The organism is Pseudomonas sp. 15A4 (assembly GCF_016925575.1).
Lineage (GTDB): Bacteria > Pseudomonadota > Gammaproteobacteria > Pseudomonadales > Pseudomonadaceae > Aquipseudomonas.
Window position 1 is genome coordinate 1,860,001 of record NZ_CP068986.1, and the last position, 56,750, is coordinate 1,916,750.

General features: G+C 59.7%; 45 protein-coding genes, 2 tRNA genes, 2 rRNA genes and 10 pseudogenes (2 of these 59 only partly in view). 24 read left to right on the forward strand and 35 right to left on the reverse strand.

Annotation, left to right across the window (positions count from 1 at the left end):
- Nucleotides 1-1,553, forward strand: a 23S ribosomal RNA gene (locus JN403_RS08330); it begins 1,338 nt to the left of the window's first position.
- Nucleotides 1,554-1,699: 146 nt separating this feature from the next.
- Nucleotides 1,700-1,815 (forward strand): 5S ribosomal RNA (gene rrf, locus JN403_RS08335).
- 178 nt (nucleotides 1,816-1,993) lie between these two features.
- Here the strand turns inward: rrf and mksF are convergent.
- The 3 genes from mksF to mksB are packed head-to-tail and all read right to left on the reverse strand — an operon-like array spanning nucleotide 1,994 to nucleotide 6,799.
- On the reverse strand, nucleotides 1,994-4,828 hold the full coding sequence (gene mksF, locus JN403_RS08340) for an Mks condensin complex protein MksF (RefSeq protein WP_205486708.1): 2,835 nt from the start codon (nucleotides 4,826-4,828) through the stop codon (nucleotides 1,994-1,996).
- Nucleotides 4,825-5,532: an Mks condensin complex protein MksE gene (gene mksE / locus JN403_RS08345; RefSeq protein WP_122536222.1), complete on the reverse strand. Its 708-nt coding sequence runs from the start codon at nucleotides 5,530-5,532 to the stop codon at nucleotides 4,825-4,827. Before mksE ends, mksF begins: the two co-directional genes overlap by 4 nt.
- Entirely contained in the window at nucleotides 5,522-6,799 is a 1,278-nt protein-coding gene (gene mksB / locus JN403_RS08350; RefSeq protein ID WP_205487272.1) for an Mks condensin complex protein MksB, read from the reverse strand. Before mksB ends, mksE begins: the two co-directional genes overlap by 11 nt.
- A 144-nt stretch (nucleotides 6,800-6,943) precedes the next feature.
- Here mksB and JN403_RS08355 point away from each other — a divergent pair, with 144 nt between their 5' ends.
- Nucleotides 6,944-7,750 carry an energy transducer TonB gene (locus JN403_RS08355; protein ID WP_205486709.1) on the forward strand — a complete coding sequence of 269 codons (807 nt, stop codon included), beginning with the start codon at nucleotides 6,944-6,946 and terminating at the stop codon, nucleotides 7,748-7,750.
- Entirely contained in the window at nucleotides 7,743-8,195 is a 453-nt protein-coding gene (gene rimI / locus JN403_RS08360) for a ribosomal protein S18-alanine N-acetyltransferase (RefSeq protein ID WP_122536220.1), read from the forward strand. The genes JN403_RS08355 and rimI overlap by 8 nt, the downstream gene beginning before the upstream one ends.
- Before the next feature lie 55 nt (nucleotides 8,196-8,250).
- Here the strand turns inward: rimI and JN403_RS08365 are convergent, their stop codons facing one another.
- Entirely contained in the window at nucleotides 8,251-8,664 is a 414-nt protein-coding gene (locus JN403_RS08365; RefSeq protein WP_122536219.1) for a serine kinase/phosphatase, read from the reverse strand.
- 161 nt (nucleotides 8,665-8,825) lie between these two features.
- Between JN403_RS08365 and can the strand changes: the two genes are divergently transcribed.
- Nucleotides 8,826-9,503 (forward strand): carbonate dehydratase, encoded by a 678-nt coding sequence (can, locus tag JN403_RS08370; RefSeq protein WP_205486710.1) that lies wholly within the window; start codon nucleotides 8,826-8,828, stop codon nucleotides 9,501-9,503.
- Between the two features lie 83 nt (nucleotides 9,504-9,586).
- Here the strand turns inward: can and JN403_RS08375 are convergent, their stop codons facing one another.
- Entirely contained in the window at nucleotides 9,587-10,735 is a 1,149-nt protein-coding gene (locus JN403_RS08375; protein ID WP_205486711.1) for a hypothetical protein, read from the reverse strand.
- Between the two features lie 138 nt (nucleotides 10,736-10,873).
- The gene (locus JN403_RS08380; protein WP_240356866.1) at nucleotides 10,874-12,547 is read right to left on the reverse strand and encodes a methyl-accepting chemotaxis protein; all 1,674 of its coding nucleotides are present in this window, start codon (nucleotides 12,545-12,547) and stop codon (nucleotides 10,874-10,876) included.
- Nucleotides 12,548-12,778: 231 nt separating this feature from the next.
- Between JN403_RS08380 and JN403_RS08385 the strand changes: the two genes are divergently transcribed.
- Nucleotides 12,779-13,051 carry a BrnT family toxin gene (locus JN403_RS08385; RefSeq protein ID WP_205486713.1) on the forward strand — a complete coding sequence of 91 codons (273 nt, stop codon included), beginning with the start codon at nucleotides 12,779-12,781 and terminating at the stop codon, nucleotides 13,049-13,051.
- Nucleotides 13,011-13,292 carry a BrnA antitoxin family protein gene (locus JN403_RS08390; protein WP_122622602.1) on the forward strand — a complete coding sequence of 94 codons (282 nt, stop codon included), beginning with the start codon at nucleotides 13,011-13,013 and terminating at the stop codon, nucleotides 13,290-13,292. Before JN403_RS08385 ends, JN403_RS08390 begins: the two co-directional genes overlap by 41 nt.
- Nucleotides 13,293-13,305: 13 nt before the next feature.
- Here JN403_RS08390 and JN403_RS08395 read toward each other — a convergent pair whose 3' ends face one another.
- The 5 genes from JN403_RS08395 to JN403_RS08415 form a co-directional block, all read right to left on the reverse strand.
- A complete protein-coding gene (locus JN403_RS08395; protein WP_205486714.1) occupies nucleotides 13,306-13,956 on the reverse strand; it encodes an HD domain-containing protein in 651 nt (216 codons plus the stop codon).
- A gap of 141 nt (nucleotides 13,957-14,097) precedes the next feature.
- Complete coding sequence (locus JN403_RS08400; protein ID WP_205486715.1) at nucleotides 14,098-14,985, reverse strand: metal ABC transporter substrate-binding protein; 888 nt, start codon at nucleotides 14,983-14,985, stop codon at nucleotides 14,098-14,100.
- Nucleotides 14,986-15,012: 27 nt separating this feature from the next.
- A complete protein-coding gene (locus JN403_RS08405; RefSeq protein WP_205486716.1) occupies nucleotides 15,013-15,882 on the reverse strand; it encodes a metal ABC transporter permease in 870 nt (289 codons plus the stop codon).
- Nucleotides 15,879-16,631 (reverse strand): zinc ABC transporter ATP-binding protein AztA, encoded by a 753-nt coding sequence (gene aztA / locus JN403_RS08410; protein WP_205486717.1) that lies wholly within the window; start codon nucleotides 16,629-16,631, stop codon nucleotides 15,879-15,881. Before aztA ends, JN403_RS08405 begins: the two co-directional genes overlap by 4 nt.
- A complete protein-coding gene (locus JN403_RS08415) occupies nucleotides 16,628-16,765 on the reverse strand; it encodes a hypothetical protein (RefSeq protein ID WP_205486718.1) in 138 nt (45 codons plus the stop codon). Before JN403_RS08415 ends, aztA begins: the two co-directional genes overlap by 4 nt.
- A 182-nt stretch (nucleotides 16,766-16,947) precedes the next feature.
- Here JN403_RS08415 and JN403_RS08420 point away from each other — a divergent pair, with 182 nt between their 5' ends.
- Entirely contained in the window at nucleotides 16,948-17,556 is a 609-nt protein-coding gene (locus JN403_RS08420) for a flavin reductase family protein (protein ID WP_205486719.1), read from the forward strand.
- A gap of 81 nt (nucleotides 17,557-17,637) precedes the next feature.
- On the opposite strand, the gene JN403_RS08425 is transcribed toward JN403_RS08420, so the two are convergent.
- The 4 genes from JN403_RS08425 to JN403_RS08440 all read right to left on the reverse strand — a co-directional run bounded on the left by JN403_RS08425 (nucleotide 17,638) and on the right by JN403_RS08440 (nucleotide 21,766).
- A complete protein-coding gene (locus JN403_RS08425) occupies nucleotides 17,638-19,218 on the reverse strand; it encodes an aldehyde dehydrogenase (NADP(+)) (protein ID WP_205486720.1) in 1,581 nt (526 codons plus the stop codon).
- Nucleotides 19,219-19,348: 130 nt separating this feature from the next.
- A complete protein-coding gene (locus JN403_RS08430; protein ID WP_205486721.1) occupies nucleotides 19,349-20,053 on the reverse strand; it encodes a hypothetical protein in 705 nt (234 codons plus the stop codon).
- Between the two features lie 400 nt (nucleotides 20,054-20,453).
- Complete coding sequence (locus JN403_RS08435) at nucleotides 20,454-20,897, reverse strand: transcriptional regulator (protein WP_205487273.1); 444 nt, start codon at nucleotides 20,895-20,897, stop codon at nucleotides 20,454-20,456.
- 792 nt (nucleotides 20,898-21,689) lie between these two features.
- Nucleotides 21,690-21,766 (reverse strand) — tRNA-Met (locus JN403_RS08440).
- Between the two features lie 432 nt (nucleotides 21,767-22,198).
- On the opposite strand from JN403_RS08440, the pseudogene JN403_RS08445 reads away from it, so the two are divergent.
- Both JN403_RS08445 and JN403_RS08450 read left to right on the forward strand, forming a co-directional pair.
- Nucleotides 22,199-24,256 (forward strand): annotated as a pseudogene (locus JN403_RS08445) (methyl-accepting chemotaxis protein).
- Between the two features lie 148 nt (nucleotides 24,257-24,404).
- Entirely contained in the window at nucleotides 24,405-25,061 is a 657-nt protein-coding gene (locus JN403_RS08450) for a class I SAM-dependent methyltransferase (protein WP_205486722.1), read from the forward strand.
- 122 nt (nucleotides 25,062-25,183) lie between these two features.
- Here JN403_RS08450 and ychF read toward each other — a convergent pair whose 3' ends face one another.
- From ychF to JN403_RS08490, 8 genes and pseudogenes are all read right to left on the reverse strand, one after another.
- Nucleotides 25,184-26,284, reverse strand: a complete 1,101-nt coding sequence (gene ychF / locus JN403_RS08455; protein ID WP_065991776.1) for a redox-regulated ATPase YchF — start codon at nucleotides 26,282-26,284, stop codon at nucleotides 25,184-25,186.
- 21 nt (nucleotides 26,285-26,305) lie between these two features.
- Nucleotides 26,306-26,890 carry an aminoacyl-tRNA hydrolase gene (pth, locus tag JN403_RS08460; RefSeq protein WP_074883940.1) on the reverse strand — a complete coding sequence of 195 codons (585 nt, stop codon included), beginning with the start codon at nucleotides 26,888-26,890 and terminating at the stop codon, nucleotides 26,306-26,308.
- Between the two features lie 75 nt (nucleotides 26,891-26,965).
- On the reverse strand, nucleotides 26,966-27,577 hold the full coding sequence (locus tag JN403_RS08465; RefSeq protein WP_122622594.1) for a 50S ribosomal protein L25/general stress protein Ctc: 612 nt from the start codon (nucleotides 27,575-27,577) through the stop codon (nucleotides 26,966-26,968).
- A gap of 138 nt (nucleotides 27,578-27,715) precedes the next feature.
- On the reverse strand, nucleotides 27,716-28,657 hold the full coding sequence (locus JN403_RS08470; RefSeq protein WP_037018241.1) for a ribose-phosphate pyrophosphokinase: 942 nt from the start codon (nucleotides 28,655-28,657) through the stop codon (nucleotides 27,716-27,718).
- A 47-nt stretch (nucleotides 28,658-28,704) separates the two neighbouring features.
- Nucleotides 28,705-28,779 (reverse strand) — tRNA-Gln (locus tag JN403_RS08475).
- Nucleotides 28,780-28,815: 36 nt separating this feature from the next.
- A pseudogene (ispE, locus tag JN403_RS08480) lies at nucleotides 28,816-29,666 on the reverse strand (4-(cytidine 5'-diphospho)-2-C-methyl-D-erythritol kinase).
- Nucleotides 29,667-29,668: 2 nt separating this feature from the next.
- Nucleotides 29,669-30,286, reverse strand: a complete 618-nt coding sequence (lolB, locus tag JN403_RS08485; protein WP_122622592.1) for a lipoprotein insertase outer membrane protein LolB — start codon at nucleotides 30,284-30,286, stop codon at nucleotides 29,669-29,671.
- A 4-nt stretch (nucleotides 30,287-30,290) separates the two neighbouring features.
- Nucleotides 30,291-32,018, reverse strand: coding sequence for a tetratricopeptide repeat protein (locus JN403_RS08490; protein ID WP_205486723.1), 1,728 nt, complete (start codon nucleotides 32,016-32,018; stop codon nucleotides 30,291-30,293).
- 257 nt (nucleotides 32,019-32,275) lie between these two features.
- Between JN403_RS08490 and hemA the strand changes: the two are divergent.
- The 6 genes and pseudogenes from hemA (at nucleotide 32,276) to JN403_RS08520 (ending at nucleotide 37,657) form a co-directional block, all read left to right on the forward strand.
- Nucleotides 32,276-33,552 (forward strand): annotated as a pseudogene (gene hemA / locus JN403_RS08495) (glutamyl-tRNA reductase).
- Nucleotides 33,549-34,631 carry a peptide chain release factor 1 gene (gene prfA, locus JN403_RS08500; protein ID WP_122536199.1) on the forward strand — a complete coding sequence of 361 codons (1,083 nt, stop codon included), beginning with the start codon at nucleotides 33,549-33,551 and terminating at the stop codon, nucleotides 34,629-34,631. The pseudogene hemA and the gene prfA overlap by 4 nt, the downstream one beginning before the upstream one ends.
- Nucleotides 34,632-35,464 (forward strand): annotated as a pseudogene (gene prmC / locus JN403_RS08505) (peptide chain release factor N(5)-glutamine methyltransferase).
- Nucleotides 35,458-36,231 (forward strand): molybdopterin-synthase adenylyltransferase MoeB, encoded by a 774-nt coding sequence (locus JN403_RS08510; protein WP_205486724.1) that lies wholly within the window; start codon nucleotides 35,458-35,460, stop codon nucleotides 36,229-36,231. The pseudogene prmC and the gene JN403_RS08510 overlap by 7 nt, the downstream one beginning before the upstream one ends.
- Nucleotides 36,224-37,024, forward strand: a complete 801-nt coding sequence (murI, locus tag JN403_RS08515) for a glutamate racemase (RefSeq protein ID WP_205486725.1) — start codon at nucleotides 36,224-36,226, stop codon at nucleotides 37,022-37,024. Before JN403_RS08510 ends, murI begins: the two co-directional genes overlap by 8 nt.
- A 114-nt stretch (nucleotides 37,025-37,138) precedes the next feature.
- Nucleotides 37,139-37,657, forward strand: a complete 519-nt coding sequence (locus JN403_RS08520) for an acyloxyacyl hydrolase (protein ID WP_065991785.1) — start codon at nucleotides 37,139-37,141, stop codon at nucleotides 37,655-37,657.
- Between the two features lie 156 nt (nucleotides 37,658-37,813).
- On the opposite strand, the gene JN403_RS08525 is transcribed toward JN403_RS08520, so the two are convergent.
- From JN403_RS08525 to JN403_RS08550, 6 genes and pseudogenes are all read right to left on the reverse strand, one after another.
- Nucleotides 37,814-38,125 carry a YkgJ family cysteine cluster protein gene (locus JN403_RS08525; RefSeq protein ID WP_122536194.1) on the reverse strand — a complete coding sequence of 104 codons (312 nt, stop codon included), beginning with the start codon at nucleotides 38,123-38,125 and terminating at the stop codon, nucleotides 37,814-37,816.
- Between the two features lie 53 nt (nucleotides 38,126-38,178).
- Nucleotides 38,179-39,623: pseudogene (phrB, locus tag JN403_RS08530) on the reverse strand (deoxyribodipyrimidine photo-lyase).
- A gap of 9 nt (nucleotides 39,624-39,632) precedes the next feature.
- A complete protein-coding gene (locus JN403_RS08535) occupies nucleotides 39,633-40,571 on the reverse strand; it encodes a MerR family transcriptional regulator (protein WP_205486726.1) in 939 nt (312 codons plus the stop codon).
- 2 nt (nucleotides 40,572-40,573) lie between these two features.
- Nucleotides 40,574-41,554 carry a DUF523 and DUF1722 domain-containing protein gene (locus JN403_RS08540; RefSeq protein ID WP_205486727.1) on the reverse strand — a complete coding sequence of 327 codons (981 nt, stop codon included), beginning with the start codon at nucleotides 41,552-41,554 and terminating at the stop codon, nucleotides 40,574-40,576.
- A gap of 169 nt (nucleotides 41,555-41,723) precedes the next feature.
- The gene (locus JN403_RS08545; RefSeq protein ID WP_205486728.1) at nucleotides 41,724-41,939 is read right to left on the reverse strand and encodes a TIGR02450 family Trp-rich protein; all 216 of its coding nucleotides are present in this window, start codon (nucleotides 41,937-41,939) and stop codon (nucleotides 41,724-41,726) included.
- Nucleotides 41,936-42,922, reverse strand: coding sequence for an NAD(P)/FAD-dependent oxidoreductase (locus tag JN403_RS08550; RefSeq protein ID WP_205486729.1), 987 nt, complete (start codon nucleotides 42,920-42,922; stop codon nucleotides 41,936-41,938). The genes JN403_RS08545 and JN403_RS08550 overlap by 4 nt, the downstream gene beginning before the upstream one ends.
- 299 nt (nucleotides 42,923-43,221) lie before the next feature.
- Here JN403_RS08550 and JN403_RS08555 point away from each other — a divergent pair, with 299 nt between their 5' ends.
- Together JN403_RS08555 and hemH are read left to right on the forward strand one after the other, a co-directional pair.
- Nucleotides 43,222-44,124, forward strand: coding sequence for a TIGR01777 family oxidoreductase (locus JN403_RS08555; protein WP_205486730.1), 903 nt, complete (start codon nucleotides 43,222-43,224; stop codon nucleotides 44,122-44,124).
- Nucleotides 44,125-44,138: 14 nt separating this feature from the next.
- Nucleotides 44,139-45,169 (forward strand): annotated as a pseudogene (gene hemH / locus JN403_RS08560) (ferrochelatase).
- Between the two features lie 225 nt (nucleotides 45,170-45,394).
- On the opposite strand, the gene JN403_RS08565 reads toward hemH, so the two are convergent.
- Both JN403_RS08565 and upp read right to left on the reverse strand, forming a co-directional pair.
- Nucleotides 45,395-46,675, reverse strand: coding sequence for a uracil-xanthine permease family protein (locus JN403_RS08565; RefSeq protein WP_037018282.1), 1,281 nt, complete (start codon nucleotides 46,673-46,675; stop codon nucleotides 45,395-45,397).
- Nucleotides 46,675-47,312, reverse strand: a pseudogene (upp, locus tag JN403_RS08570) (uracil phosphoribosyltransferase). Before upp ends, JN403_RS08565 begins: the two are co-directional and overlap by 1 nt.
- Nucleotides 47,313-47,508: 196 nt before the next feature.
- Here upp and JN403_RS08575 point away from each other — a divergent pair.
- From JN403_RS08575 to JN403_RS08590, 4 genes and pseudogenes are all read left to right on the forward strand, one after another.
- Nucleotides 47,509-48,065: pseudogene (locus tag JN403_RS08575) on the forward strand (hypoxanthine-guanine phosphoribosyltransferase).
- A gap of 222 nt (nucleotides 48,066-48,287) precedes the next feature.
- Nucleotides 48,288-48,773 (forward strand): hypothetical protein, encoded by a 486-nt coding sequence (locus tag JN403_RS08580; protein WP_122536185.1) that lies wholly within the window; start codon nucleotides 48,288-48,290, stop codon nucleotides 48,771-48,773.
- Between the two features lie 66 nt (nucleotides 48,774-48,839).
- Entirely contained in the window at nucleotides 48,840-49,127 is a 288-nt protein-coding gene (locus JN403_RS08585; RefSeq protein ID WP_122536184.1) for a PA4642 family protein, read from the forward strand.
- Between the two features lie 330 nt (nucleotides 49,128-49,457).
- The gene (locus tag JN403_RS08590) at nucleotides 49,458-49,814 is read left to right on the forward strand and encodes a hypothetical protein (RefSeq protein ID WP_205486731.1); all 357 of its coding nucleotides are present in this window, start codon (nucleotides 49,458-49,460) and stop codon (nucleotides 49,812-49,814) included.
- A gap of 112 nt (nucleotides 49,815-49,926) precedes the next feature.
- Here JN403_RS08590 and mqo read toward each other — a convergent pair.
- Nucleotides 49,927-51,431: pseudogene (gene mqo / locus JN403_RS08595) on the reverse strand (malate dehydrogenase (quinone)).
- 731 nt (nucleotides 51,432-52,162) lie between these two features.
- Nucleotides 52,163-52,396, reverse strand: a complete 234-nt coding sequence (locus JN403_RS08600; RefSeq protein ID WP_122536181.1) for a hypothetical protein — start codon at nucleotides 52,394-52,396, stop codon at nucleotides 52,163-52,165.
- Between the two features lie 224 nt (nucleotides 52,397-52,620).
- On the opposite strand from JN403_RS08600, the gene JN403_RS08605 reads away from it, so the two are divergent.
- The gene (locus JN403_RS08605) at nucleotides 52,621-53,202 is read left to right on the forward strand and encodes a YajG family lipoprotein (RefSeq protein ID WP_122536180.1); all 582 of its coding nucleotides are present in this window, start codon (nucleotides 52,621-52,623) and stop codon (nucleotides 53,200-53,202) included.
- 100 nt (nucleotides 53,203-53,302) lie between these two features.
- On the opposite strand, the gene JN403_RS08610 is transcribed toward JN403_RS08605, so the two are convergent.
- Nucleotides 53,303-53,506 carry a hypothetical protein gene (locus tag JN403_RS08610; RefSeq protein WP_205486732.1) on the reverse strand — a complete coding sequence of 68 codons (204 nt, stop codon included), beginning with the start codon at nucleotides 53,504-53,506 and terminating at the stop codon, nucleotides 53,303-53,305.
- A gap of 140 nt (nucleotides 53,507-53,646) precedes the next feature.
- Between JN403_RS08610 and JN403_RS08615 the strand changes: the two genes are divergently transcribed.
- Nucleotides 53,647-53,916 carry a hypothetical protein gene (locus tag JN403_RS08615; RefSeq protein ID WP_122536178.1) on the forward strand — a complete coding sequence of 90 codons (270 nt, stop codon included), beginning with the start codon at nucleotides 53,647-53,649 and terminating at the stop codon, nucleotides 53,914-53,916.
- A gap of 4 nt (nucleotides 53,917-53,920) precedes the next feature.
- Here JN403_RS08615 and JN403_RS08620 read toward each other — a convergent pair.
- A pseudogene (locus JN403_RS08620) lies at nucleotides 53,921-56,750 on the reverse strand (autotransporter domain-containing protein) (it continues 268 nt past the right edge of the window).

Sequence of the window (56,750 nt, forward strand, 5' to 3'; positions counted from 1 at the left end):
CTAAGGCGAGGCTGAAAAGCGTAGTCGATGGAAAACAGGTTAATATTCCTGTACTTCTGGTTATTGCGATGGAGGGACGGAGAAGGCTAGGCCAGCCTGGCGTTGGTTGTCCAGGTTTAAGGTGGTAGGCTGAAATCTTAGGTAAATCCGGGATTTCAAGGCCGAGAGCTGATGACGAGTGTTCTTTAGAACACGAAGTGGTTGATGCCATGCTTCCAAGAAAAGCTTCTAAGCTTCAGGTAACCAGGAACCGTACCCCAAACCGACACAGGTGGTTGGGTAGAGAATACCAAGGCGCTTGAGAGAACTCGGGTGAAGGAACTAGGCAAAATGGCACCGTAACTTCGGGAGAAGGTGCGCCGGTGAGGGTGAAGGACTTGCTCCGTAAGCTCATGCCGGTCGAAGATACCAGGCCGCTGCGACTGTTTATTAAAAACACAGCACTCTGCAAACACGAAAGTGGACGTATAGGGTGTGACGCCTGCCCGGTGCCGGAAGGTTAATTGATGGGGTTAGCTAACGCGAAGCTCTTGATCGAAGCCCCGGTAAACGGCGGCCGTAACTATAACGGTCCTAAGGTAGCGAAATTCCTTGTCGGGTAAGTTCCGACCTGCACGAATGGCGTAACGATGGCGGCGCTGTCTCCACCCGAGACTCAGTGAAATTGAAATCGCTGTGAAGATGCAGTGTATCCGCGGCTAGACGGAAAGACCCCGTGAACCTTTACTATAGCTTTGCACTGGACTTTGAATTTGCTTGTGTAGGATAGGTGGGAGGCTTTGAAGCGTGGACGCCAGTCTGCGTGGAGCCAACCTTGAAATACCACCCTGGCAACTTTGAGGTTCTAACTCAGGTCCGTTATCCGGATCGAGGACAGTGTATGGTGGGTAGTTTGACTGGGGCGGTCTCCTCCTAAAGAGTAACGGAGGAGTACGAAGGTGCGCTCAGACCGGTCGGAAATCGGTCGTAGAGTATAAAGGCAAAAGCGCGCTTGACTGCGAGACAGACACGTCGAGCAGGTACGAAAGTAGGTCTTAGTGATCCGGTGGTTCTGTATGGAAGGGCCATCGCTCAACGGATAAAAGGTACTCCGGGGATAACAGGCTGATACCGCCCAAGAGTTCATATCGACGGCGGTGTTTGGCACCTCGATGTCGGCTCATCACATCCTGGGGCTGAAGCCGGTCCCAAGGGTATGGCTGTTCGCCATTTAAAGTGGTACGCGAGCTGGGTTTAGAACGTCGTGAGACAGTTCGGTCCCTATCTGCCGTGGACGTTTGAGATTTGAGAGGGGCTGCTCCTAGTACGAGAGGACCGGAGTGGACGAACCTCTGGTGTTCCGGTTGTCACGCCAGTGGCATTGCCGGGTAGCTATGTTCGGAAAAGATAACCGCTGAAAGCATCTAAGCGGGAAACTTGCCTCAAGATGAGATCTCACTGGAACCTTGAGTTCCCTGAAGGGCCGTCGAAGACTACGACGTTGATAGGTTGGGTGTGTAAGCGCTGTGAGGCGTTGAGCTAACCAATACTAATTGCCCGTGAGGCTTGACCATATAACACCCAAGCAATCTGCAGAGAGACAGCAGGTTGCGGTGTGTGAAGACGCATGAAGACGAAAGTTTGCGAACACACAAGCTGCACCTTGATCACATACCCGATTTGCTGAAGCGTTCGAGAGAACGAATCAGTACCCGAATTTCTTGACGACCATAGAGCGTTGGAACCACCTGATCCCATCCCGAACTCAGCAGTGAAACGATGCATCGCCGATGGTAGTGTGGGGTTTCCCCATGTGAGAGTAGGTCATCGTCAAGATTAAATTCCGAAACCCCATTTGCGAAAGCAGATGGGGTTTTGTTTTTGCGCGCGAAAAAGTTTCTTTGCCCAGCCAACAGCCACAGCCACAGCCACAGCCACGGCCAATAGCCGCCCAATCCACGCCCATAAAAAAGCCCCGCATCACTGCGGGGCTTTCTGCTGCCAAGCGATATGCTTACTCGCTTAGCGTTTCAACTGCTGGGGTCGCGTCTACCGCAGTAACTACATCACGACGTTGAATGTACTTCCAGTCTGCTTCGTCGATGTAGATCCCGGCAGGCCCACTGCCGCCCTCCAGGTCAATCGCCACATGCGCCGACACTTGAGGCTTAACGCTCGCCAGGATCGGTACAAAGCCCAGCTGCAGGCTGGTTTCCAGCAGCGCCGCTTGGTTCCTTTCATCAATGTCAGCCGCCTCGTCGAGGTAGTAGGGCAGACGAATCCGACCGGCCTGCTCGCGGTCCATGAGGTGCAGCAAGAGGTACATGTTAGTCAGTGCCTTGATGGTCATGGTCGTGCCATTGGACGCCGCGCCATCGATGTCGGTGTGGATAACCGGCTGGCTGTTGACCTTGGTGATCTCGAACGCAAGTTCGAACAAGTCTTTCAGACCGAGCTGGTTGTGGTTAGCCGCAACCAGGCGTGCCAGATACTCCTTAGCCTCCTCGTTCTTGTTGTCCTGCTCGGCGCTCTGGCTCAGATCGAACACCGATAGGGTTTCGCCCTCTTCGTACTGACCGGCGCTGTGGATGATCTGGTCGATATGCTTGAGCGCTTCTTTGTTCGGCGCGAGCACAATGCGGAAGCTCTCAAGGTTGGAAACCTGCCGGCGGTTGATCTCCCGGTTAAACAGCGCCAGTTGGTGCTCGAGGCTGTCGTAGTCACTGCGGATGTTGCGCAGTGTGCGAGCGATGTCGGTCACAGCAGCACGGCGTGCCTTGCCCAGGGTAAGGGCTTCATCAGTGCGATGCGCATAGGCGTTGATCAGCAATTGCAGACGCCGCTCCATGTCGTCTTCGCTGTCGAACTTCGCGACGCCTTTTAACCGAACCTGCGCGTAGAGCGCCTCAATCTGACCATCGCAGCGCAAGAGGCCCTGCCAACTGTCCTGATAATCATTGAGCAGCGGCAGCAGGTTCTCCAGCGAATCATCGACCGGCTCCATGAACGGCGTGCCAAAGGGCAGGTCGGTCGGGAGCAACTGACGACGACGCAGCGCGTCATCCAGCGTGCGTTGCTTGGACTCGAGATCGCCGATCTGACGACCGACCAGTTGCAGCTTGGCCGACAGTTGCTGAACGCGCTCAGTGAAAGCATCACTGGCGCGCTTGAGTTCGTCTTGCGCCGCTTCCATCTGGGCCAACTGTTCAAGCTTTTCGCCTTCTTCGGCGCTCAAGGTTTGAGCGCGGCGGAAGTCTTCGAGCGCCTTCTGCGCATCCAGCACCTGCTGGTACAAAGCTTCAGTCTGGGTTTTGCTCGCCGCACGGTCCGCTGCTACGGCTTGTTGTGTCTTTAACTGCTTGAGCTCCTTCTCCAGGCGCTCCTTTTGATCCCGCAACGCGGCGCGATCGGCCAGCGCCTGCAGGGCAGGAGGCTCGATGTTCGACAGATTGACAGTCAGGCCGGGCACTTCGAAGCGCTCGCCTTTGAACCCATCGAGAATCGCTTCGAGGGACTTAACCCATGCATCGCCATCATCCAGCGCGATGCCTTGCTCGCCCAGTGGCAAGCTGAACAGCGCGCTATTGAACAGCCGCATCAGACGCTCGACATCAGGCTGCGAAAACTCTTCGCGCAGGCGGGCATAGCTATTGTTGTCCGCATGATCGAGCTGTTGCTTCACTGATTTCAGGCGTTTTTCCAGATCGCGCAGACGCTCATCCAGATCCTCGGCGCTAAATTGACGCGACTGCGCGAGCGCTCCGGCCAGTTCATCGTGAGCGTCTTTTGCAGCCAGTAATTGCTGTTCCAGAACTCTCACATCGTCGACCAGCGCAAAACGGTTCTTCAGGACTGCCAGTTCGCCTATCCAGCGCTGGATGTTGCTGATCTCGCGCTCCAGGCGCATCAGTTCTTGAGTGCCGCCACGCTGATCGTTCTGTAGCGAATCCTGTTCGTTGCGGTAGTGCTCGCTCTGAATGACCAGCTCTTCTTTGCGCGCATTGGAATAGTCCTGCCATGTGCCCAGCAACGAGTCGAGCAATGGCGACAGGCGATGCAGCTTGCCGCGGAGGATGTCGCGCTGTCTGACGCCGTTGGCCAAGGCTTCGACCAGCGGGCCGGCGAGCACCAGTGCGTTGTAGTCCTGCTCCATGCGTCGTACGTCGCGGAACGCTTCTTCGCACGCCGCTATGTAATCGACGCTGCCGGAGCGCAGGCTGTGCTCAAACGCGTCGAGAAACAGCTGCTTCAATTTGGCAGCGGTGATCTCGCGCATGTGCAGCAGGTTGATGAACAGCGCGCGGAAGGTCTTCAGGCTTTGCTCGCTGGTCGAACGCAGGGGAATCAACGTCAGGTCCAGCGGGATCGATGTGTGGCCACCGACCAGGAGACGACGCAGTTCATCGGGCTTGAGTTCGTAGGCTTTCAGTCCCTGGCTCTCTAGATTGGCAAACAGCTCCTTCTGGCGCAGGCAGGTATCGTCTTTCTGGTAGTGAGCCAGATCCAGTTTGCCGGCATAGGCGAAGAACTGATGACCGAATCCGCCTCCCGGACCACGACCCACCACGCCGATGACATGGGGGCCGTGAGGCAGGGAGACTTCGACGAGGATGTAGCTGGTGTCGGACGCGAAATAGAAGCGTCGCGATTGATCCAGGCTGTATTTGCCAAAGCTCATGTCCGACATGCGCGCCAGAATCGGGAACTGCAGAGCGTTGATCGACGCACTCTTGCCCAGGTTGTTTGCGCCGTAGACCGAGAGTGGATGCTCCAGTGGAAACAGCCCGAGGCTGTAACCAGCGGTGTTCAGCAGCGCAAAGCGGCGTATGCCGTAGCGTTCCTGGCTCATGCGTCATGCTCCTGTTCTTCAGCGATCGCCCGGGCTAGCGCTTGCTCTTCGGTTTCCGCAGATTCATCGAATTCGGTGAGGTCCAGCGGGTCGTCGGTTTCCAGCAATCGCTCATCGCTGTCTTCGTCGATCAACACCGGGGCCGGCAACGGCAGAGCGCTGTGAAGGCTGGCCGCCAGATCTCGGTCTTGCTGCACGGACAGGCAGACGTCGAGGAAGCGATGCATCGGCGGCAGGAAGCGATAGATGCCGACTTCTTCTGCGGCGAATCCCAGCTGGGTCATGCGGCGCATGATTTTTTCTTCCAGCTCTTCCTGGGTCTGGACTTCAGCTTGCAGGAACAGATCGCGGTACTTTTCCAGTAGCGAGGGCAGTTCATCGCGGCCCAGGCTGCCGCCATCAAGCACGGCGACCGGGTCGCGGCCCTGGTCCGCCAAATGCTCGACGAGGATGAATGTGAACAGGGCCAGACGTTGCGCCGTCTTGTTGACCTGCGCGGCCGCCAGATCAGGCACGAAGTAGTAGAAGCCACGGGTGTCGCAGACCAGTTCGAAGCCCAGGGCCTTGAACAGGCCGCGGTACTGGTCCTGGAGATTTGACAGCTGCGCGTACAGTTCGGGGTCGCGACGGCTGACGTGATAACCCTTGAACAGCTCGCGGAAGATTGGCGCCAGTTGGGTCATTTCGGATAGATCAAGATGCATGGGCGGTGCCCTCGGAATTCTCTGGGGTGGCGTCTTTGCTCGAGAGCAGGGCGAAGGAGCGCAGGCTGACGCGGTGCTCCCGGGTCAGGTATTCGCCGCGCTCAAGGCGTTCACGCTTGAAGCGTTTGTCCCGTGACAGGCGCGAAAACCAGTACAGCAATTCGTCAGTTGCGCCGGTGGGCTCCTGCTCCAGCAGCCAGACCATCAGATCCGGCATTGGCAGGGCGTCTTCGCAGCGCTCGATCATCTCTTTGACCGTGCGCGGCGCGCGAGGCGGCTCGCCATTTCGTGTGATATTGGCCTTAGGGAACCGCGCGGGCTTGGGTTCGAATCGCGCCAGCGCATACACGTACGCCTCAACCTGATTGGCACTACCGAGGAAGGTGCTTTGCGGGCGGGTGAACATTGGCATCGCTGCCTGCGGCACGGCGTCGAGACCTCGTCGACGAATCGCTGACAGCGCGAGTGCCGCACCACGAGTCACGGCATTATGGCGACGCGCCTCTTCACGCAGCGGGAGCAACAGCTCACGGGCATGACGCAAGGTCAGTTGCGCGCTGGTCTGCATTTCGAGGATGCGCGCGTGGGTGCGCAGGAGCATGTCGTCGTCGACCAGATGGCCGAGACGTTGCTGGTCCGTGAGCATGCGCAGCAGCACGTTCTCGACCTTGCGCACGCCCTGTTCGAAGGCGCCATCGGCGTTCACCAACTGGATCATCGGCTCGACGTATTCATCCCAGGTTGCCAGCACTTCCGCGTAACGCTGACGCAGTGGAATCTGGCGGTCACTGGTCTTGGCGCGTTCGGCCACGGACACAAGGGCCTGTTCGTCATTGGCGAGCTTCTTCAGGACATCGCGCACGCGCATGTCGAGCAGGCGCAGTTGCCGCGCCAGGTCATTGGCGTCGCGGGCATCGAAGGCTTCCTGTATATAGCCGGCCAGCCGTTCAAGGTGGCGAAGGTACGCTTCGATTTCCAGGCAAAGGCCCAGCCGATGCTCGCGCCGCAGGTACGAGAGGAAATCGTGGATCTGCGCGTTCAGCTCGAAACGGTTCGGGCTCTTAGCCACCGGGACCAGAATGTCGAGCCGAATCCAGACATCCAGCAGAGTGGTGATGTCCTGGGGCGTACTCTCCAGTTGCTGGGCCGCCAGCTGCAAGCGCAGTTCGCTCAGGCTCAGAGTGCCCTGGTCGAAGTGCTCGCAGAGTGGCTCGAGAAGCGCCCAGTGTTCGGCAAGGGCGCGCAGGACGCGCTTAGGTTCGATCATCGGATGGTCGCTGACTGGCAAATAAAAGCGGCGATTGTACTGCATCGCCGGGCTCGTTTTTCACCCTCAGTCGATCAACAGCGGCGGGAAGCGGTGAAGGCCTGTAGAATCTCCCGCCTGACTTTATCCACAGGTAGCTGACCTTTGCTCAATGAGCCTCGTCGTCGCGCTTATCTGACCGCCATGCAGGTGGTCAGCTGGCTGCCGCGCACCGAATTGCCTTTCGCCGCGCCGTCGCGTCCCGAACTGCTTGCGCCCGTGCCGCAGCTTGAGGAAGCGCCTGCGCCGGTTATTCAGGCGGATACGCCTCGCGCACCGGATGGCGATTCGCCCTCCGTCGTGCCGACACCCGTTGCGCGTACCGTAGAGCGGCCAAAGATCGAAATCCCTCGCCCCTCCAGCGCGCCAAAGCCGAAGCCAGTGCAGGAAGAAGAGGTGGCACCGGCTGTGGTGAAAGCGCCGGTTGTGCCGCCGCCGCGTTTTGCCCTGCAACTCCTGCGCGCCGGAAGTTGCCTGCTGCTGGTCGAGTTGGTGACTGGTGAGCCATTTCAGAGCCGCGACCCTTCCTATCTGTTGCTCAAGGACATGCTCCGCGCCGCCGGCCTGCCGGACAGCCCGCAGATCATCGGCGAGCCTGTGCGCTGGCCGCTCCTTGTGCGTGGGCAGATGGACCAGGGACCGGAAGCGGCGCGTGATTTCGTCCAGGGTTTTCTGTACGCCCGCGTCGAAGAACAGCCCTGCACCTGCCTGTGGCTGATCGGGCTTCCGGCGTTGCGTTTTGCGGCTGAAACCGACGCCGAATCCTACAATCTTGAACTTCAGGTCGACGGCCTGGGGTTAGCCTGGGCGCTGCCGGGTCTGGAGCTGTTGATGGACGAGCCGCAGCGCAAGGCCGACGTATGGCGCTCCATGCGTCAATTGATGGGCCGTTGGAAGACCGTAGATGAATGACGCAGTAACGTTTCGCCGCATGACCGAAGCCGACCTGGACGCTGTCCTGAAAATCGAATACGCCGCCTTCAGCCATCCCTGGACGCGGGGCATTTACATGGATGCGCTGAAATCATACGAGGTCTGGCTGATGTTCGAAGGCAGTCAGCAAGTGGGGCACGGGGTGATCAATGTGATCATTGATGAAGCGCACTTGCTCAACATCACCGTCAAGCCGGAAAGTCAGGGCCGTGGCCTGGGTTTGGTGCTGCTGGAACAGCTGATGAAGCGCGCCTACGAAATGAATGGCCGGGAGTGTTTTCTCGAATTGCGCGACAGCAACCGGTCGGCTTATCGCTTGTACGAGCGCTACGGATTCAACGAAATAGGCAGGCGTCGGGACTACTACCCGGCAGTGGGCGGGCGTGAAGATGCAATTGTCATGGCGTGCACGCTGTTTGAATAATCCCGGGCCATAGTGGGGCGAACCAGGTTCGCTCCCACAAAGCGCCAGCCGCCGATCAGACGCCAGGCTTGCCATCCAGCGGATCAAGAATGGCCATTTCTTCTTCGTCCAAGCCATCCCCGCCGCCAATGTCATCTTCATCGACAATGCTCAGGTCCAGATCAGCCGGGCCGTCTTCACCGGCTTCACGAGGCGAACGCGCTCCGTCTTCCCGGATCAACGTTTCAGGACTCATGTCATCGTCGGTCGGGTTGTGATCTTCGGTGGAAGCACCGGTCAGCCCGGCTTCACGTACGCGTTCATCAGGGATCAACGTGTCGAGCTCATCTTCAGGGATGACGTCACCAATGCGCCCGCTGGGCTCATTGTTGTCGTTGAAGTTGAGCTCTTCCATCGATCCCATGCGGTCTTCGTTGTCATCGATGGGCTCGGGTTGAGTGGCATCGAATGGACGGCGTGAATCGTTCATGGCAAATCCTCAATAATGTCGGGCCTAATGGGTGGACCGGACGCCATGGCGGAAATTCCATCCGCTTCCTGATCGGTCGTTGCTGATCGGGCGATCTTCCTGCGTGACCCGAAGCGCCGAGCCCCAGTCATAGCTGAGCATCATTTCCGAGGCATCAACGCATGAACGAACTACAAGACTTGATCGACAACAACGAACGTTGGGCTGCCGCCATCAAGGAAGAAGACCCCGAGTTCTTTGCCAAGCTGGCGCGCCAGCAGACGCCGGAATTCCTTTGGATCGGTTGTTCGGACGCCCGTGTCCCCGCCAATGAAATCGTCGGCATGTTGCCGGGTGATCTGTTCGTGCACCGCAACGTGGCCAACGTTGTGCTGCACACCGACCTCAATTGCCTGTCGGTGATTCAGTACGCCGTCGACGTGCTCAAGGTCAAACACATCCTCGTCACCGGTCACTACGGTTGCGGCGGCGTGCGCGCTTCGATGCAGGATCGCCAGTTCGGCTTGATCGACGGCTGGCTGCGTACCATTCGCGATCTGTACTACGAAAATCGTGAGCTGCTGGCTAAGCTGCCGACTGAGGAAGAACAGGTCGACCGGCTCTGCGAGCTGAACGTGATTCAGCAGGTCGCCAACGTCGGCCATACCAGCATTGTGCAGAACGCTTGGCACCGCGGGCAGAAGTTGTCGGTCCACGGCTGCATCTACGGCATCAAGGACGGGCGCTGGAAGAGTCTGAACGCGACCATCAGCGGGCCGGAGCAATTGCCGCCGCAGTATCGGTTGCGTCCGCAAGGGAGTGATCGGGTAGGGCAAGCGTCCATCCAATGGCAGGAGTGAGCTTGCTCGCGATAGCGTTAGTCAGGCTCACCTATGTGAGTTGAAGACAACGCGAGCAAGCTCACTCCTACAGGATCGGGGTGTTAGAGCTGAGCTTTGTTCATTTCCGGCAGCGGCTTCTGCAGCTGCTTGATCTGCCGCGACACCTCGCCCGTGCGGCATTTCGTTGCGGCCTGATCCGGCGTCAACTTGCGCACCGTGGCGAAGAACAACTTGCAGGTCTCAACCTTGTTGGTCACCTGCCAGTTCGTGGCGCACTGGCTCAACAGCGCCGCCGGGTCAGTTGTCGGTTTCTGGCCCATGCCGGCCTGCCAGCACGCCGCGCTCAGGTCCTGGCCCATGACCTTCAAACCCGCTTCATCCGCCTTGGCTTCGTCCCCGCCGTAGTTGCTCTTGTCCGCCGCATTCCAGATATAGCTTGGGTGGTTCGAACCCAGCACCGCGACGCTTTGCCCGCTAGCCGGGCTGATGCTTGCCAGGCCCAACACCGGGACCGTGACGTTGTACTGCTGCTTGAGCCAGGCACGTACCGGCGCACCGAACGCGACCATCGGCAGCGATGTGCCCGCCGTGCTTTGGGTGAGCTGCTTCACCATGCTCGTTTGGTAATCGGTGAAATAGCCGTAGACGTTTTCCAGGTCCTTGCCGGCGTTGGACGGCGCAGCAATGGGCGCGATATCGATGATGGTCTGATAGGCAGGCGTCTGCTCCTTGGGGATGCCGTTATCCGTGAGCAGCTCGGACCAGCGATCGGTAGTGGCCGAGAACAGATAGTCCTGAGCCTGAGTCAGCGAATAGTCCGGCGGAAAATGCAGCAGCTCGACGCTCTTGCGGTTTTCCAGCGCCATTCCCAGCGGCAAAAACAGATACCAGTTGTAGGCGAATTTGTTATCGGCGTTGAGTTTGCTCGCGCCGGCGTAGGCCAGGTCGCCTGCGTCGAGCAGCGCTGAAAGTGGTTTGTCGTAGCCGTCCGGCACGCCGGTGATGTTGGCGTAGATCAGGTCGTTGTCGTTGTGCACCGCCACTTTGGCCGAGGCGTAGCCGTCACGCCGCACGCTTTGCGTGAGGTAGTGCTCGACAGTCTGTTCCAGCGTCCAGTTTCGGAAGCAGATTACGTTGCAGTTGTTCGGGTAGGCAAACAGGTGTGTGACGCGTTCCTTGCTCCCCAGTTTGACGTTGACGTCGGCCTGAGCGGCAAGGCTCAGCGTCAATGCGGAGAGCGCGATGCTCATTACGGCGTTTTTTTCATGCTCATGTCCTTGTTGGCGTAGACACCCCTCTGCGTGGGTGGTGTTTCGATGATGAAACACCTGGGCATGACTGGGAATGGGCAACGCTGGCTTCGGGCCATTTTTTTACTGGGGCGCGCGTCAAAGCACGAACCGCTGAACCATCGTGTTCAGGTCAGTTGCCAGCATCGACAGCGCATTGCTCGCCACCGTGGTTTGCTGAGCGCCCGACGCCGACTGCGTCGACAGGTCACGAATGCTGCTCAGGTTGCGATCGACTTCGTTAGCCACTTGCGCCTGTTGTTCGGCGGCGCTGGCGATCAGCGTGTTCCGGTCGCTTATGGTCGAGGTTGCGCTGATGATGACCGTCAGCGCGTGACCGGTTGCAGCGGCCTGCTCCAGGGTGAGATTGGCCTGAGCCGCAGTGACGCGTAAGGTTTGCGCGGTCTCCTGAGTGCTTTTCTGCACATCGTTGATCAGCGTCTCGATCTCGGTGGTCGACGCGCTGGTCCGTTGGGCAAGAGAGCGCACTTCATCGGCGACCACGGCGAAACCGCGGCCTGCTTCGCCCGCCCGTGCGGCCTCGATGGCGGCATTCAGTGCAAGCAGGTTGGTCTGGTTGGCAATCGCGCGGATGACTTCGAGAATCTTGCTGATGCTCAGCGTGCGCTCGGCAAGACCGTCGGCCTGGTGGGAAGAATCCAGAACGTTGTCGGTCAGCTCCTTGATCGAATCAATGGTGCCGGTCAGGCGCAGACGCCCTTCGGCGGCCGCTTCGTTGGACGCCTTCGATTCGCTCGACGTGCTGCTGGCATTGTCGGCGACTTCCCCGGCCGCCTGACTCATCTGGTTCACGGCAACGGCCGCCTGCTCGATCTCATCGTTTTGCAGTTGCAGATTCTTGGCGCTGGCTTCAGCAATCGTGCCCATTTCGTGGACCGACTGACTCAACTGGCCGGCTGCGGCGTAAATCTGATCGATCGTGCCATGCAGATTCGCGCGCATCAGACCGAGGGTTTTCAGCAGTTGAGCCGTTTCGTCCTTGCCTTCCGGAATCGGCTGCGGGCTCAGATCGCCTTGAGCAATGGTGCTGGCGATATGCAGCGACTGCCGCAAGGGGCGAATGATGCTCAGGCTGAGTCGCCACGCCAGCAACAATGTCAGCACCAATGCCATCACGATGGCGCTGACGGCAATGATTCGGGCCTGCTGGAACCGCGCGCCGGCCGCGTCGACGGTGCCCGCCGCACTTTGCTTGTTCAGCTCGCGCAGCAACTGCACCTGCATGTCCATCAGGTCACCCTGCAGGCTCAGCGTGGTGTTGAGCAGCATGCGCGCGTCGTCGAGTTTGCGTTGTTCGATCAGCGCGATTTCGTCGTGCAGCCCTGGCATGAAAGCGCCATAAGCCTCTTGCAGGGCTTTGATGGAATCCCGCTCGGTGCTGTCGGTGGCGTGGGCGAGATAATCGACGAAGCCTTTTTCGACCTCATTCTTCAGCTGCTCGACATTGATCTTGCTGGTCACCACTGCGCCGGGATCGTCGGCATTGGCAATCAGCCTGGCACTCTCGCCGCGCAACTTGATCAGGTCGATGGCGATTGCGTCTGCCATGGCAATGCTGGGCAGCGACCCACTCTCAACCGCTTCGCCCTGATCGCGGATGCTCTGCATCTGCAGCAGGCAGAACACACCGAGCGCCACCAGCAGCAACGCGGTCACGCCGAAACACAGCACCAACCGCTGAGTAATTCTGAAGCGACGCAGGAAAGTGGGCCTGGAAGACGGACGGACTACACGACGCAATAACCTTTTCACTGCCACCCATCCCATCGACGAAAACACCGGAGTGATGGTTATAGAGGTGTTCCGTGATGTCTTTATGACATTGCTGGGAATGTTTCGGAATTGTTGCGGTACGGTCAGATGATGCGATTGAAAATGATGTCAGCGGGTAGTTGGGTGGGCAATGTCAACGCTGTTTGTGGGACAGGTCTCTGCGAGTCTCGGCGGCCTTGTTGAGTTATTTTCTGTACATACAATAATTCAATGCAGATAATCTTCGACGTCGCGAAACGCGACATCACCCTTCTAAAGCGTGGCCTCGACTTTGGGGATGCCGGCTTGGTATTCGCTGGCAGACATTTGACCAGCGAAGATTGCCGGCAGGATTACGGGGAGACCCGCTACATCACGGTTGGTATGTTGTCAGAACGTATGGTGGTCCTGGTCTGGACACCGCGCGGCGCGGATCGCCGTATCATTTCCATGAGAAAAGCCAATGAGCGCGAACAAAACCTCTACCGGCATCGACTGGGTTGATCCAGACGATGCACCCGAATTGTCCGATGCATACTTCGATCAGGCTGATGAATACGTGGGTGATCAGTTGGTCAAGCGTGGCCGTCCACGTGCTGTGGTTGTGCGAGAGCGGATTACCATTCGCTTGGAGCATGATGTGGTGGAGCAATTCCGGGCGTCAGGACCGGGCTGGCAGACGCGAATGAATGCCGCGCTGGTAGACTGGCTAAAAACCCATGAGCCGTCCGAAATAGCGCTATGACCTTCCAGGCCCCCTAAGCACCAATCTCCTCCATAAACTCCCGCAAAAACCGCTCGGCCCGTGCATGCCTGACCTGCGCCATGTGGCGCCCCGTGGCCGTTTGAAATCCCTGCGCCAAGGTGAATATCTTGGTGGTGAAGTGATCGACGGCGAAGCGTTTGTCGTCCAGGTCTCGTTGTTGCGCCTGCGGGTCGGCCGGGTCGTAGAGGTGGCTGCCCATGCGCCCGGACACGTAGAACAGCCGCGCCACACCGACCATGCCGAGTGCGTCGAGACGGTCGGCGTCCTGCAGGATCTTTGCTTCCAGCGAGGTGGGCGTGATGTCGGCCGAGTAGCTGTGGGACTCGATGGCGTGGGCGACGGCCTGGGTGCGCTCTTCGTCCCAGCCCATCTCTGCGAGCAATTCCGTCGCTTTTGCGGCGGCCAGACGCGAGGCGCTTGAGCGAAAGGGCGAGTTCTTCTCCACCGAAACGCAGTCGTGGAGCAGTGTGGCCGCAAGCAAGACCTGATGATCGCCGCCTTCTTTATCGCGAATGGCGCAGACGTTGCTCCAGACCCGGTGCAGGTGGGAAACGTCGTGGGAGCCGTCGAGCCGCTCCGCCACGGTGTGGGGAATCAGCAGGTCGGCGAGGGACTGAAAAGGCGCGAAGGAGAGGGCGGTCATGGATCATCCTGTCGATGTCGGCGAACGGAGCGCCAGCATACCGATTGACCCACTTCCGCGCTGCCGGTTCGCTCAGGCGGTTCGCGGATCTCTGCCACGCACGTTGCGCGGCAGAGATCAGTGAGCCGTCGCGACGCTACATCACTGGCCCTTCATTGCCGCCGTCAGCTTGTCCACGTTATAGCGAAACATCGCCACGTAGGTCGCCGCCGGGCCGTCGGCCGGTGACAGCGATTCCACATACAGCTCGCCGCCCGGGTGCGCGCCGCTGGCTTTGGCGATCTGCTGCACCAGCCGCGGGTCGCCAGAGTTTTCGAAGAAGTAGGCGCTGACGTGCTCCTGCTTGATCTGATTGATCAGCTTGCCGACGTCAGCCGCCGATGCTTCGGTTTCAGTGGAAAAACGCAGTGGCGAGAGAAAGGTCACGCCATAGGCATCGCCGAAATAGCCGAAGGCGTCGTGGGACGTCAGCACCTTGCGTTGTGCGACCGGTATGGCGCTGATCTGCGCGCGGGCGTAGGTGTCCATGTCCTGCAGTTGGGCAATGTATTTCTCACCGTTGGCTTGGTAATCGGCAGCATTTTCAGGGTCAGCTTTCTGCAGGGCCTTGATGACGTTTCTGGCATAAACGACGCCGTTTACCGCGCTGTTCCAGGCATGGGGGTCGGTAATCTTTTTGCCGTCTTCTTCCATGCTGCGGGTCATGATGCCGTCAGACAGCACAATCGGCTGGCCCTTGTAGCCTGAAGCGGTGATCAGCCGATCCAGCCAGCCCTCCAGATGCAAGCCGCTGACGAACACCACGTCGGCTTTCTTCAGCGCCTGGGCGTCGTTGGGGGTGGGCTCGTAGACGTGAGGATCGCCATTGGGCCCGATCAGCGAGGTCACGTGCACGTGATCGCCACCGACGTTGTGCACCATGTCGGCGATGACGGTGAATGATGCGACGGTCTCCAGGGTTTTTGCCTGGGCGAAGTTGGCCAGGCCCGACAACGCCAGCGCGGCGGTCAGAAGCGTGAAACGTTTCATGGTGGTTTCCTTGCGGTAAGAGGACGATCAGCCGGACAGATGAACCCTCGGGAACAGCCGGCGTAGAAAGCCGCTGCGTCCAAAGAACAGTGAGAACCCGTAAAAGGCGCTGGCGGTGAGCACGATGGCCGGGCCCGAAGCGACGCTGGCATGGTAGGAGACGATGAGGCCGATGAAGCCCGAAAGCGTGGCCACCGCGGTTGATATCACGATCATGCCGGTCAGCGAGCGCGCCCAGAATCGCGCGACCGTGGCGGGCAGCATCATCATGCCGACGGCCATCAGCGTCCCCAGCGCCTGAAACCCCGCCACCAGATTGAGCACCACCAGCAGCAGAAACAGCACGTGATACAGCGACCCGCGACCACCCACCGCGCGCAGGAAACCCGGATCGAAGCATTCGAGGATCAATGGGCGATAGATCAGCGCGAGTAGAAGCACGGTGAATGAAGCGATGCCGCCGACCATGAAAATCGCCTGATCGTCGATGGCCAGAATGGTACCGAACAGCACGTGAAGCAGGTCCACGTTCGAGCCATGCAGAGAGACGATCAACACGCCGGCAGCAAGGGACGTCAGGTAAAAACTGGCGAAGCTGGCGTCCTCACGCAGTGTTGTGTAACGGCTCACCAACCCCGACAGCAACGCCACGGCCAAGCCTGCGATCAGGCCGCCAAAACCCATCGCTGGCAGTGACAACCCGGCAAACAGGAAACCCACAGCAGCCCCCGGCAGCACCGCGTGGCTCATGGCGTCGCCCACCAGACTCATGCGCCGCAGCATCAGCAGCACGCCGACCGGGCCGGAGCCGATGCCCAGCGCCAGGCACGCCACCAAAGCACGGCGCATGAAACCGAAATCGACGAAGGGCTGGACCAACAGGCTATAGAGCGTCACAGCGTTCGCTCCGCATCGGCGTCGCACGGTTGTGCGTCAGGGTTCCAGTGCTCGGCCATGTTCTTGGCGCGGCGCAGGTTGTCGTCGTTGAGGGTGTCGGCGGTGTCGCCCCAGGCAATGATTTCCCGGGCCAGCAACAGTGTGCTCGGAAAATGTTGGCGCACTTGCTCGATGTCATGCAGCACCGCGATAACAGTTCGGCCCTGGCCGTGCCACGTGCTGATTAACTGCAACAAGTCCCGCGTGGTCCGTGCATCGATGGCCGTGAACGGCTCGTCGAGCAAAATCACCGAGGCGTCCTGCAATAACAGCCGGGCGAACAGCACGCGCTGAAACTGACCCGACGACAGCGAGCTGATGCTGCGTTGCTCGAACCCCGCCAAACCCACGGCACCCAGCGCCTCCTGGGCCTGTTGAGCGTGTTTTCGTGTGGCGCCCCGGAACGCGCCGATGCTGCGCCAGGCGCCCATCATTACGGTGTCGGCGACGCTGAGCGGAAAGGTGCGGTCGATTTCGGCGGCCTGGGGCAGGTAACCGATGTGCCGCGTTGCCAACTGATTCCGCTCGACGCGCCCGACGGCGGGTTTGAGCGTGCCGGCGATGGCTTTGATCAGCGTGGATTTGCCGGCGCCGTTGGGACCGACGATTGCCGTGAGGCTGCCTGCCGCGAATCGACCGTTAGCGTGATGCACTGCGGGACGGCGCTCATAGGTCAGTGTCAGATCATGGAGGTCGATGGCGGCACTCATGGAATTGCCACCGCCCAGGCAACGCCCATCCACAGCAGGACCAGCACGGCGAGGGAAATCAACACGCGTTTGCCAGCCGATTGAGCCAGTGCGGACGTTGCCAGGGAGGAGGAAAGCCGGGAATCGCGTTTCACAGAAAGGACTGCCTGAAATACTTTGTTATAGTATTACATCACCTTTGGGTTGATCTGCAAAGCGCAATTTGGGCGAAGTTCAGGCAGGCGACAGTTTCCATCACGCTGCGGAGGGTGGCGTTTCCCCGGCGCGATAAACCCTGTAGTTTTCGATCACTTTTCTCTTTGTCAGGATGATCCCCATGAGCGCTTCCCACCGGCGTCCGGTACCCCTCGCCAAATGCTATCGCCTGCTTAACCACGGCCCGACTGTACTGATCAGCGCCGCTCACGAGGGTCAGCGCAACATCATGGCGGCAGCGTGGGCGATGCCGCTGGACTTCCAGCCGCCGAAAGTCACGGTCGTGCTGGATAAGTCGGTGTGGACGCGGCAGTTGCTCGAACGCTCGGGCACGTTCGTGATCAACGTGCCGACCCTCAGCCAGATCGATATCGTCGAAACGGTCGGCTCGACCTCAGGGCTGGAGATCTCCCAGGAGCAGGGCCTGGATAAATTCAAGGCGTATGGTCTGGAGACCTTCGCAGGCTCCCACGTTGAAGCGCCGTTGCTGGAAGGCTGCGCGGGCTGGCTGGAGTGCCGATTGATTCCCGAGCTGCACAATCAGAGCGCACACGATCTGTTCATCGGCGAAGTGGTCGCAGCGTGGGCGGATGAACGCGTGTTCTCCGAAGGGCACTGGCATTTCGAGGGGCATGATGCGCTGCGCACCCTTCACCATGTGGCAGGCGGGCATTTTCTGGTGATCGGCGATGGCGTGGATGGCAAGGTGCTGGAGCGGTCCGCTGACTGACCCACGTCCGGCTTGGAAGGCGCGCCCCTTGGTGGAAGGGGCGCGGTGAAGCAGCTTTAAGTGGCCGGACGTGGATGCACCTCAGTCCTTCGAAAGTTCGCCGTTCACAAGACGCCAGGTCTTCAATGGATTGCTGGCTTTCAACGCAGTTGGCAGCAGCGAGTCCGGCACGTTCTGGTAACAAACAGGACGCAGGAAGCGATCAATAGCGGTCGCGCCCACCGAGGTGCTGCGGCTGTCGGAAGTGGCCGGGAACGGTCCGCCATGGACCATCGAATAACTCACTTCGACACCGGTCGGGAAGTCGTTGAACAGAATCCGTCCCGCCTTGCGCTCCAGGATCGGCATCAGCGACTGGGCGGTTGCCTCGTCGCCATCGTCAAACTGCAGCGTCACGGTCAGTTGCCCATCGAAGCTGGCAGCGACCTTCTGCAGATCGGCGACGTCGGAGCAGACGATCAGCAGCGCGCTTGGGCCGAAGTTTTCATCTTCCAGCGCGGGGTTTGCGAGGAAGGTGGCCGAGTCGGTCCGGAAGAAGGCCGCGCGGGCCTGGAATGAACCTTCGGCCTCCTGACCCTCTGCTACCAGCGTCACGCCTGATGCGCTGTGCAGGTTATTCAGACCGTTGCAGTAAGCGCCGTGGATGTTCGGCGTCAGCATGGTGGTCGGTAGCTTCTCGGACAGTGCCTTGGCCGATGCCGACACGAACGTCTCCAGCGCGTCGCTTTCCAGCGCCAGCAGAATGCCGGGGTTGGTGCAGAACTGCCCCGCACCCATGACCAGCGATTCAACAAAACCCTTGGCGATGGTTTCGGCGCGTGCCAGCAAAGCAGCGGGAAGCAGGAACACCGGGTTAATGCTGCTCATCTCGGCATACACGGGAATCGGGACCGGACGCGCTTGCGCCGCCGCCACCAGCGCCAGACCGCCACGGCGAGAGCCAGTGAAGCCCACGGCTTGAATCAGGGGGTGACTGACCAGCGCCTGGCCGACGGAAACGTCCTTGTCGATCAGTAGCGAGAACACGCCTTCAGGCATGCCAGTGTCGCGCGCTGCTTTTTGGATCACACGGCCCACCAGTTCGCTGGTGCCCAGGTGAGCCGGGTGCGCCTTTACGATAACCGGGCAACCGGCCGCCAGCGCGGAAGCGGTATCGCCGCCGGCCACGGAGAAGGCGAGGGGGAAGTTGCTCGCACCGAACACCGCCACCGGGCCGAGGCCAATGCGCCGCAGACGCAGGTCGGCACGCGGAAGTGGCTGGCGCTCCGGCATTGCAGTATCGACCACGGCGCCGTGCCAGCGCCCATCCCGCAGCAGGCTGGCAAATAGTTTCAGCTGATTGACCGTGCGCATCCGCTCGCCTTCAAGGCGGGGCTTGGGCAGGCCGCTTTCGATGTGAACGCGTTCGGTGAGCACATCGCCCAGGTCCAGAAGGCCTTGGGCGATGGCTTCGAGGAAGCTGGCGCGTTGGTCGTCACTCAGTTGCCGGTAGCTGTCGAATGACGCTTCGGCCAGTTCGCACGCAGCGTTGACATCATCCAGCGTGCTGGCGCCAAACGACGGTGTCAGGGGTTCACCCGTGGCGGCGGCGAGGGCGAACACCTCTCCGGCCTGACCCCGCACAGCGCGTTGTCCGATGATCGTTTCACCAAGAATCTGCATTGCTCAACACCTCTCGAGGGGCGGCGACCGTCAGTTGGCACCGCTGTGGCCAGCCCTTGAGGTTACATCATGGCGCTACGATCGCCACCCATCCGGGTGTTGAGCTTACGGCCAAGCTTATTGCTGCCGCTTATTGCTGAGCGGCGCTGAACCCTTCGAACGCTGCCTGCTGTTGGATCGCGCTGACAATGTTCTTGCGCGTGGCTGGCTGCTGATTGCCGTCCTTGTCCACGAACACTTCGCTCTGCAGCTCGGCTTCATCGCCTTCACCGATGAACGAGAAACCGAGGAACTCAAAGGCTTCGCGGTCAGCGTTGGCTTTCGAGCGCGGCGTGCGCAGAGGCAGGGTGACGCTGGCGCCATCCTTGCTAATCACGAACACCTCGGCTTCCTTCTTCGGTCGTGCCGCTTTGCTCTTGCCGCCGCTCGGGTTGCTGACCGCTTGATGCGTCTGGTTGAGCACCTTCAACGCCAGGCTATAGACGAGTTCCTGGAAACTCGGGTCGTCCTTGTAGCTGGAGAGAATCCGGCTGATCGGAAATTTCGCGCTCAGGTCTTCGAGGGCGGCCATGTCGGCGGCTTCGGCGTCCTTGAGCTGTTTAAGCTGACCCATCAGTTCGTAGGCCTGGTCATCATCGAATCGGTCATGGGCGGCGCGTATGGCCAGGCGCAGATCGCGAATCTGGTCGCTTTCCTTGGCGCTCTGGAAGGCGTCGAGCACCATCTCGCTGATGCTTTTGGCCTGTGGCACATGTTGTGAAAGGTTGATGGCTTCTTCGTAGGCTTGCTTCGACGACACGGCGTTTGCCACCGGATCGGTATGGGAATCAGACATTGAACATCCACTGCTTCGTTAACTGAGGTTGAGGCGCGAAAAGCTCGGGGCGTTTCGAGGGGCGTAATCTATTGGACGAGGGCGCTGTTGTCACGGATTGCTGCTCGCGCCCGGACCGCAGGATTGGACGAGCTTAGACCGCGGCATCAAAAAGCGCGGCGATTGCCGGGCTGGTCTCATACGCAGGTGCCATCTTTATGGTGCGAGCCCGTGCCGCCTGTCGGGTGCGTGCCTTTCGGACACGCCGACGCGGAGAGAGAAACGATTGAAAGCAGAGCGACCAGTCCAGCGATAGCTATCTTTTTCATATTGCCTCCGTGTACTGCGAGATGCAGTACAGGGGTATCGGCATTTTGGGATCCCACTTTAGACGCGCACATGCAGCTGGGCTAGTGGTTGCTTAGGCGGCGACAGGCTCGGACTCAACCCAATTTGAGTCTTCGATTTCGAAGGAAGAGCTTTCATTGGCCTTCGCGTTGGGTTCAAATTTTATCGGGCCAAAATTCGCATGGATGTACGCTGAGTAGAAAGCCCGCATGCCGATATCTGGCGGTCCAGGTATTTCTTGGGGTCCGCGCTTTTCCCAGTTCGCAATCGTCTGAACATCCACGCGGAAAATCGCTGCAGCTTCCTCCTGAATGAGGTCCTGTTCCTTTCGAAGGAATCGAAACTGATGACCTGTCATAGGCGTTTTCTGACGCAAAATTTCTGCCGCTATAGCGCGATGCAAGCCGTCTACGTTCTCGATTTTTACACCCTGGCCATACGAGGTCTCGACGATCGTATATCCGTTTTTCAGGAAGATGCCATCCAGGCCGCTGCCCGTGTATTTGTACATCTCTATACCTCCCATACCGTAATGGCGAAAAGCTCGCCAGGCTCGGGGTTCGGGTTTACAGCCACAACCATGCAGACGATGTCTCGCGGTGGCGGCTCACTCATCCGAAACTCAAAATTCTGGTGTTTGGTGCTGTAGGTAGGCCCTCGAACGATTGACCCCCGGCGCAGGCATCTCAGCGCTTCTGTGAGAGTCACGCCTCGCTCGTAAAGTCGTTCCATGCAATGCTCGCGGAACACCACCTTGTTGGAATCTCGCGCTAGCACGTGCACAAGATCTTCCAGTTGCTGCCTCGTCCATAGCGGCTCTTTGCTCTTCATGATTACCTATAATTGTTATAGGTGACACCATGGTAGGGTGTCAGCTCAAAATCGTAAATAACGAATATTTTCGCCCAGGCACTAAGCACCCTTTCAACAGCGTACGAAGCTTTGTTGCGACCGGCGGCAGCCTCCTGCAGAGTCGGCTCTTAGCTTACCCCCCATGATCTCCCCGTACCTTAGCGGATAATTTTCATATGAAACTTTGGGGGCCTGCATTTGCTTGGGCTGCTGGTCCTACCGCGCTTTTATCTCCATGGCTGGGCTGCCGACGAAACAAATGGTGGTGATACCTTGCTAGCCGGAGACCCTCTACCGCGCAGTGCGCTCGAGATTGCCGGGATCAAAGGTTTGAAAAGTTGAGACGCTTGTAGCCCCACGGACCAATCAATTGGAAGGAGCACAACGGGAGAGGGGATACAAAAGGAGAACGCCAGAAACAACAAAGCCCGCACAAGGCGGGCTTTGTTGAGGTACTTGGTGGCTACACAGGGACTTGAACCCCGGACCCCAGCATTATGAATGCTATGCTCTAACCAACTGAGCTATGTAGCCAAGTGGCGCGCATTATTCGCTCAGATCGGATATGTGTCAAGCGTCTCTTCGAAAAAATTTATCCACGTGATCAATCGGTTAGCCTCCCGGCCCTTCAACCTTTCTTCATCCCTGCACGTCGGTGACAGTTTTACTCCCCACGCTGAGTGCTTTTGCCCCACTTTCGCGCATGCACCCTGCACTGTCCTCGATCAGGTGCCCGGTTTGATGGCTTCGTGCTATCGGTCCGGTTCTTGCTTATGCCTGCCTCATCGCTGCCGCTATAGGTGAAAGCGGCGGCAGATCTCGATAAGCCCAAACCCGTTCTTTGCATCGAGGATGGGCGTTTATCGTTTTCTAAACATAGACATGGCATTTTGCCGGTAAGAATGTAAGGCAGCGCTGTGATCATCATGGATCAAGCAGCGGTCTGTCGGTGAGGAGTAGTCGGCTATGCAGAGTCTTTTGTCGCCAGGCATCCGCCTGCTCGGACGTCTCGGGTTCGCGCGCAAGTTTCAGGTGCTCTTCTTTCTGTTCATCTTGCCGCTCGCGGGCAGCCTGTGGATGATCGGCCAGGATTACCGCAGCAAGCTTACGGTGATTTCCCAGGAACAAGCTGGCGTGCGCCAACTGATGGCGCTCGATGCGTTGGATGTGCAGCTCACGGCCCAGCGCAACCGCGCCGCGCGCTGGAAGGCCGTCGACATTCTTCGGGATCCGACACCGGCCGCGAAGGCCGCCATGAACGCACTGGATGCTGCCAACCCTGAGTTGACCCGAACCCTGGCGTCCCTTGGCGATGAACTCAAGGCGCAGAACGCCAGCGCAGAGATCATGACGCGCTATCAAGCGCTGCAAGCCTCAGTCAAAGGAATGGATTCAGATTCCCTGCGTACAGTCGGCTGGTGGCCGGATGGCTATGATCGCTTCACGTCCGCGCTCACGGCGCTGCAGAGTCTGCGTGAACAGATCGCCATGGACAGCGGCTTGATCCTCGATCCCTGGCTTGAAACCTACCTGCTGATGCAAATCGCCACGCAGCAGGCGCCGGACCTTGTCGAGCGGGTAGGGCGCATGGCAAGTATCGGCCAGTCGTCGATCGCGTCCGGTCAGTTCTCGTTACAGAGCCGTCTTCAGATGCGCGACCTGCGCAGTCGCATCGGCGACGCCCGCGATCAGTTGGTCAAAGCAGTAGGCTCGCTTAAAGCCAGGGCTTACCCGGGCATGGAGGTCTAGACGCGTCAGTATGAAGACAGTCTTCAGCGCCTTGATAACGAGCTGAAAGTGCTCGACGACGGTGTGTTCGGCGGCAGCATCAAGCTCGACCCGGCCGCTTTCGAACGCAGCGTCGATAACGTCAGCGACGGACTGGCGGCCCTGCGCAAGCAGTCACTGTCGTCACTCACCAGCCGGCTCGATTATTACCATGAGCAGGCCACTCAGCAGTTTGTGCCAGTGGCCGCGATTTTCAGCATTCTCGCGCTCGCGGCGCTGTATCTCTTCATGTGCCTCCAGGCGTCGATTCAGCGCAGCGCCAAGGGCATTACGACCTTGGCCGAGTCCCTGCGCGACGGCAATTTGTGCGTTGAGGTCGCCGTTGAAGGGCGTGACGAATTGGCAGCCATCAGCACCGCACTCAACGTTGCGGTAGTGCAACTGCGGACCAGTCTGTTGGGCGTCAATCACGAAACCCAGCAGCTGGGCTCTGCGGTGCTGACCCTCAACGCGCAATCCGGCAGCACGCTCAACGAAGTCGAAGATCAACAGCAGCAGATCAGCCAGATTGCGGCGGCGGCCACCGAGCTGGCCGCGACGTCCATGGGCGTCGCCCGCAGCTGTGAAGCAGCGTCCGGCAGCGCTCAGGCCACCCGACGCATCGCCGAGGACAGCAGTCGCGACAGCCAACGCACCACGGCGAGCATTCAGCAGCTGAACCAGAAGCTGACCGACACCGCCAACGCGCTGGGCAAGGTCAGTGAGCAGGGGCAACAGATCCAGTCCGTTGTGGACACCATTCGCGGCATCGCCGAACAGACCAATCTGCTGGCGCTCAATGCCGCCATCGAGGCGGCGCGTGCGGGCGAGCAGGGCCGTGGCTTCGCCGTGGTCGCTGACGAAGTACGCAGTTTGTCCCAGCGGACCCAGGCCTCAACTGCACAAATTGCCGGGACCGTGGACAGTTTGCGCTCGACCGTCAGCCAGGCCGTCAGCCTGATGGAAGCGGCGTGTGGTCAGGCGGTGAGTGACGCGCAGTCAGTGACCGGGCTGGGCGAGCGGCTGGAAGAAATTGCCAGCGCGGTGCAGATCGTCACTGACACGCTGGCGCAGATCGCCACGGCGGTTGAAGAGCAGGCCGCGACGGCGGATGAGGTGAGCGGCAACATCCAGCAGGTCGATCAGGCTGCAGGCCGTTTGCTGGAAGGGGCGCGTGCGGTCAATCAGGCTGCAGACACCCTGACCAAAGGCAGCCGGGCCTTGAGCGACAACACCGCGAGATTCCAGCTGGGGTAAGCCGCGCATACAAGGCATGGGTGCGAATGACGTTCACGTCCTCATACGCACGCGTGCGGCGTGGGTTGAAAGACGAAAGGCTGGCGACGTATAAGATTCGTCGCCTTCTCTTCGTATTTCGATACCCATAGCCGTAGGGGATTTTTCCATGACCGACAGCAGTGCCGCAGGTGCGGCGGTTTATTCGCCCCTGACGTTAGCGTTGTACGACACCTGGGTGCTGGGCATTTCCAATCGGTATGCCTGGCGCTGCCCGACCGATCAGGTGCTGTTGCCGTTCTTCGGCGCCACTGTTCGTGCGCACCATCTGGATATTGGCGTCGGCACGGGTTACTACCTGGCGAAAGCCCAGTTGCCACCGAACACCCAAATCACCTTGATGGACCTCAACCCAAGCAGCCTCGCTGCCGCCAAGCGCAGGATCGGCCGGCCAGACACGCGTACCCTTCAGCATGACGTAGTGACGCCGATCCCCGGTAACGAACGCTTCGACTCGATATCGCTGTTCTATCTGCTGCATTGCCTGCCAGGCCCGCTGAACGCCAAGGCGGCGATTTTCGCTCACCTCAAGCACAATCTGACCCCGGACGGCGTATTGTTTGGCGCAACGATTTTGGGGGATGAGGCGGGGCACAATGGCTTTGGCCGCAAGCTGATGGCGGTGTACAACAAGAAAGGCATCTTCGGAAACAGCCAGGACACTCAGGCAGGTTTCGAGGCGCATTTGCGGACGCACTTTCGTGATGTAACGCTCAAACGTGAGGGTGTGGTTTTGCTGTTTCGCGCAGCGCAGCCGATTGTCTGAGCCGCACCGAGGCAGGCGAGCGCTACTGACAGATACAAAGCGCTGAAAGCACAAAGCCCGCGATCACTGAATGATGCGCGGGCTTTGGTGTTCAGCGGGGGCCGTGAAGGCCCTCGAACGCGTTAGACGTTGAAACGGAAGTGCAGAACGTCGCCGTCTTTGACGATGTAGTCCTTGCCTTCCAGGCGCCATTTGCCCGCTTCCTTGGCACCGGCCTCACCCTTGTACTGGATGAAATCGTTGTAGGCGACGCATTCGGCGCGGATGAAGCCTTTTTCGAAATCGGTGTGGATCACGCCGGCAGCCTGTGGCGCAGTGGCGCCGACACGGACGGTCCAGGCACGAACTTCTTCAACACCGGCAGTGAAGTAGGTCTGCAGGTGCAGCATTTCGTAGCCGGCACGGATCACGCGGTTCAGACCAGGCTCTTCAAGGCCCAGGGCCTCCAGGAACATGTCCTTTTCTTCGCCGTCGTCGAGTTCGGCGATTTCTGCCTCGATCTTGTTGCAGACCGGCACCAGCATTGCGCCTTCTTCTTCGGCGATGGCGCGAACCACGTCCAGGTGCGGGTTGTTCTCGAAGCCGTCTTCAGCAACGTTCGCGATGTACATGACCGGTTTGGTGGTCAGCAGATGGAAGCCCTTGATGACGGCTTTCTCATCGGCGCTCATGCTCTTCATCAGGCTGCGGGCAGGTTTGCCCAGTGTGAAGTGAGCAATGAGTTGTTCCAGCAGGCCTTTCTGGACCACTGCGTCCTTGTCACCGCCCTTGGCGTTGCGCGTGACTTTCTGCAGTTGCTTCTCGCAGCTGTCGAGGTCAGCGAAAATCAGTTCCAGATCGATGATCTCGATGTCGCGCTTCGGGTCGACGCTGTTGGAAACGTGAATCACGTTCTCGTCTTCGAAGCAGCGCACAACGTGGGCGATGGCGTCAGTCTCGCGAATGTTGGCGAGGAACTTGTTGCCCAGGCCTTCACCTTTGGAGGCACCGGCTACCAGCCCGGCGATGTCCACGAATTCCATCGTGGTCGGCAGGATGCGCTTCGGGTTGACGATGTCGGCCAGGGCCTGCAGCCGCGGGTCCGGCATGGGCACGATGCCGGTGTTCGGTTCGATGGTGCAGAAGGGAAAGTTCTCCGCCGCGATACCGGACTTGGTCAGGGCGTTGAACAGGGTGGACTTGCCGACGTTGGGCAGGCCGACGATGCCGCAGTTGAATCCCATGGTGTTTCCCCTCGAGTGATGTCAGGCCTTCTGGCTGTGCAGGACGCGCATCGCCTTGGCGAAGTCGCCAGCGAGTACATCCGGCAGCACGCCGAGGGCAAAGTCGATGCTGGCATCCAGTTTTTCCTGCTCGGCGCGTGGCGCTCGACCCAGGACGAAATTGGACACCAGACTGGCGTCGCCCGGGTGGCCGATGCCAAGCCGCAGGCGGTGGAAGCCGTTCTGGTTGCCGAGCTGCGCAATGATGTCGCGCAGCCCGTTATGCCCGCCGTGCCCGCCACCCAGTTTGAGTTTGGCGACGCCCGGAGGCAGGTCGAGTTCGTCGTGGGCCACCAGAATGGCTTGCGGAGGAATCCGGAAGAAACCCGCCAGAGCCGCGACGGACTGGCCGCTGCGGTTCATGTACGTGGTAGGAATCAGCAGACGAACGTCTTGGCCCTGATGACTGAACTTAGCCATCAGGCCGAAATATTTGCGGTCAGCGGTCAGATTGACACGCTGGGCGCTGGCAATGCGCTCGACGAAAAGAGCCCCTGCGTTATGCCGGGTCTGTTCGTATTCGGGGCCTGGATTTCCCAGGCCGACGATCAGTTGGATGGCGGTCACGTCAGGGGCTCTTCCTTGGGTCGAGTGTGATGATGGCGAGCATCATCACGGGTTCAACCGGCTAGCGAGTAATGATTACTCTGCTTCGCCTTCTGCGGTGCCTTCTTCTTCGTCCTGGACGATGCGAGGGGCGTGGACGTTAGCGATGTCCAGGTCCTTGCCGTGCGCCAGAGCGACGAATTCAACACCATTCGGTGCCTTGACGTCGGACAGGTGAACGTTGTCACCGATTTCCAGCGCGCCCAGGTCAACTTCGATGAACTCAGGCAGGTCTTTCGGCAGGCAGGTCACTTCCAGCTCAGTGGTAGTGTGCGAGATCTCGCCGCCTTTCTTGACCGGTGCTTCTTCGTTGATGAAGTGCACTGGAACGATAGCGGTCAGTTTCTGGCCAGCTACGACGCGGATGAAGTCGGCGTGCATGATGAACTGCTTGGCCGGGTGACGCTGCATGGCCTTGATCAGTACGTTCTGCTTGGCGCCATCGACATTCAGTTCGATAACGTGGCTGAAAGCAGCTTCGTTTTCGAACAGCTTGGCAATTTCCTTGGCTTCGATGGTGATCGAAACAGCTTCCTTGCCACCACCGTAGACAACGGCTGGGACTTGGGCGGCGAGACGACGCAGGCGGCGGCTCGCACCTTTCCCCAGGTCATTACGCGCTTGGGCGTTCAGAGTAAATTCGTTCATTTTGTATCTCCAAAATAGCCATGACCGAGCGGCGTTTGCGACCAGCGCCAGACACGGTATGGGCAAAAAGCCCCGCCCCGGCATTTGGTGTCGGGGCGGGGCGCTTTCGTCAACGGATGGTTCGGCAGGGCAGGGCCCTTATCGGAACATCGCGCTGATCGATTCTTCATTGCTGATGCGACGCATCGCCTCAGCGACTACCGGTGCGATATCCAGTTGACGGATACGGTCACAGGCCTGTGCTGCAGCGGACAACGGGATAGTGTTCGTCACCACCAGTTCGTCCAGCACGGAATTTTCGATGTTCTCGATTGCACGGCCCGACAGAACGGGGTGTGTGCAATACGCGAAGACCTTGGCAGCGCCGTGTTCTTTCAGCGCCTTGGCCGCGTGGCACAGGGTGCCGGCGGTATCGACCATGTCGTCGACGAGAATACAGGTACGGCCTTCAACATCACCGATGATGTGCATCACTTCGGAGTGGTTGGCCTTCTCGCGGCGCTTGTCGATGATGCCCAGATCGACGCCCAGGGATTTGGCAACAGCACGTGCACGCACGACGCCGCCGATATCCGGGGAAACAATCATCAGGTTTTCGAAGCGTTGGTCTTCGATGTCATCCACCAGAACCGGGGAGCCGTAGATGTTATCTACCGGAATATCGAAGAAGCCTTGAATCTGGTCAGCGTGCAGGTCGACAGTCAGCACACGGTCGATACCGACGACGGTGAGCATGTCCGCAACCACTTTAGCGCTGATAGCCACACGGGCGGAACGCGGACGGCGATCCTGGCGGGCATAACCAAAGTAAGGAATTACAGCAGTGATACGAGTGGCCGAGGAGCGACGGAAGGCGTCAGCCATCACGACGAGTTCCATCAGGTTATCGTTGGTCGGAGCGCAGGTCGGCTGGATAATGAAGACGTCTTTACCGCGAACGTTTTCATTGATCTCAGCGGTAATCTCACCGTCGGAGAACTTTCCAACAGAGATGTCACCGAGAGGGATATGCAGCTGACGTACGACACGCCGAGCCAGATCGGGGTTGGCGTTCCCCGTAAAGACCATCATCTTGGACACGCGCAGTACCTGGAGGCTTAGGGTATGCCTGGATGACTATAGGAAAATGGCAGGGGCGGCTGGATTCGAACCAACGCATGGCAGGATCAAAACCTGCTGCCTTACCGCTTGGCGACGCCCCTGTATCTGTTGCACGAGTGCCTGGCACTCGGTTCCTTTTAGAGCAGTGCCTGTAACTTCCGGTGCAACATCGAGATGTTTGCGCCTTTTGCTACAAACCCTGTAAGGGTCTCTGTAAGAAGGGCCGAGACTTTATCAGCTTCAGCTTTGCTTGGGAAGGCCCCAAACACACAACTTCCAGTTCCGGTTAATTTTGCTTCGGTAAATTTACCTAACAAATTCAAAGCGTTACCAACTTCTGGATATCGCCTCGTTACAACCGGTAAGCAGTCGTTTCGACTGTTTCCCTTGGGAACGGGGCGCACTTTAATGGGCGGAGTGTCACGTGTCAACAGCGGATCTGAAAAAATTTCTGCTGTACTTACAGATACTTGCGGCACTAGCACCAGATACCAAGGTTCTTCGGGGGTGACGGGAGTCAGTATCTCGCCGATTCCCTCAGCAAAAGCAGCGTGTCCACGCACGAAAACCGGCACGTCTGCCCCAAGCTTGAGGCCCAGCCCCGCCAGCCGATCCTCATCCCAGCCAAGCTGCCAGAGATGATTCAGGCCGAGCAATGTTGTCGCCGCATCCGAGCTTCCGCCGCCAATGCCGCCACCCATGGGCAAGATTTTTTCAGCCAGATATCGACGCCGAACGGAGAACCGGATGCTTCCTTTAGCGCACGAGCCGCTCTCACGATCAGATTGCTGTCGTGAGGGACGTCGGCGATTTCCGTGTGCAGCCGCACTTCGCCGTCGTCGCGAAGCGCGAAACTGAGTTCGTCGCCGTAATCGAGAAACTGAAAGAGCGTCTGCAGTTCGTGATAACCGTCGGCGCGCCGTCCGGTGATGTGCAGCATCAGATTCAATTTGGCAGGGGCGGGCAGTGTCAGTCGTGCTTGCGACATGCTCATTGCCCCAGTTTGCGTGGTTGCCAATCCTTGATGACCAGCGTGACGTCCAGATCCTGGCCGTGAAGTTTCATCCGTTCAGGCAACCAGAAACCGTTCTGCTGGGTGTAGCTCAGGTATTCGATCTGCCAGCCGTCCTGTTCGAGGCTGGACAAGCGACTGTCACCGTCAAGGGTTAGGCTGCTTTTGCTGTCGGGGGCGGGCAGGCCGCGTACCCACCAGACCAGATGCGACACCGGCAGTTTCCAGCCGAGCTGATCCTTGAGCAGGGTTTCCGGATCCGGCGCGTCGTAGCGGCCCTGATTGGCGACTTCCAGCGACACAGCACCAGGGCGACCGGTCAGGCGGGCAGCACCGCGACCCAGCGGGCCGGACAAGCGAATGTCGTAATAATCCTGACGTTGCAGCCAGAACAGGGTGCCGCTGCCGGAATCCTTCGGCGCGCGGATGCCGACCTTGCCGTTGATCTGCCAACCGTCAAGGCTGCTGAGTTGTTCTTTGTTCACACGCCATTGATTGGCGTCACCCTTGCCTTGTACGGCTTCGCGGGAGGACATGCCGGCACAGCCGGCGAGCAGGGCGATCAGACTGAATACGAGTACGTGGCGCAATTGCATAAATTCAAAGGGTCTCGGCGCCGGTCAGGCGTTTGATGGTGCTGCGCAGGACCGGGCTGTCAGGTTGTTGTTCAAGGGCCTTGCCCCACACTTTGCGGGCTTCACGCTGCTCGCCTTTGGCCCACAGGACTTCGCCCAGGTGCGCGGCGACTTCGTGATCTGGAAAGCGCTCGAGCGCCTGGCGCAGCAGGCGCTCAGCTTCATCCAGATTGCCCAGGCGGTAGTTGACCCAGCCGAGGCTGTCGAGCACCGCCGGGTCTTCCGGGTTGAGCTGGTGCGCGCGTTCGATCAGCTCCTTGGCTTCGGCGTAGCGCGTCGTTCGGTCAGAGAGCGTATAGCCCAGAGCGTTCAGCGCCATGGCGTTGTCCGGTTCGCGTTTGAGAATGGCCCGCAGGTCGCTCTCCATTTGCTTCAGATCGTTGCGTTTCTCGGCCAGCATCGAACGGGTGTAGAGCAGATTCAGATCGTCCGGGTACTGCTTGAGCGCCTGGCTCAATACCTGCCAGCCGCGATCGCTCTGGTTGTTATTGACCAGGGTCTCGGCTTCGACCAGATACAGCTGAATGGCGTAATCGGGTTGATCGGCACGTGCCTGAGCCAGCCGCTTCGACGCCTCGGCAGTGTTGCCATTGCTCATGAGGATGTCGGCCTGACGCAGCTGTGCTGGCAGGAAGTCGCTGCCGGCACCCACCTGAGCGTATTCGCTGAGGGCGGTTTGTGGATCGTTGCGCTCTTCGTAAATGCGGCCGAGGTTTACGTGGGCCGAGTCGACGTGACTGCCGCGAGCAACGAGGTCTTCGAGATAACCCTGCGCTTCATCCCATGCTTTGTTTTCCAGGCACACGAGGGCGAGCGAATACCGCAGCTCGTCGTCATCCGGGTACTGCTGAACCAGGCTGGAAAACTGCACTTTGGCGTCTTCCATACGGTTCTGCTCCACCAGCATGCGCGCGTAGGTCAGGCGCAGACGCTTGTCGTCCGGGTATTTCTTGATGCTTTTTTCCAACAGCGGGATCGCTTCCTTGCCGCGGTCCATGCTTTGCAGCAAGCGAGCGCGGAGCAGGATCGGCGCCACTTCGCCTTCACCCGGCGGGTTGTCTTCGAGCAGTTTCAGCGAGGCGGCACTGTCGCCTTCCTGCTGAAGGAGCAGCGCCTTGCCGAATATCAACTGGCCATTTTTCGGGTACTTCGTCAACAGGCGGTCAAAGCTGGTGATCAGCCCCTTGCGCGTAGTGGAATCGGTTTCCGATGCCGACAGCGCAAGGAAGTCAAAATGCGTGTCGCCCTGACCCTGAAGGACTTTCTCCATATAACGCATGGAATCGTCGTAGCGCCCGGCGCGCGCCAGCTGGATGGCTGCCGCGCGCTGTGCCTCGAGATTGCCAGGGTCGTTTTTCGCCCAGATCATCGACGTGTCGAGAGCGGCCTGATCGGCGCCCAGATACTCGGCTATGCGGAAGGCGCGCTCGGATATCCCCGGATCCTGGGTCTGGATCGCCTGGGTCACGTAGTTGTCCAGCGCGATGTCGAAGCGGTTGCGCTGGCCGGCAAGCTCGGCGGTCAACAGGCTGACGACGGTGTCCTGAGTAAACGAGCCGTACACCTGAGGTTTGGCCTCGGGCGCGGGCGGCGCTTCTTTCGCCGGAGCGAACGGCTCCGTAGAAACGGAGGCCGTAGACTGACAGCCACTCAGAGCGACAAGGGCAAGGAACAGCGCGGAGGATTTATTCATATAGAAGAGGGGCGGCTTACCTGCGGTTTGGAAGCATCATGACACAAGGCCGGGAGCAAACCCACAGCCCGCGCGAAATCTGGATACGCTCGATCTACAGCCTGAGCGCGGACATTTTGTCGCAGGCCAGAGCCGGTGATACGCAACCTGTATAGGGACAATAGTGCGCTGCGGACGTTCTGAATGTATTGCGGTGGTTGTCCTGAATCTACCGAAGTAGGACAATTGCCGGCTTCACGTCACCATCTGCGACCTTAATGGCCTTTCTTGCTCTGGGTATCAACCATAAGACTGCATCAGTCGATGTCCGCGAGCGCGTGGCATTTACGCCTGAACAGCTGGTTGAGGCGCTGCAGCAGCTCTGTCGTCTGACTCGCAGCCGTGAAGCCGCCATTCTCTCCACCTGCAATCGCAGCGAACTGTATATCGAACAGGATCAACTGACCGCCGACGTCGTCTTGCGCTGGCTGGCGGATTATCACCACCTGAACGTCGATGAACTTCGCGCCAGTGCCTATGTGCATGAGGACGACGCAGCGGTGCGTCACATGATGCGCGTGGCGTCGGGGCTGGATTCGCTGGTACTGGGCGAGCCGCAGATCCTTGGCCAGATGAAATCGGCCTATGCCGTTGCCCGGGAGGCTGGCACGGTCGGCCCCTTGCTCGGGCGGCTGTTTCAGGCCACCTTCAGCGCTGCCAAACAGGTGCGCACCGACACGGCCATCGGCGAGAACCCGGTGTCCGTCGCCTTTGCGGCCGTCAGCCTGGCCAAGCAGATTTTCAGCGATCTGCAGCGCAGTCAGGCGCTGTTGATAGGGGCGGGGAGACCATCACCCTGGTCGCGCGCCACCTCCATGATCTCGGGGTCAAGCGTATCGTCGTTGCCAACCGCACCCTTGAGCGCGCGAACATTCTCGCCGAGCAGTTCGGTGCCCACGCTGTGCTGCTGGCTGACATCCCGGCCGAGCTGGTCAACAGCGACATCGTCATTAGCTCGACTGCCAGTCAGTTGCCGATTCTGGGCAAAGGCGCCGTTGAAAGCGCGCTTAAGCTGCGTAAGCACAAGCCGATCTTCATGGTCGACATCGCCGTGCCGCGCGATATCGAACCCGAAGTTGGAGAGCTGGACGACGTCTACCTCTACACCGTGGACGATCTGCACGAAGTCGTCGCAGAAAACCTCAAGAGTCGCCAGGGCGCGGCACAGGCGGCCGAAGAGCTGGTCAGTGTGGGCGTAGACGACTTCATGTCGCGCCTGCGCGAGCTGGCGGCGGTTGACGTGCTCAAGGCGTATCGTCAGCAGAGCGAACGCCTGCGTGACGAAGAATTGCAGAAGGCCCAGCGCATGCTCGCCAATGGCAGCAACGCCGAGGATGTATTGATGGCGCTGGCACGTGGCCTGACGAACAAAATGATGCACGCTCCCAGTGTGCAACTCAAAAAGCTCTCCGCTGAAGGCCGCGTTGATGCGCTGGCCATGGCCCAGGAACTCTTTGCCCTCAACGAGGGCTTCACGGATAAATCCCCGCGATGAAAGCTTCACTGCTTAATAAGCTGGACGTGCTCAGCGACCGTTTCGAGGAATTGACCGCGCTGCTTGGCGATGGCGAAGTCATCTCCGACCAGACCAAATTTCGCGCGTATTCCCGTGAGTACGCCGAAGTCGAGCCCGTGATCCAGGTGTACCGGCAACTGCAGAAAGTGCAGGCCGACCTCGAAGGCGCGCAGGCGCTGCTCAAGGACAGCGACCCCGACATGCGTGAAATGGCCGTCGAGGAAGTGCGCGAAGCCAAGGATCAGTTACTCGTGCTTGAGGCTGACCTGCAGAAAATGCTGCTGCCCAAAGATCCGAACGACGGCCGCAACGTGTTTCTGGAAATCCGCGCCGGCACCGGTGGCGACGAAGCCGCTATCTTTGCCGGCGACCTGTTTCGCATGTATTCCCGCTACGCCGAGCGACGTGGCTGGCGTGTCGAGATTCTGTCCGAGAACATCGGCGAGCATGGCGGCTACAAGGAAGTCATTGCGCGGGTCGAAGGCGAGCACGTCTACGGCAAGCTGAAATTCGAGTCGGGCGTGCATCGCGTTCAGCGAGTGCCGGAAACCGAATCCCAAGGACGCATTCACACGTCTGCGTGTACGGTAGCGGTGTTGCCAGAGCCTGACGAACAGCAGACCATCGAGATCAACCCGTCAGACTTGCGCGTTGATACCTATCGCTCTTCCGGCGCCGGTGGTCAGCACGTCAACAAGACCGATTCGGCCATCCGCATTACGCACTTGCCGTCCGGCATCGTGGTGGAATGCCAGGAAGAACGTTCGCAGCACAAAAACCGTGCGCGGGCGATGTCCTGGCTGTCGGCCAAGCTCAATGATCAGCAGACCGCTGCAGCGGCCAACGCCATCGCCAGCGAGCGCAAATTGCTGGTAGGTTCCGGGGATCGCTCGGAACGCATTCGTACTTACAATTTCCCACAGGGGCGAGTCACGGATCACCGCGTGAACCTGACGCTCTATTCCCTTGATGAAGTTCTGGCCGGCGGGGTCGATGCAGTGATAGAACCGTTACTTGCCGAGTATCAGGCAGATCAACTTGCGGCACTGGGTGATTAAATGACCATCATCGCCAGCTTGTTAAGAAGCGCCGAGTTGCCGGATTCTCCGACAGCGCGTCTGGATGCAGAATTGTTGCTGGCCGCTGCCCTGGGCAAGCCGCGCAGTTTTCTGCACACCTGGCCCGAGCGTATTGTCAGCACCGAAGCGGCGCACGCTTTCGACGGCTATCTCAAGCGTCGTCGAACCGGTGAACCCGTCGCGTACATCCTGGGCCTGCAAGGGTTCTGGAACATCGACCTGGAAGTCGCGCCCCATACGCTCATCCCGCGGCCCGAAACCGAAATGCTGGTGGAAACCGCGCTGGAGCTTTTGCCCGGTGCGATTCCTCACACACTGCTCGACCTCGGCACTGGCACCGGCGCGATCGCGCTGTCGCTGGCCAAGGATCGTCCGCAGTGGAGCGTCACGGCGGTGGATCGCGTTGAAGACGCGGTCGAGCTTGCCGAACGCAACCGCCAGCGCCTGCATCTGGATAACGCCAAGGTCTTGCACAGTCACTGGTTCAGTGCCGTCGAGGGGCAGCGTTTCGACCTGATCCTGAGCAACCCCCGTACATTGCCTCCGACGACCCTCATTTGGTCGAAGGTGACGTGCGCTTCGAGCCAAGCAGCGCGTTGGTCTCCGGCGCCGACGGCCTGGACGATTTACGCCTGATCGTGTCGCAAGCGCCCGCACACCTTGAAGCGGGCGGCTGGCTCTTGCTGGAGCATGGTTACGATCAAGGCGCGGCGGTGCGCGAGCTGTTGCTTGAGCACGGATTCGAAGAGATCAAGACTCGCCGCGACCTGGGCGACCACGAGCGCATTACCTTCGGGCGAGTGCCGTGCTGACGGACGAGGAACTGCTGCGCTACAGCCGGCAGATCCTTCTGCAACAGGTCGACATCGACGGCCAGCTGCGCCTCAAACAAAGCCGCGTGCTGATTGTCGGCCTCGGCGGACTGGGTTCGCCTGTAGCGTTGTATCTGGCGGCGGCCGGCGTCGGAGCATTGCATCTGGCTGATTTCGACAGTGTCGATCTGACCAACCTGCAACGCCAGATCATTCACGACACCCCGAGCGTGGGCTTAAGCAAAGTCGACTCAGCCATCACCCGGCTCACCGCCATCAATCCGCAGATCACGCTGGTGGCCCATCGCGCGGCCCTGGATGCCGACTCACTGGCGGCAGCCGTGGCCGGGGTCGATCTGGTGCTCGACTGCTCGGACAATTTCTCGACGCGCGAGGCGGTCAATGCGGCCTGCGTCGCCGCCTGCAAACCGCTGGTCAGCGGCGCTGCAATTCGCCTGGAAGCGCAACTGTCTGTGTTCGATCCGCGCCGTCCAGAGAGCCCTTGTTACCACTGCCTGTACGGGCATGGCAGCGAAACCGAATTGACCTGCAGCGAAGCCGGCGTGATCGGCCCTTTGTTGGGACTGGTGGGCAGTTTGCAGGCTCTCGAAGCCCTGAAGCTGCTGGCCGGATTCGGCGAGCCGATGGTCGGGCGACTGCTGCTGATCGATGCGTTGAGCACGCGATTCCGCGAGTTGAAAGTCAAACGCGATCCTGGCTGCAGCGTGTGCGGTACCGGGCTTGGAACTGCCGTCGAGCATGAATAGAGACAGCGATGCGCCGGTGGCGGTGTTTGATTCCGGCGTCGGCGGGTTGTCGGTGCTGGCGGAAATACAGCAGTTGCTGCCACGGGAATCGCTGCTCTATGTCGCCGACTGCGGCCACATCCCCTATGGCGAGAAAACCCCCGAATTCATTCGCGAACGTTGCGCAACGATTGCCGAGTTCTTCCACCGTCAGCGCGCCAAGGCGCTGGTGATCGCCTGCAATACGGCAACAGTTGCCGGTATCGCTGACTTGCGCCTCCGCTACCCTGACTGGCCGCTGGTGGGCATGGAGCCTGCGGTCAAACCTGCCGCTGCGGCGACGCGGACCGGTGTCGTCGGTGTGCTGGCGACCACGGGCACTTTGCAGAGCGCCAAGTTCGCCGCATTGCTCGATCGCTTCGCGGTAGACGTGCAAGTCATCACGCAGCCCTGCCCGGGACTGGTGGAGTTGATTGAAACGGGCGACTTGGTCAGCCCGACGATTCGGCAACTGCTGCAGAGTTACGTCGCGCCGTTACTCGCTGCAGGCTGCGACACCATCATTCTGGGCTGCACCCATTACCCGTTTCTCAAGCCATTGCTGCGGGAAATGATTCCTGCGTCCATCACACTGATCGACACCGGCGCTGCTGTAGCCCGGCAGTTGCAGCGGTTATTGGGCGAGCGCGAGCTGTTGGCGAACGGTCATCCTCAGACCACGCAGTTCTGGACGACCGGCGATCCAGAAGATTTCAGAAACGTCCTACGCGTGCTTTGTAACAACTCCGACAATGTGCGAAGCTTCGTTTCGTGAAAAAAACGTGAATCGCTTCGGCCGTGGGTGAACTAAAGTTCAGCCGCCGGCTTCTACAGCACTTCTGTCGACATAAAAAATTTCTAACTGCTTTCGAAAAATAGGATGTTTCAGATGAAGCGACTGTTTTGTTTGGCTGCGATTGCGGCTGCTCTGTTGGGGCAAAGCGCAATTGCTCAAGCTGATGGGGTCGAGTTTTCCGTAGGACAAACTGGCGAGTCCACCATGACTTATCGTCTGGGTGCGCAGTTTGATTGGGATAAAAGTTGGTGGCAAACCGGTGTCGGTCGCCTGACCGGCTATTGGAGCGGCGCCTATACATACTGGGAAGGCGACAAGAACTCCAGCAACAACAGCCTGTCGTTCTCCCCGGTATTCGTTTATGAGTTCTCGGGTGAGAGCGTCAAGCCTTACATCGAAGCGGGTATCGGCGCCGCTGTGTTCCAGCGCACCGAAGTGGAAGGTAACAAGCTGGGCAGCGCGTTTCAGTTTGAAGACCGTTTGGGTTTTGGTCTGCGCTTTGCCGGTGGACATGAAGTCGGCCTGCGCGCCACTCACTACTCCAACGGCGGCATGACCACCAACAACGACGGCATCGAAAGCTACGCGATTCACTACACGATGCCGTTCTAAGCGCTCGAGTGTTTCATTGCAGGAGCGGGCTTGACCGCAATTGCAACGTACCCTTCGCTTCTTCTCGGCTGAAGCCGGTCCAACCGACGCAGCACATGGTAGGACCGGCTTTAACCGGGAAGCTCAGCCAACGCGGCTGACTCAGGCAAACAGCAATCACAGATACGCCGTCGCAATCCCCTCTCGCTCGGCAATACACTCCGGCGCACCCATCTCGAATTCCCTGCAAATCAACGGCCGACGGTCGTAGATCGTGCACATCATCGTGTCGCGATCCAGTGCCGCGCACCAGCCATCGTCCAGGCGCAGCATGACTTCGCCTCCCCAGTCATCGGTGTCGATGTAACGCTCGGGCACGCCGGTGTCGGTGATCAACATGACCTCCAGCTGGCAGCAGCAGGCCGCGCAGGTAGAACACGTGATTGCGGGTTCGTCAGGGAGTTGAAGCGAAGGGATAACGGTCGTCATGGGCGGCAGTTTAAATCACCGCGCAATGGACCGCGAACCGGCGTGACGAATGCTCACCCATTCTCCTGCGTCTCCGCCTGCCGTTGGGGCAGCGACTTGAACGCTTGCAGGGCGCGCTCGCGGCTGGCTTTCAAATCAACGATGGGCGCGGGATAACCCTCAGCGCTGAACAGGCCGCCCAATGCGGCAGGGTTATGAATGTCGCGCTTGTTCAGCTCAGCCAGTTCAGGCACCCACTGTTTGATGAATCGGCCCTCAGGGTCGAAGCGCTCCGACTGACTTTGCGGATTGAAGATCCGGAAGTAAGGCGACGCATCGGTGCCGGTTGATGAGCTCCACTGCCAGCCGCCGTTGTTCGAGGCGAGATCGCCGTCGATCAGGTGCTGCATGAAGAAGCGCTCACCTTCACGCCAGTCGATCAGCAGATTCTTGGTCAGGAACATGGCCGAAATCATCCGCAGGCGATTGTGCATCCAGCCTGTCTCAAGCAGCTGACGCATGGCGGCGTCGACAATCGGCAGGCCGGTCCGGCCCTGCTGCCAGGCCTCGAGATCCTCGGGCGAGTTGCGCCATTTCAGCGCTTCGGTTTCCGGGCGGAAGGCGCGATGACGGGAGACACGGGGAAGCCCACCAGCACGTGCTTGTAAAACTCACGCCAGAGCAGTTCGTTGATCCAGGTGACTGAGCCCGAGTTACCGGTCTCGAACTCGCCATTGTTGCTGCGCAGTGCCGAATGCAGGCACTGGCGCGGAGAAATCACGCCGGCAGCCAGGTACGCAGACAGCTGGCTGGTCCCGGGCTTGGCGGGGAAGTCGCGCTCTTGATCGTAGTAATGCACTTGCTCGTCGGTGAAGTTTTGCAAGCGATCACGCGCCTCATCTTCGCCGGCCGGCCAGAGCGAACGCAGGGTATCAGTCGGTGCGGCGAAACCCTTGACTGCATCCGGCACGACATCGCTTTTGACAGACAGCTTCTGCTGCGCCTTGGGCAGCGCAACCAGCGCCGGCATCGAGTAATGCAAACGGGCGTAACAGACCTTGCGGAATTGCGTGAAAACCTTGAAATACCCGCCGCTCTTGGTGAGCACGCTGCCAGGCTGAAAGAACAGCTGATCGAGGTGGCGATGAAACAGAACGCCGGCGCCATCGAGTGCCTTCTCGACGTCACGATCACGTTTGGTCTCGTTGATGCCGTACTCGTCGTTGACGTGCACGCTGTCGATCCCGTGTTGCTGACACAACCCAAGCAACGCCTTGGGCGCCTGCGACCACGTGTCCGCATGGACGATCAGCAAAGGGACATTGAGCGCCGCAAGTGCCTTGCTCAATTCGCGAAGGTTGCGCAGCCAGAAATCGACTTTGCACGGGGCATCGTCATGGCTCTGCCACTGGCCCGGACTGATCATGTACACGGCAAGCGTCGGGCCCTGCTCCATGGCAGCGCTCAGCGCCGTGTTGTCATGCACACGCAGATCGCTGCGCAGCCATATCAATTGCATAGTTATTCCTTAGAGGAGCCCTAGCCGCTGCAAAGTGGCCTGGGCGGTCAAAGGGTCTTCAGCCAGCGAGAGGCCGGAGACTTCACCCTCGGCGGCGGATAATTCCGTCGAATGAATGCGCACTGCGGGCCCGACGATCAGCTTCGGGCACTCGATGTTGTGCAGCAGGCGGGGCAGCTGGCCGACGTTCAGCGACTTGCTGGAATACAACAGCACTGCGCGCGGCTTGAGGTACTCGCAGGCCAGGGCGAGCTCGCCTGCCGGCAAAGGCCAGTCGAACACTTCCACAGGGCAATCGGCACTGCTGAGCAGCCACGCGGTCAGCCACAGATGCGGCTCAAGCGGCAGATCGGACTGGTTGACCAGCAGCAAGGGCGCGCCGCTGACCTGACGGTTGTTGTGGTACAGCCGGGCGCCAAACTTGCTGCGCAGCCACGAATAGAAAAACACCCGCTCCAGCTGCGCGCCGAACTGGCCTTGCCAGCGCTGCTCAAGTGACGCCAGCAGCGGCAGTAACAGTTGTTCACAGAGGGTGCGCGGCGGGTACAACGACATGGCGCGGTTGAGTGAATCGTCCAGGCGCCGCTCGGCCAGGGCGCCGATGGCATCCTGAAGGGTCTGGCGAAGAATGTCCCAGTCGTTCTCGACATTTGGCGGTGCCGCCTGCTGGTCGTCGATCAGCTGCTTGACCTGACTGACCGACACGCCACGGTTAAGCCACGTGAGAATGGTCAGCACGCGATCCACATGCTCATTGCTGTAAAGACGATGTCCCTTGGGCGTGCGGTGCGGAACGATAAGACCGTATCGGCGTTCCCAGGCGCGCAGGGTCACTGCATTAACGCCGGTCAGTCGGGCAATTTCACGAATCGGCAGCCAGCCGTTTTCAAAAGCGTTCGCGGCGTCCTGCGGGTCGCCTTCCGGCGGTTCTTGCTCGGTAGTGGTCATGTTCAAATCGCGTTGCGCAGACTGAGGTTTTCCGGATGTGGCTGCAGATAAACCTGCAGCGCAATGTACGGGTCGGGGTGTCGGCGGAAATGATGTTTGAGCAGCGTCAGCGGCACGACCAGAGGCACGATGCCCTGGTGGTACTGATTGATGACGCCCTGAATTTCTTTCTTGTCGGAAGCGCTGAGGGTCTGGCGCAGATAACCGCACAGATGCTGCAGCACGTTGGTGTGGGTACGTCGGGTGGCCGGTTTCTTCAGCGCGCTCATCAGTTGACTGAAATAGCGCGGGGCGATTTCAGCCGGGTCGTTTCGTCCCATGGTGCCCAGTAGATTCCCCAGCGTTTTGTACTGAACCGGATCGTTGGCCATAAGCTGGTATTTATAGCGGGCATGAAACTCGGTCAACGATCGGCGAGTGATGCCGCTCTTCAGCAGTGTCTGCCAGGCGGCGTAGGCAAACACGCGGGTGATGAAATTCTCCCGCAGAACCGGGTCGTTTAAACGACCGTCTTCTTCGACCGGGAGATCAGGGTGACGCGCGCAGAACGCCTGGGCATAGATGCCGCGTCCACCTGTTTCGAACGGCACGCCGTTATCGCGGTAAACCTTTACGCGTTCCAGGCCACACGACGGCGATTTCTGCATGAAGATGTAACCGCAGATATCACTCATCTCCTTGGCCATGTGCTCGCCATAGTCAGCCAGTTGCTCAGTCACATCCATCGAGTGATGAACCGTACCAACCGCCCGAGGATGATCCGTGTCACCCACCAAACGAATGGCTTCGCGAGGGATGCCCATACCAATGGCGACCTCGGGGCAAGCTGGCACGAAATCGAAATATTCGGTGAGGGCGCGGGTCAGAAGGTGTGATTCCTTGTGCCCGCCATTGAACCTGACCTCCACACCCATCAGGCAGGCACTGACGCCCAGCTTGGGTTTGGAGACTTGCTCTGATGAGTGACCGAGTACTGCAGACATGACAAACCCTCGAAGAACTTCTTATACAGATCCTTTAGTCTGTACAACTTTGCTCATCATAGGTTTGTGGTTCTGCAAGTCAAATAATTTGTACGAGATCGGGAGAATGAAGCGACAAGTGCTGCGTTTTAGGTGCAGCAAGGGGAGGGTGCGGTAATTTGCGTACGGTTTACTTCCAGCCCATTTGCCAGGTCTGGTCATTCTGCAACGTCTGCCAAGCCAGCTTCTGAGTGCGCTTGGTCATCACTGCCTGCAGTTCGATGTCCAGCACCGTGCCTTCTTCATCACAGAACAGCTCGGTGACCAGAAAGTGTTTTTCACGATTTTGGGGAGCTGCTGCCGTCCATTTTGACAGCAGCAGCTTACGCGGATTGAGTCGATTCATTCGAGGTGTTCCAGCAGACGCCGCGCGGCTTCCTGACCGCTTAGCCATGCCCCCTCGACCCGGCCCGACAGGCACCAGTCGCCGCAGACATACAGACCCAGATCGGGATCGGACAACGCGCCGACTTCGCGCCCGCCAGCAGGCCTTGCGTACAACCAGCGGTGAGCGAGGGTGAACGCCGGGGCTGGCATCGCGCAATTCATCAGCTCGGCGAACGCGCCGTGCAACTGATCGATGACCTCTTCCTTTGGCATGTCGACATGCTGGCGGCTCCAGGCGCTGGTGGCGTGCAGAATCCAGGTGTCCATCTGGCTGTCGCGCCCGGGTTTGCTGCGATTGCGGGCCAGCCAGTCGATAGCGCTGTCTTGCACGAAGCAGCCTTCGAGTGGCGTGTCCAGCGGAGTGTCGAAGGCCAGCGCAACGGCCCAGGTCGGCTCCATTTTCACGCCTGCGACGACGCTCGCCAGTTTGGGGGCGTCGGCCAGCAGGGTCGTGGCCTGAGGCGCGGGGATGGCGATCACGACCTGACTGAACGGGCCATGGCTCTGGCCGTCGGCGTCCAGCAGATTCCAGTGTTGTTCGCCACGAAAGACTTCGGTGATGCGGCAGGAAAAGGTCACCGGCATGTCGCCGAGCATGGCCCGGGCGATTGCACTCATGCGCGGCGTGCCGACCCAGCGCACCTGCTCGTCAGGTGACAGGCTGAGTTTTCCGCCATGGAAGTTGTAAAGCAGCGGCGTCCACTCGGCCACATGACCATCGGCCTGCCACTGCTGCACAGCGGAAGCAAAACGGCGGTCGCGTGCCGTGAAATACTGCGCGCCCATGTCCAGTGCGCCAGCATCGCTGCGTTTGCTGGACATCCGGCCGCCACTGCCGCGGCTCTTGTCGAAAAGGTGAATGCTATGCCCGGCGGCTTGCAACGCCTGGGCGGCGGAGAGTCCGGCGATGCCGGTACCGATGATTGCGATGGGGACAGTCATAGGGGCCTCGTTACCTTGTCTGCACAGACTACGCCTCAGGCAAAAGCTGTACAATGCCGTTTTTCGGTATAAGTTGTCGCCCTGCATACGCAGGACGCGGACCTTTCCAAGGGCTCGCTGACAAGTCTGACGCTTTGCTTCAATCGTTCAACTGCACGATCGGGCTGTCCTAAAGAACAGCGAGGGAGTGGATCACGCCAAGGTGACCTAGAGTTGAGTGATCACTCCGCACACGAGCTCATGGCTTGTGAAGAAATAGACTCCGCAATTGCGATGAACGCCACGTAAGGAACTCAGTCATGCACATCTTGCTGACCGGCGGTACAGGCTTGATAGGGCGTCGTTTGTGTAAGCACTGGCTCGCACAGGCCCATCAATTGACGGTCTTGAGTCGCAAACCCGATGACGTGGCGCGGCTCTGCGGCGCCAATGTTCGCGGGATTGCACACTTCGATGACATTGGCACTCAACACGTCGATGCGGTGGTCAACTTGGCCGGCGCGCCCATCGCCGACCGCCCCTGGACACGCAGACGCAAAATACTGCTGTGGGACAGCCGCATTACCCTGACCGAACAACTCGTCACGTGGCTTGAGCGCCGCGAGCAGAAACCTGACGTACTGATTTCCGGCTCGGCGGTGGGCTGGTATGGCGACGGCGGGGAGCGCGAGCTCGACGAAAATGCGCAACCGGTCAGTGAGGATTTCGCCAGTCGCCTGTGCATTGCCTGGGAAGAGACCGCGCAACGTGCCGAAACCTTGGGCATTCGCGTGGTGCTGGTGCGCACCGGTCTGGTGTTGGCCGATGAAGGCGGCATGCTGCAACGACTGTTGCCGCCGTTCAAGCTGGGCATGGGCGGGCCGATCGGCAACGGACGCCAATGGATGCCATGGGTTCACATCGAGGATCAAATCGCCCTGATTGATTTTCTGATGAGTCGGGACGATGCCCGAGGTCCTTATAATGCCTGCGCGCCATCACCGGTTCGCAACCGGGATTTTGCCAAGACCCTTGCGTCCGTGCTGCACCGCCCGTCATTCATGCCGATGCCGGCCGTTGCGCTCCGAGTGCTGCTGGGCGAGCTGTCGATCCTGCTGCTGGGCGGTCAGCGCGCCCGGCCAGACCGTCTCCAGGAGGCGGGTTTCACTTTCCGATTCACTGATCTGCGTGCGGCCCTGGAAAACCTTCTGGGCCGCCACTGACATCAAGGTGTTGCATGACCGATCACGCTTTATTGCTGGTTAACCTGGGCTCGCCAGCGTCCACGTCGGTTGCCGACGTGCGCCGCTACCTCAATCAGTTTCTGATGGACCCTTACGTTATTGACGTGCCGTGGCCAGTGCGTCGGCTGATCGTCTCGCTGATTCTGATCAAGCGCCCGGAGCAGTCGGCCCACGCCTACGCCTCGATCTGGTGGGACGAGGGTTCGCCGCTGGTGGTGCTGAGCAAGCGACTTCAGCAGGCCATGGTCAAGGAATGGAAACACGGGCCGGTCGAGCTGGCGATGCGTTATGGCGAGCCTTCGATTGAGACCGTGCTCACCCGCCTGGCAGCCCAGGGCATTAAAAAGGTCACCCTGGCGCCGCTGTATCCGCAGTTCGCCGACAGCACCGTGACCACGGTCATCGAAGAAGCCAAACGCGTAGTGCGTGACAAAAAGCTGAACTTCGACTTTTCGTTGTTGAAGCCGTTCTTCAATCAACAGGAATACCTCGACGCCCTAGTGGCGAGCGTGCGGCCGCATTTGCAGCAGGATTTCGATCATCTGCTGCTGAGTTTTCACGGCCTGCCCGAGCGGCATATCACCAAGCTCGACCCGACCGGCAATCACTGCTTCAAGAGTGGCAACTGCTGCGAGACGGCGTCTCCCGAAGTTCTGGCGGTTTGCTACCGCGCGCAGTGCATGCGTTCATCGGCGGAGTTCGCCAAGCTGATGGGGATTCCCGATGGCAAGTGGTCGGTGTCTTTTCAGTCACGACTGGGCCGCGCCAAATGGATCGAACCCTACACCGAGCCGCACCTGGCCGAACTGGCGGCTAAAGGCGTGAAGAAGCTGCTGGTCATGTGCCCGGCGTTTGTCGCGGACTGCATCGAAACGCTGGAAGAGATTGGCGACCGCGGTGCCGAGCAGTTCAGGGAGGCGGGGGCGAGGAGCTGGTGCTGATTCCGTGCCTGAACGACGACCCGAACTGGGCGAAGGCGCTGAATACGCTGTGCGAAAAGGCACCGGCGATGGTGGTGGGATAAACTGAAATTAGGTGTGGTGTTCATTCCCCGTGGGAGCGACCGGGGTGGCGTTCCACCTTGCTCGCGAATGCGTCTGTTCAAGCGGCATTGATGAACCTGATGCGCCGCCTTCGTGAGCAAGCTCACTCCCACAGTTTCGGTTTACGCCGCAAATCTAAGCCACTCCTACAGAATCCAAAAAAGGGGCATCACGTGAGTGATGCCCCTTTTCATAACGCTTCAGAACTACGGCAACTGATCATCCAGGTGCTTGTTCTTCCACGCGTCATTCCCCGGCAGGATCAGGTTCAGCACAATCGCGGTCACGGCGCAGAGCGCGATGCCTTTCATGCCGAAATCATCAGGGCCGTTGCCGGTGCCGATCAGCACGCCGCCAATGCCGAACACCAGCGTGACGGACACGATCACCAGATTGCGCGCTTCAGCCAGGTCGACCTTGTGGCGGATCAGCGTGTTCATGCCCACCGCAGCAATCGAGCCGAACAGCAGGCACAGAATCCCGCCCATGACCGGCACCGGAATGCTCTGCAGCAACGCGCCGAACTTGCCGATGAAGGCCAGGGTAATGGCGAAAATCGCCGCCCAGGTCATGATCTTCGGGTTGTAGTTTTTGGTCAGCATCACCGCGCCGGTGACTTCGGCGTAGGTGGTGTTGGGCGGGCCACCGAAAGCGCCGGCCACGGTCGTCGCGATGCCGTCACCCAGTAGCGTGCGATGCAGGCCAGGCTTTTTCAGGTAATCACGGCCTGTCACGCTGCCGACCGCTATCACGCCGCCGATGTGCTCGATGGCCGGGGCAAGCGCCACCGGAACGATGAACAGTATCGCCTGCCAGTTGAATTCCGGCGCCGTGAAGTGCGGCAAGGCCAGCCAAGGCGCTGCAGCAATTTTCGCCACATCGACCACGCCGAAATAGAACGACAACGCAAAACCCACCAGCACGCCCGAGATGATCGGCACCAGGCGGAAGATGCCTTTGCCAAAGACCGCAACAATCAACGTCGTCAGCAGCGCCGCCATCGAAATGATGATGGCGGTGTTGTACGGGATCAGTTCTGCTGCGCCATCACCCGTCCGGCCCATCGCCATGTTGGCGGCAATGGGTGCCATCGCCAGACCAATGGAAATGATCACCGGGCCAATGACCACCGGCGGCAGCAGGCGGTCGATGAAGCCGGTGCCTTTAATCTTCACGGCCAGACCCAGGAAGGTGTAGACGAAGCCCGCTGCCATGACGCCGCCCATGGTCGCCGCCAGGCCGAACTGGCCCTTGGCGAGAATGATCGGGGTAATGAACGCAAAGCTGGACGCGAGGAAGACCGGCACCTGACGGCCTGTCACCACCTGAAAACACAGGGTGCCCAAGCCTGCCGTGAACAACGCGACGTTGGGATCGAGGCCGGTGATCAGCGGCATTAATACCAGTGCGCCAAATGCCACGAACAGCATCTGCGCGCCCGACAGGATCGTGCGCCAGAGTGGGTCGTTGAACTCATCCGGCTTCATCAGGCGTCCTTCTGCTTGGTGCCGAAAATCTTGTCACCGGCATCGCCCAGGCCCGGGATGATGTAGCCGTGTTCGTTCAGTTGTTGATCGATGGACGCGGTGTAAATGTTGACGTCCGGGTGGGCTTGCTCGACGGTGGCGATGCCTTCCGGCGCGGCGACCAGGACCATCGCGCGAATGTCGCGGCAACCGGCTTTTTCAGCAGGTCGATGGTGGCAACCATGGAGGCGCCGGTGGCGAGCATCGGGTCGATGATCAGCGCCAGACGCTGGTCGATCTCGGGAGCGAGTTTTTCCAGGTACGTGTGGGCTTCGAGGGTTTCCTCATTGCGTGCGACGCCCACGGCACTGACCTTGGCGCCGGGGATCAGGCTGAGCACACCTTCAAGCATGCCGATGCCCGCCCGCAGGATCGGCACCACGGTAATCTTCTTGCCGGCGATCTTCTCGACCTGAACCGTGCCGGCCCATCCCTGGATGTCGTAGGTTTCCAGCGGCAGATCCTTGGTCGCTTCGTACGTCAGCAGCGCGCCGACTTCTTGAGCCAGTTCACGAAAATTCTTGGTGCTGATATCGGCACGGCGCATCAGGCCGAGCTTGTGGCGGATCAGCGGATGGCGGATCTCACGAATGGGCATAGGGGAAAGGCTCCAGCGGGCGGGCAAAAAAACGGCTTAGATTAATCTATTCAGCTGTAACTTGTCCTGACGGTTAGGTTCGCGCGCCGAGATTTATGGAACGACAGTGCAACGTTAGTCCAGAAACACTTGCCCTGATGTCGGCGGATGCGTACCTTTGCCCGCTTTTCCTTACACAGCCCCCTTGGAGAGCGTCATGTCCGCTGATCTCGAGCATATCCGTCAAGTCATGCGCGAGGCTGACTGCCTCTACAACGAGGCCGAAGTCGAGGCCTCCATCGCCCGCGTCGGCGAGCAAATCAATGGCGTGCTGGCCGACCGTAACCCGGTGGTGTTTTGCGTCATGAACGGTGGCCTGATCTTCGCCGGCAAGCTGCTCACTCATCTGAACTTCCCCTAGAAGCGTCCTACCTGCACGCCACCCGCTATCGCAACGAAACCAGCGGTGGCGACCTGTTCTGGAAAGCCAAGCCTGAAGTCTCGTTCATCGACCGCGATGTGCTGATCATTGACGACATCCTCGACGAAGGCCACACCCTCGGCGCGATCATCGACTTCTGCAAACACGCCGGCGCGCGCGCTGTACATACCGCCGTGCTGATCGACAAGGACCACGACCGCAAGGCGCGGCCTGACCTGAAAGCCGATTTCGTTGGCCTGCCGTGCATCGATCGCTACATCTTCGGTTACGGCATGGACTACAAAGGCTACTGGCGCAACGCGGCCGGGATCTATGCCGTAAAGGGCATGTAAGGCAAGCATCATCATAGTGTGGGAGTGAGCTTGCTCGCGAATGCGTCGGGTCACTCGCCATCGGTGCTAACTGACTCACCGCATTCGCGAGCAAGCTCGCCCCCACTGATGCCTCGTCCACTGATGATTTCGGATGCTGCCGGGGTTAACTGACGCCCGAGGGGAGTGGAAGATCGCCAGGTCTTGCATGCTAGAGTGCCCCCACTTTTTCGGGAGGCGCCCATGCCCTTATCTGTTCGAAGTACCGCTGCGTTGATGTTGCTGTTGACGCTGCCACTCCCCGCACTCGCCGAACCCATGCACGCGCAATACTTGCCGCCGGACGAATTGTCCGTGCGCGAGGGCGAACCCGAGCAGCAGCAATTGCTGCAGATCACTGAGTATTCGGTGGTGGTGGGCAGCCAGCGTCAGTCCAATCAGCAACCGATCCCTGTCACCTCACCGCTGATCCTGCGCCTGAAAGGCAAACCCATGAACAAGGGCGCGACGATTGCCGACGTGCTGATCCACTTCGACGGCGAAAGCAAAAGCCTGAAGAAACCGACCTACGACGAGCCTTCGCGCACGCTGACGCTCTACTACCCGGCGACGCAATACCGGGTGTTCGTGGATTTGCTGCGTAATGAAAAGGTCTACTGCCAGTTCCTCAGCTATGCCAACGGTCACGTCTGGGCTGACCTGCACACCGGCAGCGTACGCGCGCGTTGAGCCCGCGACCGGGCGGGGGTAAACTGCCCGCCCGTGAAATGTCCCGCAAGTCAGTTGGAGTCAGCAATGCGTAAAGATAAGAAGCAGGTGATTGGCGATGAAATCGGCGACGCCCAGATCAAGCTGTTCCTGGATTTCGAACCGGTCGATGCCACATCGCCGTCGCTGCACAAGCTGATCAAGGCCTACCGTGGCCTGCGCATCGATGACTTCGGACGTTTTCTGACGTTCTTCAAGGAGGCCGGTTACGACCTCGACGGCAAAGACGAACACGGCAATGACTTCGTTACCCTGATCAGGGATCAACGCAACGCCGATGAATACATCGAATTGATCGAGAAGGCGAAAGGCTGAATCGCGCAATTTCCGGGCGCCATCCTTCGGCGCCCGATGCTCCCTCCTACGAAACCAGCCGCCTGCTCCCGCGCCGTAACCACGCAATCGAAAGACCCTTCCTACTGCATGCCTCGGCGTTTACGACTACCGTAAGCGGCACGCTGAATCATACTCAGCCCTGTGACGACGTTCACAGAACCGCGAGCAGGACGCTCGCATTGATGACTGAAAGGGAATTCATGACATGAAAAACGTAAAGACTTGCTTTACCCGCACCATCGCCGCCATCGCAATGATGGTCGCAGCAGCATCCGCTCAGGCGGCTTACCCCAAAAAATTCAGCTCAACATGGAAATGTGGAATCAGACAGGCATCGACCTCGCGCTGGTATGGGCCAGCTGGGCCAAACCCAATGCCGATTACACCGGTTATGGCTTTGCGGCTGACGACCCCACTGCGTCCGTGTCCATCCCGCTGAAGAACCCGCGCAATGATTCTGCGAGTTTCCGCGTAAGCGGGGAGGGCAAAATCTGCGAGTTCAGGGCAGCCCACGCAGTCACGTTCAGTTGGGTCTCGATCACCCCGGCGCCGGAGAAATCCGCAACCGGCAGATCAATCGGAACCGTACCGGCAGAGTGCACCGCGTCGGTGACCAAAGGCACAAACTCGATGCAGGCGTATTCCGTCCGATTCGTGATGAAGTGATGCTGAAGCTGCGAAACTGATTTCCGGCCCAGGCCGGTACCTGAGTGCAAAAGAAACCCCCGCCTGATAGGGCGGGGTTTTCCAGTACAGCTTCTTTGGAGCAACCCAACGATCAGGCGAAAGTGGCTGTTTCGCTGTTCGGCACCAGGTCCAGGCTGGCATCGCTCTGAGCACTGACGCGCTGATAAAGCTGCGCATCGGTTTCCAGTGCTTTTTCGCGAGCCGGGAAGATCTCGTTCAGCTTGGTGGCCCACTCGGTGCGGGCTTTGTCCGGGAAGCAACGCTCGATCAGATCCAGCATGATCGAAACCGTCACCGAAGCGCCCGGCGAGGCGCCCAACAGTGCGGCAAGGGAACCGTCCTTCGCCGACACCAGCTCAGTCCCGAACTGCAAAACGCCGCCTTTTTTCGGGTCCTTTTTGATGATCTGTACGCGTTGACCGGCCACTTCCAGACGCCAGTCTTCGGCTTTCGCCTCCGGGTAGAAACGGCGCAGTGCATCAAGCCGCTGTTCCATCGACTGCCGCACTTCGCTAATCAGGTACTTGGTCAGGTCCATGTTGTCGCGGGCCACCGCCAGCATCGGCGCGATGTTGGCCGCTCGGATCGACAGCGGCAGGTCCAGCAGCGAACCGTGCTTGAGGAACTTGGTGGTAAAGCCGGCGTAAGGACCGAACAGCAGGGACTTTTGCCGTCCACGACGCGGGTGTCCAGGTGCGGCACCGACATCGGTGGCGAACCCACCGCTGCCTGGCTGTACACCTTGGCCTGATGGCGCTTGACCACTTCAGGGTTGTCGCAACGCAGCCACTGACCGCTCACCGGGAAGCCGCCGAAGCCTTTGCCTTCTTCGATGCCGGACATCTGCAGCAACGGCAGTGCCGCGCCACCTGCGCCCAGGAACACGAATTTGGCGTCGATGTCGCGGGTGCTGCCGTTGTTTACGTCCTTGATGGTAACGGTCCAGCCGTCACCCTTGCGGCTCAGGTCGGTGACGCGTTTGCAGTATTTGACCTGCGCATCGGGCGCCGTTGCCAGGTGCTTGAGCAGCATGTTGGTCAAGTTGCCGAAGTTGACGTCGGTGCCATGCATGACCCGTGTCGCGGCGATGGGCTCATCGGCGGGACGGCCGGGCATCATCAGCGGCATCCATTCAGCCAGTTTGCTTTTGTCTTCGGTGTATTCCATCGAGGAGAAAGCATGGTGGGTGCGCAGCGCTTCGTAACGCTTCTTCAGGTACGCCATGCCTTTTTCGCCCTGAACGAAGCTCAGGTGCGGAACCGGCGTGATGAACGAACGGGAGGAGCCGAACGTGCCTTTGCGCGCCAGATAGGCCCAGAACTGCCTGGAGACCTCGAACTGGGTGTTGATGTGAATCGCTTTTTTGGTGTCGATCGAGCCATCAGCCGCTTCCGGCGTGTAGTTCAGCTCGCACAGCCCGGCGTGGCCGGTGCCTGCGTTGTTCCAGGGGTTGGAGCTCTCTGCCGCACCGGAGTCCATCAGCTCGACGACTTCAATCTTGAGGTTCGGGTCCAGCTCTTTGAGCAGCACGGCGAGGGTGGCACTCATGATGCCCGCCCCGACCAGCACTACGTCGACTGCTTCGTTATGCGCCATTAACGCGTCTCCAAAATCTGCAGCACCAAATTGACGGCATGCGTTCCCGTGGTCAGTCGCCGGGTTCGGGCGGCGCGGTGTTCGCGCAGTGCCTCGTTCAACCCGGCCGGGATCCATGTCCGATTCTTCGCAATTTTTTGCATCTTCAGCGGACGCCACCGAACGAGCCTGGTTGATGCTTTTATAAGGCAAGCATGAACGCATTTTTCGGCCCGTACAGCCATTCGACTATCGTCAAGACGTCCGGTTGTGCAACCAAATCCGTAGCGGACAGGCTTCAGGCTCTTTTGACGGAGACTGCGTTGCGGTCGGTCCTTTGCAAGGGGGCTGGGTCAGACGCTAACGGTGCATTTACAAACGCGAAACTATTCATTTGCTTGCCACACTCTTGTGAAGTTGTGAAAACCCGTTTTTTTCACGCTCTTTTGGAGACGCGAACCTCAAAAAGGGCTGCGCGATGGCAGCTCTGCAGATCAGGTTCATACGCGATGTGAGGCAAGAACTGGCGAAGGACGTTCGGATTAATCGACGATCCGGCGTCTGCGCTGCGGCCACATCGGGCTGCACATGTCTGTGTGGAAGGCTCTCTGTGGGCGATACGGAGGAGTCGATAGTGGCTATCGACGATGCTGCGAGGCCCGATCAGGAGACGTCCTTATAATCGGGGGAAGATTATAGCGATGAATCGGGCAGAAATGATCCAGGAAAAATGACTTTTATTCGCCTTTTGGTCAGATGCTGAGCATATGCCGGGCGGTAATCGCACGTGACCGGGAAGTCACGCGGGCGCTGGAGGGGAGTGGGCGCTGCAGCCAGCACAGGTTTGCTTCGTGGACTTCGACCCAGCCCTGACCGCAAGGCGTTTCAGCGCAGTGCTTGAACGCCAGGCAGATGCCCTGCTGATCCAGACGTGCATAGTGACGATGACGGCGGCGCAACGAGAACAACGACCAAAGAAAGTCCATGGCAGGACTCCTTGCTGGAGAGTTGAAAAAAGTATGGCCGGCGGGCATGACATCGCTGTGACGTTGCGATTGCGCAATTGTGTTGATTTCGAGCGGATGAGCCATCGCGCCGCCTCGCCGGAACCGGCGCGATGGCACTCTGTCGTATCTTTACCCTAGTGAGCGGCCTTGGGAGGTCGCTATACTGCGGCACATTTTGTGCCTTGGCCCATGGAGAAATGAGCATGTTGCGTCGCGTTCTGTTCGGTTTGCTTGCCGCTGGCAGTCTGACCCTGGCGGGCTGTGCCCACAGCCCGCAATCCCTCACCCCGGAACCCAAGCTGAACGCTCAACTCGCACCGGTCGGTCACGGTCAGCAAGTGGTCGTTCGCGTGGTTGACGGTCGTCAGTCGCAGACGCTGGGCACCCGCGGTGGGCTGTACCCGGAAACCAGTTCGATCACGGTCAACGGTCAGCAGTTGTTGCCAAGGTTGCAGGCTCAGGCTGAAGCGGGCGTGCGGTTGCTCGGTTTCACGCCCGTGCCGAACGGTAGTGGTCCGCAGTTGACCGTTACCCTGGCCGACCTGAAGTACCAATCGCCGAAAGAAGGCCTGTACGTCACCGAAGCCAACATCAGCTCCACGTTCCGCGCTGACGTTCAGAATGGCGGTCGTAACTACAGCGGCCGTTACGCGGCTTCGATGGATCAACGTTTTGGCATGGCGCCAAACGAAGAGACCAACACCAAGCTGATCAGCGACGTACTCAGCGACGCGCTGACTCGCCTGTTCCAGGATCAGACGATTGGCCGCACCCTGGGCCAGTAAGCTTAACGCCTGGTTCTGATGTGCAAAAAAGCCCCGGTTTCGCGAGAAGCCGGGGCTTTTTTCATTCAGCGGGGTCGCTCGGGATTCGCAATGCCGGGGGTCAAGCCGCCTGATAGAAATCCAGAAAACTGAAGCCGGTCTGCAGATCCATTTCCGGCAGATCGTTATGCGCATGACCGCCAAGCGCGCAGTACACCAGCCAGTGCCTGTCCTGGACGTTGAACGCCAGTGCGTCGATCAATGCTTCCTGTTCGTCGCTGGGGGCGATGAGATAAAGGCGGTCCTGGTTGTGGGCGTGCAGCATGACGCTCTCCGTGGCGGTGGGTCGGTTTGGGGTCCCACACAGTGCCCGGTTCAGGTGACGTTAAGGTGACAGCGACTAGTGTGAGCGGCAGATCCAAACAGAGTTTGCGGCGCCCATTTATCCGGCGTCATCGAGGCACCATGTCGCTTATCCATCACGCCCCCGGTCTCGCCATCAACCTCTGCGCCTTGCTTGCCGCCGGCCCCGGCATCTGGCTGCTGCACACCACACGCACTCGGGAGCAGCGAGAGATGGCCCATTTGCACCATCTCACCGAACAAGCCCCGATCGACGAGCCCGTGCACCTGATGGATGTGCCCACCATTCGCATGATCCGTCTTAGTTACCGGTTCGGCACCGCCTGCCTGGCGTTCGCGCTCTTGCTGTCGTGGGTGAGCACGAAGCTGTGATCGCTTAGAACGCCAGCGTCACTCGCGCATTCAACGTCTGATCCGACGCATCGTTGCTCACCTGTCCGTTGTAACTCAGCCCGACGCTCAGCGTGTCGCTCAACCCCAGATCGACACCCGCGCCAAGGACCGCTGCGCTGCGTGCGATGGGCGCGCCCGAGAGCTCGAAAGTGTCGCCGCCGCTGAAGGCCGCGCGGCTCTCTGGCGTCACGTCGCCGTAGGCACGACGCCAGCCCAGTGTCGCGTTGGGTTTGATCGCGACGCTGCCCGCATTCAAGCGAGTGGCGGCACGCAGGCCGAGGGTGCTGAAGGTGATGTTGTTGTCCTGAGACTTGTTCTCCAGCCTGATCGCGTTGCTGTTCTCATCGAAGGAATCGGTGTCCAGTCGCACATGGGCGAGGTTGGCGAAGGGTTCAAGCTGCGCGTTGCCCAGCTCGATGGCGTAACCCAGTTCGCCAAATACCTGATTGGTCGCCGCGTTGTAATCTTCCTTGAAACGCTCGGAAGCACCCGGCAAGTCCAGCGTGCGCTTGGCCGTCAGCTCGTGCCAGGTGCGGACCGCGCCGAGGCGCAGACCCAGTTGGCCCCACTTGGCGCCTGCATAGACGCCCAGATGGTAGTTGTCGCTGTCAGTGGAGCCGGAGGCATGGCGCAGGTCAAAGCTACTGTTGCTGAAACCGGCCAGCGCACCCACGCGCCAGGTCTCGTCGAGTGGCACGTCAGCGCCGAACAGCATGCCGCTGGTGTGCGTGTCGAGGCCCGAAACGTCACGGGTGCTGTCGGTTTTGCCGGTCGCACCGATAGCTTGAGTCCACACCACGCCACGGGAATCATCTCCGGCGAGGGTCTGTGTCGTGCTGCCCAGTGCCGCTGCCGACTGCGCTTGCTGCAAACGATCGTTCACCGCGTTGCGCACTAATCGGCTGTCTTCGATCAGTGCGGACTGGGTCGAGGCGTGCAGCTCGTTGGACAGCGCCTTGAACGTGGCCTGCGCGGTCGACGCGTCGTCCTGCACCACCTGACGCCAGAGCGCGTTGCCTGCCCCAGCGCTGTCCAGCCCTTGGGCGACGGCTCTGGCATTGCGGGTCGTCGCCAGGCTGGCGAAGGTCTGTGCGTTGCGGTCCAGCGTCAGCCCGACATCGGTCGCCGTGTAGTTCAGCGTCGGGGTGAGGAAGGCGTAGTTGGTTTGCACGTTGGCAAACGCACCAGTGACGCCACCGGCTGCCGAGAGAATCGAGTAACGGCTGGCGGCCAGCCAGTTACCGCCTTCAACCAGCGAAAGCGTACTGTTGTTGAGCGTCGCGCGGCCGCTGGCGACGATACGATCGGCATTGCCGTTGGCGTCCGATTCGACTTGATAGACCGAGCCCTGAGCAAGGTTGACGTCGCCGTTGACGTTCAGTTGCCCGACCGAGTTACCCGGTGCAACCACGCCGCCCTGAGCGACATTGATGCCGCCAACGGTGCCGTTGCCACCCAGCGTTGCGCCTTGCTGCACGCTGACGATGGAGTTGCCCAGGTTACCGTTGACCGCCAGCCGACCCGCTTGCACCGTCGTGGCGCCGGACAGGCTGTTGTTGCCGGTCAGGTTCAGCGAGCCGACGCCACGTTTGATCAACGCACCGTTGCCCGTGAGAGTATTGGAGAGGGTGTCGTTGGTCGACTGATCGACGACCAGCGTCGCGTTGTCGGTGATCGTCCCGCTGCCGAACGCCTTGGCATGGCCGGTCAGCACGCCGCCGTTGATCACCGTGCCGCCCGAGTAACTGTTATTGCCGGTCAGCATCAGATTGCCGCTGCCGTTTTTGATCAGCCCGCCGTTGCCGCTGATGTCGTTGCGCCAGGCGTCGATGGCGTTATAGCCGCCGAAGCTGGCGTCCATGTTGACCGTGACGTTGGAATTGAACGCTGCATAACCATCGCCCGCTGCGAACAGGTTCAGACGGCCGTAGCCCCCGACTGATCGATCACCGCATAGCCTGAGGAGATTTCAGTGGTCGCCAGAATCTCGCGCCGCTGACTGGCATCCAGGTACGGGAAGCGGGTTTCCAGCAACACTTCTGCGTTGGTCGGCACCACGGCGGCCAGGTTGGTCGGGCCCACCGGATCGAAGCCGTAGGTCATGCGCGAGGTGAACAGCGCCTTGTCCTGAGCGTGTTGAGACGAGCGATCGGTCGCCGGGTCGATGGTGGCCATGCAATTGTTGACGTCACCGCCGCACTGCGCCGTGAAATAGGTCAGTGCCTGTTCGCGAGCATCGGCGCGCAGTTGGGCGTTGGCCGGATTGGAAAGGTTATCGATGGCGAAGTAGGTCGCGGTGATGCGCCCGCCCATCACGTCGAACGGCGAATGCATGCCGGCTTCAATGCGGTTGTCGCCAATTTCCGAGGCGCGCAGCATCAACTCGCTGAAACGCTCGGGAATGGCGTACGCCAGTGCGTATGAAGACAGGTACGCCGCATTGGTATGGCCGCTGGGGAAACCCGAGTCGCTGGCGGGCGTAGTGCTTTTCGCCGGGCGCAGGGAGGGCGCAACCACAAAAGCCAGACTCTGACCGTCCAGACTCTGCCGCCATGGTCGCGGATATAAATAGTGGGATTTGGTCGGGGTGGTCGAGGCGTCGTTGCGTACAGCGCCGACCAGATCGACGACTTTGCCCAGCGCCGAAGACGAACTGCCTGCGCCGTTACCTTTGTCGTCGTATTTGACGGTTTTGTTGCTGTCGTCGAACTGCGTGATGGTCGTGAAGGCGTCGGCACCTGCCTTGTAGGCGGCGCTCAACGAGCCGAGGCCGCTGATGGCGCTGTAGCTCTGGTCACGGCGGTCATCGAAGT

Excerpts from the sequence above, each read along its gene's own strand:
- JN403_RS08365 (WP_122536219.1), bottom strand. The coding sequence starts at position 8,664 with ATGAACGATTCACGCCGTCCATTCGATGCCACTCAACCCGAGCCCATC.
- mksE (WP_122536222.1), bottom strand. The coding sequence starts at position 5,532 with ATGCATCTTGATCTATCCGAAATGACCCAACTGGCGCCAATCTTCCGC.
- prfA (WP_122536199.1), top strand. The coding sequence starts at position 33,549 with ATGAAAGCTTCACTGCTTAATAAGCTGGACGTGCTCAGCGACCGTTTC.
- JN403_RS08545 (WP_205486728.1), bottom strand. The coding sequence starts at position 41,939 with ATGAATCGACTCAATCCGCGTAAGCTGCTGCTGTCAAAATGGACGGCA.
- murI (WP_205486725.1), top strand. The coding sequence starts at position 36,224 with ATGAATAGAGACAGCGATGCGCCGGTGGCGGTGTTTGATTCCGGCGTC.
- JN403_RS08465 (WP_122622594.1), bottom strand. The coding sequence starts at position 27,577 with ATGAACGAATTTACTCTGAACGCCCAAGCGCGTAATGACCTGGGGAAA.
- JN403_RS08605 (WP_122536180.1), top strand. The coding sequence starts at position 52,621 with ATGTTGCGTCGCGTTCTGTTCGGTTTGCTTGCCGCTGGCAGTCTGACC.
- JN403_RS08555 (WP_205486730.1), top strand. The coding sequence starts at position 43,222 with ATGCACATCTTGCTGACCGGCGGTACAGGCTTGATAGGGCGTCGTTTG.
- JN403_RS08565 (WP_037018282.1), bottom strand. The coding sequence starts at position 46,675 with ATGAAGCCGGATGAGTTCAACGACCCACTCTGGCGCACGATCCTGTCG.
- mksF (WP_205486708.1), bottom strand. The coding sequence starts at position 4,828 with ATGAGCCAGGAACGCTACGGCATACGCCGCTTTGCGCTGCTGAACACC.
- JN403_RS08385 (WP_205486713.1), top strand. The coding sequence starts at position 12,779 with ATGCAGATAATCTTCGACGTCGCGAAACGCGACATCACCCTTCTAAAG.
- mksB (WP_205487272.1), bottom strand. The coding sequence starts at position 6,799 with ATGATCGAACCTAAGCGCGTCCTGCGCGCCCTTGCCGAACACTGGGCG.
- JN403_RS08550 (WP_205486729.1), bottom strand. The coding sequence starts at position 42,922 with ATGACTGTCCCCATCGCAATCATCGGTACCGGCATCGCCGGACTCTCC.
- ychF (WP_065991776.1), bottom strand. The coding sequence starts at position 26,284 with ATGGGATTCAACTGCGGCATCGTCGGCCTGCCCAACGTCGGCAAGTCC.
- rimI (WP_122536220.1), top strand. The coding sequence starts at position 7,743 with ATGAATGACGCAGTAACGTTTCGCCGCATGACCGAAGCCGACCTGGAC.
- JN403_RS08525 (WP_122536194.1), bottom strand. The coding sequence starts at position 38,125 with ATGACGACCGTTATCCCTTCGCTTCAACTCCCTGACGAACCCGCAATC.
- JN403_RS08540 (WP_205486727.1), bottom strand. The coding sequence starts at position 41,554 with ATGTCTGCAGTACTCGGTCACTCATCAGAGCAAGTCTCCAAACCCAAG.
- JN403_RS08610 (WP_205486732.1), bottom strand. The coding sequence starts at position 53,506 with ATGCTGCACGCCCACAACCAGGACCGCCTTTATCTCATCGCCCCCAGC.
- JN403_RS08490 (WP_205486723.1), bottom strand. The coding sequence starts at position 32,018 with ATGAATAAATCCTCCGCGCTGTTCCTTGCCCTTGTCGCTCTGAGTGGC.
- aztA (WP_205486717.1), bottom strand. The coding sequence starts at position 16,631 with ATGAGTGCCGCCATCGACCTCCATGATCTGACACTGACCTATGAGCGC.
- JN403_RS08375 (WP_205486711.1), bottom strand. The coding sequence starts at position 10,735 with ATGAGCATCGCGCTCTCCGCATTGACGCTGAGCCTTGCCGCTCAGGCC.
- can (WP_205486710.1), top strand. The coding sequence starts at position 8,826 with ATGAACGAACTACAAGACTTGATCGACAACAACGAACGTTGGGCTGCC.
- JN403_RS08590 (WP_205486731.1), top strand. The coding sequence starts at position 49,458 with ATGGAAATGTGGAATCAGACAGGCATCGACCTCGCGCTGGTATGGGCC.
- JN403_RS08600 (WP_122536181.1), bottom strand. The coding sequence starts at position 52,396 with ATGGACTTTCTTTGGTCGTTGTTCTCGTTGCGCCGCCGTCATCGTCAC.
- JN403_RS08420 (WP_205486719.1), top strand. The coding sequence starts at position 16,948 with ATGAGCGCTTCCCACCGGCGTCCGGTACCCCTCGCCAAATGCTATCGC.
- JN403_RS08395 (WP_205486714.1), bottom strand. The coding sequence starts at position 13,956 with ATGACCGCCCTCTCCTTCGCGCCTTTTCAGTCCCTCGCCGACCTGCTG.
- JN403_RS08580 (WP_122536185.1), top strand. The coding sequence starts at position 48,288 with ATGCCCTTATCTGTTCGAAGTACCGCTGCGTTGATGTTGCTGTTGACG.
- JN403_RS08400 (WP_205486715.1), bottom strand. The coding sequence starts at position 14,985 with ATGAAACGTTTCACGCTTCTGACCGCCGCGCTGGCGTTGTCGGGCCTG.
- JN403_RS08535 (WP_205486726.1), bottom strand. The coding sequence starts at position 40,571 with ATGACCACTACCGAGCAAGAACCGCCGGAAGGCGACCCGCAGGACGCC.
- JN403_RS08390 (WP_122622602.1), top strand. The coding sequence starts at position 13,011 with ATGAGCGCGAACAAAACCTCTACCGGCATCGACTGGGTTGATCCAGAC.
- JN403_RS08615 (WP_122536178.1), top strand. The coding sequence starts at position 53,647 with ATGTCGCTTATCCATCACGCCCCCGGTCTCGCCATCAACCTCTGCGCC.
- JN403_RS08520 (WP_065991785.1), top strand. The coding sequence starts at position 37,139 with ATGAAGCGACTGTTTTGTTTGGCTGCGATTGCGGCTGCTCTGTTGGGG.
- lolB (WP_122622592.1), bottom strand. The coding sequence starts at position 30,286 with ATGCAATTGCGCCACGTACTCGTATTCAGTCTGATCGCCCTGCTCGCC.
- JN403_RS08450 (WP_205486722.1), top strand. The coding sequence starts at position 24,405 with ATGACCGACAGCAGTGCCGCAGGTGCGGCGGTTTATTCGCCCCTGACG.
- JN403_RS08585 (WP_122536184.1), top strand. The coding sequence starts at position 48,840 with ATGCGTAAAGATAAGAAGCAGGTGATTGGCGATGAAATCGGCGACGCC.
- JN403_RS08430 (WP_205486721.1), bottom strand. The coding sequence starts at position 20,053 with ATGTCTGATTCCCATACCGATCCGGTGGCAAACGCCGTGTCGTCGAAG.
- JN403_RS08425 (WP_205486720.1), bottom strand. The coding sequence starts at position 19,218 with ATGCAGATTCTTGGTGAAACGATCATCGGACAACGCGCTGTGCGGGGT.